The sequence below is a fragment of the Cupriavidus yeoncheonensis genome (assembly GCF_905397275.1).
Taxonomy (GTDB): Bacteria; Pseudomonadota; Gammaproteobacteria; order Burkholderiales; family Burkholderiaceae; genus Cupriavidus; species Cupriavidus yeoncheonensis.
The window spans coordinates 113,439-164,797 of sequence record NZ_CAJPUY010000018.1 but is presented as its reverse complement, the minus strand read 5'-3'; the positions used below and the strand labels follow the sequence as shown (position 1 = coordinate 164,797).

Genomic DNA, 51,359 nt, shown 5'->3' with positions numbered 1-51,359 from the left:
ACGACTCCGCGCCGATGATAGTGCGGATTACCCGTGTGAAAGTAGGTCATCGCCAGGCTCTTACAATGCAAAACCCCTCGACAGCATGTGCTGCGAGGGGTTTTTGCTTTTGTGGCCCGCCCTCGCGCATGGCAACCCGGCCTTTATTTCGCGCGACTTCTTAGTCCAGCTTGATGGGGCAAGTATCGCGCCCGGTGGGTTAGTTCGCCCCTTCAGCGCGAGCCAACAAGAAAGGCCGGCATATCCGCCGGCCTATTCCAAATTCACGGCCCCCCGTTAGCGACCGCGGCAGATACCTCCTGCACCTTGCCGGTCCGTCAGTGGCCGCACGATTGCCGTCAGGGCCTGTGAAGTCGAACGCTATCGCAACCGGTTCAGATACCCATTCATTTCTGCGAGCAGCGCGTGATAGAAGCTGGCGGGAAGGGGCTTGTCATCGGCGCGGGCAAGGATCGCGTCGGTCCCGGCCCGGAGCGCCTGGGCGATATCAGGCTTTAGTACTCCCTGTGCATGCGTGCACAACGCAAGCAGCAGTTCGCGCATGACCAACAGGCAAGCCCCGTGATGCAGTGATGCGTTGCCCAGTGCACTGATTTCTTCCGGTATGTCGACAACGCCGGCTTGCGTGTTGGCGCAGGCAGTGAGCCCTTTGACGTGCGGCGACCCGCCTGTCGGCGTTAAGGATGGCGTGGATTGGGGATCGATTCCGTTCATGTTCGTTCAAGAGCAAGAGAGTAGTCGTATCCAACGACAACGGCGGATCCACGACGATGGCTGATAGCGAAACTTGATGTATCGCAATCAGCGTCCGAATTGCGAATTCAAGGGGGCGGGCCGTCGGGTGGGCATCGTTATCGCCCGGTGGCAAGCCCAGCGCTGCTAGACCATCTCTAACTTGAGTCAATCCGCCTTATTGGGAAGACGATACGTTGCCGGTATCTTGCGAAGATGGACGCGCCTTGATCGTGCTCGAGAATATTGCCGATCAGCATGGCGTTGCGCCAATCGCGGAATTTTGCTGGGAGTGGTGTCGGAACGCAGGCGCAAGGCCACACGTGCCGGCGGCGCCACCTTTAGGCATGCCGGCATGCGCCGTTGCGCGTCTCTATGAGATTTAGGGCATGGCATAGGGCCCTGTTCTCATTTTTCAGTCGGGCCGTTCCTTGGAACAATGGATATGTCGTCGGTGCGGTGCCACGGTGTGCACCCTTCACCTGACCTCGCCGCAGGCCGTGCGCGACTGCGGCACGGCCGCGGAATTGTCCGGGGCATGACGCTGCTGCGTACGGACCCGCTGGGTTGCAATGCCGCCGGACTTTGCGGCCGCGCCCAAGCCTATCTGACTCCAATGCTTGCCTTTGTCTCGATCTTTTCCTTTGTCACGCTGATTGCCGTGATGATCGTTCCCAAGCTGCTGGCCATGGCGAGCCCCCGTGCACGAATGCACGCGGAATTCGTGGCTGCGGTCAGCGCCGTGGCGATCTGCTTGCCTGGAGCGCTGTTCCTCCTCGTCCTGCATTGGTGGATAGGGCGCTAGCCATGACGCTTGTTCTTGTCGTGGCCCTGCTGGTCGTGTTGATTAGTGTTGTGGGCGCAATGCGTCGGCTCTTGCGTGACGACTGGCGCGAACATTGATACACGCTTCGCTATGCTGGCTGGCAGGCGCTGCCATTCATGTCGCTGCAGAGAGTTCCCTGCGAGCCTGCCGATAGGCGTTGCTGCGCACGCCGTGGAGCGCCGCCGCGTGAATGAGTGCATCCTTTTCGGCGACACGCTTGCGGTCGCCAACATAGATCGCATTGACCTCGGCGCGGAAGCGCGTGAGTTGGCATGCACCGCACGACATATCGTTCCACCATTGCGGCAAGCCTCCGTTGCCTGCAGGTTCAATGTTCGCTGCCACATCGCACCGGCGGCTCGCCGCGACTGGTTCCTGGCAGGCTTGCAGGCGCTCCTCGACCAATAGAAGCTTTGCCAGGCGCGTCAGTTCGGCCTCGGTGTACTGGCTTGAGCGATTGGTGCCGCGCTCACGGTGCCAGTCGAGCAAATGCCGTGCGGGCATTGGGCGCGCAATGCCGAAACCCTGCGCCGCGTCCGCTCCGAGAATCGTGATGGCGTCGATCAACGCAAGGTCCTCCACGCCTTCCACAATAACTGTCTTGCCCAGTGCGTGGCTGAGGCGCGTCAGTTGGTGGACGAAATGAAGCACCTCGATATTGTCGTTGCCCGTGAGTCGGACAATGCCGCGGTCGATCTTGACCCAATCGAACGACAGTTCGCGCAGCCGTGTGAGGCTGCTGTGTCCTGAGCCAAGGTCGTCCTCGGCCATGCGTACACCCAGCGCCGTGAACTTGTGGAACTGCTCGGCGGCGTGGTCGACGCAGTCGATGCTGTTGCCCTCGAGAATCTCCAGCGTCAGCGCGGAAGGTTGGCAAGCGTGGCGAACCAGGGCCCGGTACGTGGCTTCGAAGTAACGCGAGTCGCAAAGTGCACTGGGCGGAAGATTGACGGACAGGTCCAGCTCCAGCCCATGCTCCATCCAGAGGTTGCGATCATGGAGGGCGCGGTCGAGTCCCTGGATGTACAACTCGTAAAGCTCTTCCTGGCCGAAATGCGGCAGGAAGGCCGCGGGCGGCAGCACCTCATCACCATCGCGCAGTCGTGCCAGGGCTTCGACCTTCCTGACGCGGCCGGACCGGAGGTCCAGGATTGGCTGATAGTGCATCTCCAGGCAACCAGCGCGCAGGAGATTGAGGGCACGGCTTTGAAGCCATGCGTCTGTGTTTGGTGTGTGCGCGGATTGGGAGCGGCCAGGCATGACAGGAAAGTGCATCCAGACGGCAGGGTGGCAGGGCGCCCGCGGAATCGTGATTGCAGGATGCGGGCGGCTTCAGATTCGCATTGTGCAGACATCCAGTGCACGGTGCGCTCCTGACTTTGATCTGCACCAAGGTCATCGTCGATTTTCCAGCACGTACCGTGCCGGGCGCTTCGGTGTTGCATGCGATCACGCCTCGCCGAACGATTTTGACTCAACACAATTCTTTGGCGAAAAATGGGCGTGAGTCGATTGGTCGATCTCTTAAGATTTTTCCGATGCGGGTCACGGTGCAGCGGCGCCGCGGGAAGCATGAGGTTTCCCATATATCGACATCCTGCAATCTCATTTTATTACTGCGTCCTTCCTTGCCAGAATGGTTCTGTCGCAAGCAGCCATGAGACGGAAAGGCATGCCGATCGTGGGGCCGGTTCCCTATTGCCGCTGCGACACCGGAAGGGCATGCGGGACGATTGCAGCACCTGTTCCCGAACCAGACTTGATGTGACCGCCATAAGGCAAGGCAGCAAAATGATTTCAGAGGATTGTATGAACGCCATATCCGAGTTCAACCTGTCATACCTGCTGCTCGCGCAGCGGTTGATCCAGGATAGCGAGGCAGAAGGCATGTTCCGGCTGGGTATCAGTCAGGAGATAGCCCGTTTGATCGCAGTGCTGACTCCTGCGCAGTTGATCAAGCTCTCGCGCACAAACCTCCTGCTGTGCCGATTCCGTTTCGATGACCACGTGCTGTTGTCGAGCCTTGCCGCGGGCCCGTCGCAGCACGACCTGCAACAGATGCAGATGGCGATCCTGCTGTCGGCACAGCCAGTGGAGGCCATCAATTGAACACAACCACGAACGCCATGAAAACCGCGCCGCCGCGCAAGAGCGTGTTGCGCGACGCCGAAGACTTTCGGCTTGCGATCGAGCTGATTGGCTTTGGTGCGCGGCTGCAAGTGCTCGAAGCCGAGGTATCGCTGTCTCGCGACCGACTGGCGCGGCTGTACAAGGAACTGCGCGGAGTTTCGCCGCCCAAGGGACAGTTGCCGTTTTCGCCGGACTGGTTCCTGACCTGGCGGCCGAATGTCCACGCGTCATTGTTCCTGTCGACCTATCGGTTCCTCGAGGCGCATAGCGGACAGGTACGCATCGACCGGATGATCTCCGCCTACCGCCTCTATCAGGAACAGATCGCGATGATCGGCGAGGAAGTGGTGCTGAGCTTTACGCGTGCCTGGACGCTGGTCCGGTTTGTGGAATGCAGAACCATGGAACTTTGTTCCTGCAAGTGCTGTGGCGGCAAGTACGTGCGCCACACCTATGACCTGCAGTCGAACTTCGTCTGCGGCCTGTGCGCACCACCGCCCCGAGCTGCCAAAGGCAGGAAGGCAAAGCCGGACAACCCCGCGGGGGTCGTCCATGCAGGGATGTCAGTCCGACCGGACAGCGACATCGCATTGCTTGCCCACATGGCGAAGCGTGCGCCGGCCCTTGCCGCATTCCACGCGCAGTAGGACACATGCGGACGCGGTTGCGGCCAGGCGATGTGGTACGAGGCGAAGAGGCGCGCCCCCTGCATTGCGACTGCCGCGCAGTGCGCGTCCGATATGCGAATTGCCAGGAAACTTAATCGACATCAACCACGTCGTTGAGCGCTAATATCGCGCTTCATAAGATTTCATGAGCCTGACAGCGTACGGATTCTGCCTGTCGGCAATCCGGAAACCAGGACATGAAGTCGCACTATGCATCTTGCTGAAAGCAGCACGCCTGCCGCCATCCCTGGCGCGGCCATTGGCGAGGCACTCCCTCACGAACTTCAAGAGGGCTTTCGCCTCGACGGGACCACGGAAATCGGCGCGATCCTCAGCGACCTTGCCTGGCTAGGGTCCGCCGTCCGCGTCCGCAACCAGTTCGGTCATGAACTGAGCACGCGGGTGCTGCAGGCTGACCTGAAGGAACACCGCCTGGTGCTGGACCGAAGCATGAGCGCGGAGGACGAGAGCGAGCTGGCCGACTCCCGTGAGAACCTGTTTCTTGCGTCGATTCGCGGAGCGCCGGTGGCGTTCCAGTCGGGCGCGCCGCGCAAGGTCAAGTTCAAGGGACGTCTGGCATTCGAGGTGCCTTTTCCCGCGTGCCTGTACTACGTTCAGCGCCGCCGCCACTTCCGCGCGCCCGTGCCGCCCGATGCCGGCTTCTTGTGCCTGATCCAGAATGGCAATCTCAACCGGCTGCAACTGGACATCGTCGACGTCTCACTGTCGGGTGTACGGCTGCGTGGGCGCATCGGCGCAGGACTGCGTTTCGGAGACGGCGCCAAGGTGCGCGGCGCCGTCATGGATTTCGGACCCTATGGGAAGCTGTCCGTGGATATCCGCATCATGGCAAGCCGCGCGATCGACGAGGCGGAGGCTGGCAGCGTCTACTATGGCTGCGCGTTCCTGGACCTGCCTGTGAAGGCGGAGAACCTGCTGCAGCGGCTCGTGACGTCATTGGAACTCAGTCATCGGCGGCGTGGCATGTGAGATCGTCGTATTGTCGTGGCGATCGTGGATCGCCCACGTGTGACGTATTGCTTCAACTGGAAATTTCCCAAGTCGAGCTCCCCCATCAGGATAAAAAAATGCCCTCTGAAAAGAGGGCTAAATTTGGGGGAGTAGCCTCGCGACTACAGAAGAAATTCTATCCTGGCCGCCAATACGATCAGCTATGATATTTCCCGGTAATTTGCTTTGACTCAACGTCAGCACCAGGCAACTCAGCCGACTCCAGAAAGCGTGAAAGAAGCCGGAGGTCGATGCGGCAAAGGAAAAGATTGGTCTTCGAAACTCGCAGCAATTGTTCTGTTGTCAGGCGAGCAATAGCCGCAACCATTTCCGCTCCGCACCCGAGGCTGTGCATGGCCATATCCGAATCGCCCTGCGCCAGTCGCCTGGCGAGTTGCAGGTACGCGAAATTGAGGTCGGCAATCGACGTGGCCCAGGACACCAGCGAAGCGCGGCTAGCGCGCGTGGCCAAAGAGCGCTTCCTCGATCTTCCTGGTGGGAACGGTGGCCGCCGCCGAGCGGGAATGGATCTCATGCAGGCCCGTCATGTCGATCAGCTTTACGTGTCGATGCCGGATGGTGATCAGGCCGGCATCCGACAAGCGGGAGAAGAGCCGGCTGATCGTTTCGAGCTTGAGGCCGAGGTAGCTGCCGATTTCCTCGCGCGTCATACGCAGCTGGAATTCGTTGGAGGCGAAGCCGCGCGCGGACAGCCGGCAGGACAGGTCGAGCAGGAATGAGACCAGCCGTTCTTCGGCGTTGAGAACACCAAGAATGGCCAGCATGGCGTGATCATGCTGGACTTCCGTGGCCAGCAGTCGCAGGAGATTGTTGTGCAGGGAGGGGAGGTTGCCGGCCAGCGTGCGCAGCGCCGGCAGGTTGACGCGGCACAGCCGCGCATCTTCCAGTGCGATTGCCTGGGACATCTGGCGCGTCGATACCAGGCTCTCCAGGCCGATCAGTTCTCCGGGCAGGTGGAAGCCGACGATCTGCACGCGGCCGTCCTGCGTAGCCACCTGGGTCTTGAGCGTGCCGACGCGGATCGCATAGATGGCGTTGACGGGATCGCCGGGCTGGTACAGCGATTCGCCCTTGTGCAGGCTGACGCGGCCGAGCACCACCGAATCCATCCGCTCGCTGTCGCGACGGGTCATGCCTCCGGGCAGGCAAAAGTTGGCAAAGGTGCAGGCAGAACAGCGAGGCATCACTACAGTCAGTTGGGTTGGGGGCGGCCGGCCCGCGTGGCGCACAACGCAGCGGCCGGGCAATGTCACGACGCCCGGTCGGGTAGCACGCCATCAGGCGGCAGAGATATCGTCAGAACGATTCCCACGCAGTGTTATCGGTCTGGGCAACGGGTTCCGAGGCCCCGGCACGCTCCTGCGTGCCGGTTGGCGTACGCAGGACTGCCGCACTGCGTGGAGCCTGCGCGCGCCTGACCTGCACGGCCTTCGAAGGCATGGCGGCCTTGCGCGCCGGCACCGCGTCCGTGCGCTGGAGCGATGACGGCGGCGCCTCGCCGGACAGGCGGAAGAACAGCATGTCCTCCTTCATCCTGCTGGCCTGCTCTTCGAGCGACTGGGCCGCGGCGGTCGCCTCTTCCACGAGCGCCGCGTTTTGCTGCGTCACGGCGTCGATCTGGCTGATGGCTTGATGGACCTGTTCGACACCACGGCTTTGCTCTTCGGATGCTGCCGCGATCTCACCGACGATATCGGTGACCATGTTGATCACGCGAGCCACCTCCTGCATGGCGGTGCCAACCTCCGTCGCCTGGCGCGAGCCCTCCTGGACGATCGAGGACGAATGCCCGATCAAGTCCTTGATCTCTTTGGCTGCCGCGGAGGAGCGTTGTGCGAGCGAGCGGACTTCTCCGGCAACGACGGCGAAGCCGCGCCCTTGCTCGCCTGCACGGGCGGCTTCGACTGCCGCATTCAGCGCCAGGATATTAGTCTGGAAGGCAATGCCTTCGATCATGCTCGTGATATCGGTAATTTTGGCCGAGCTCTCGGCAATGCTGCCCATCGTCCGGACCATCGCATCGACGGCCTGATTGTTGGCGTTCGAAAGGTCCGAAGCATTCCGGGCCAGCGAGTTGGCCTGCCGGGCGTTGTCGGCATTCTGCTTCACGGTTTCCGTGATCTCGGTCATGCTTGCGGCCGTCTGTTCCAGCGATGCGGCCTGTTGCTCGGTGCGGGCGGACAGGTCGATGTTGCCGCTCGCAATCTGACCGGACGCCACCGTGACCGATTCGCTGGATTCGCGGATACCGCGGACCGTCGCGGTCAGCTTTTCATCCATGACCTTCAGCGCGCCGATGAGTTGGCCAAACTCGTCCAGCGAGTCGACGCGGATCGGTTCGCCGAGCTTGCCTTCCGAAACCCGGTGAGCGATCTCGACAGCCCTTGACAGCGGGCGGGTCACGGCCCGCACCAGCCAGGTGGACACCAGCAGCGAAGCCAATGCACCGGCGATCACCAGAGACACTGAGATCCACTGGATCCGCGTGGTCAGCGACATGCTGTCGGTGGCGTTCGCAGTGGCCTGCGTGATGTTGTCCTGCATGTTCTCGTCAAGCAGCTTGCTGAGTGCATCGGCCGTTGGCGCGAGCTGCTGTGACTGGAACTGCCGGGCTGTTTCATAGTCTTCCGCGCGGATATAGCCCAATACGCGTTCGGAGTCGTCAGCGAACTTCGACAGCTTGCCGACGATGTCATCCGCAAGCGCGCGCTCACGCGGCGAGCTGATGCCGGCCGGGTAGTAGTGGGACCAGCGCTTGTTGAGGTCGGTCCGCGCCGCGGTAATGTCGTCGGTGAGACGGCGCGTGGCTTCCTTGTTTTGCTCGACCTGCGCCCGCCAGAGATCCAGCCGGATACGGAGGGCGTCGGATCGGACCGCTGCCAGGTCGATGATGGGCGACGTATTCGAGTTGAAAAGATCCTCTATATGGGAACCCAGCGTTGTCACGCCCAAATACCCGAATACCCCGAGGCCGGAAAGCAGTACGAACGTAAGTACAAAGCCGGCAATCAGCCTGGCTTTGATGGAAATGAGTAGTTGCTTCATCGTATTGGGGCATTCACCGGCAATGCGACGGGAGATTTCCAGTAAATATGTCGCGACGTATGGATCTGCTTTTTGGAAATTGGTCCGTCGAAAACCGAGTGCCTTTTAGAGAGAGATGGATTGGGATAGATAAGGAGATCGTCCTTATACCTGTGAATGGAATCGTATCGGTCGGGTCCGCTGTGGGGGGAAGCGACCTTGACAGGAGTCAACCTTCTGGCGGATTTCGTCAGCGGCTTCGGGAACGTGGCATGTCACAGCAGTGCGACTGCGGCGCGCTGCGGGAGCGGGCTATGGCCTTTGGTAACATCCTCGAGCTTTACCCGATCGAGGATCGTCAGGTGGCGTGAGCGCACCCGGATCATCCCGGCGCCCGCCATGCGCGAGAAGATACGGCTGACGGTTTCGAGCTTGAGTCCGAGATGACTACCGATGTCTTCGCGGGTCATGCGCAGGAGGAACTCCGAAGCGGCGAACCCGCGCGCCGACAACCGCGCCGACAAGCCCAGCACGAACGTCGCGACACGTTCTTCGGCCGTCATCTGGCCGAGCACGATGGCCTGGTCGCGCTCGCGCCGGGCCTCCAGGCTGAAGGCCTCGAGCAGCCGGTCGCGCAGGGAAGTGAGTTGCGCAGCCTGCGCCTTGAGCGCCGCGGACGGGATCACGCAGAGACTGGTGTCCTCCAGGGCGGTTGCCTCGCATGTATGCGTCGCATGTGCCACGCTGTCCAGACCAACGATCTCGCCAGGCAGGTGAAAGGCGACGACGTGGTTGCGGCCGCCGGCGGTGCACATGGAGGTCCTGATGGTGCCGGCGCGGACGGCATAGATAGTGTGCGCGTCATCGCCGGGACGATAGAGCGTGTCTCCTTTGAGCAGGCGGACGCGGCGCCTGACCAGCGGCACGAGCCGGGTGATGTCTGTCTGTTTCATGCCTGAAGGCAGGCAGAAGCGACTCATCGAACACTGTAGGCAGCTGGGCATGATGCGAATGGGTGGTTGGCTGCGCCGGCTCGAACCACACGCTGCTCCGGCGCGAGGCGCGGCGTGTTCTCTGGGCGGCCTTCCCGGTGGATAACGAATGCAGCAATCCGGGTGCCGACGAGAGCATTGTTGTCGGTGGGGCGATATACATAAAATGAGAAATCTGCCCATCGCCATGTCCCAAACTTCATGGAGCCACTGTCATGGAATGGACTCAGCGCTTGCGCATCCGTCAGCTGCACGTGTTGGTGGAGCTGTACCGCTCGGCCCATATGAGCCATACGGCTAACCGGCTCGGCATGACGCAGCCGGCCCTGTCCAAATGGCTGGCTGAACTCGAAAGTGATCTTGGCGTACCCTTGTTCGAGCGCCAGCCCAAGGGGCTTGTGCCGACCGCCTTCTGCGAGGCGCTGATCGTGCATGCGCGGACGATCCTTGCCGAGATTGACCGGACGCAGCTGACGATCGAACTGATGGCCCAGGGCGCGAGTGGCCACCTGGCGGTGGGCGCGACGCATGCGATTGCCGCAACGGTTGTGCCGACGGCAATCGCCGCGCTGCGCACGCAGTACCCCGACGTGTTCATTACCCTGAGGGAAGGGGTGCTGCAGGAACTTGTGCTGCAGCTCAGGGAGGGCAGGCTCGACTATGTGGTTGGCCGCATGGATGCACGGGTGTCTTGCGAGTCGCTACGACGAGTTGTACGAGGAGACTGTGCGCGTCATTACAGGGGTCGATCACCCTCTGGCCGGGCGCAGCGAAGTCGCCTGGGCAGAGACGCGGCCGTACGGATGGATCGGGTTGCCCGAGGGCAGTCAGCTCTGGAGCGAACTCAGCTTCGAACTTGCCGTCGCTGCCGAGCCGCCGCCAAAGGTGCGCATCGAGACGGCGGGACTGCTGCCGACCATTGCCATCCTGGCGCGGTGCGACCTGCTGGGCATCACGTCGCACCGCCCGGCGAGGTTCTTCTGCGAGGCCGGGCGTACCGCCATGCTGGCGCTCCCCTACGCCAGTCGCGGCAGCGTCGGTCTGCTGAGCCAGCGGGACGCCGAACAAACGCCGATACGCAAGGCGTTCAGGGAATGTGTGCTGGCCCAGGCGGAATGCCCCGGGTCAAGTGACTGGAGCAAACGGCAGTCCTGAGAACCAGCGATTTCGTTGTGTGGCCGCCATTCCCGGCTTTTGAGCGGCCGCGATTGCTCCAGGACTCGCGGGCGATCGTCGGTCCCGGAAAATTCTGCCAACCCGTCCTATAATGATTGACACTACAACGATTGATCGAGCAGCAACATGACGTCAAAGGCACAGTCGGGGCATGGCGGCGGTCAGGTTCTCCCGTTTCGCGAGTCGCTGCTCGCCATGCTGGGGGTCGCCTTCGTGTCGATGCTGGTGGCGCTGGACCAGACCGTCGTCGGGACGGCGTTGCCGACGGTCGTTGCCGAGTTGCAGGGCTTCGAGTATTACGCGTGGGTGGCGACGTCATACCTGCTGTTGTCCGTCATCACCGTGCCGATCTTCGGCCGCCTTGGCGACTACTACGGCCGCAAGCCCTTCGTGCTGGCTTCCATCGTTGTGTTCTCGGTGGCCTCCGCCTTGTGCGGCATGGCGACGAGCATGCCGTTCCTGGTAGCGGCGCGCGGGTTGCAGGGGATCGGGGGCGGCATGCTGGTGGGTACCGCCTTCGCGTGTATTCCGGATCTGTTTCCGGATTCGCATGTCCGGCTGCGCTGGCAGGTGCTGATGAGCGCGGCGTTCGGCGTGGCCAATGCAGTCGGGCCATCGCTGGGCGGCATCCTGACCGAACTGTATGGCTGGCGCGCCGTGTTCTACGTGAACCTGCCGGTGGGGGCGCTGAGCCTGTGGTTCGTATGGCGCTATCTGCCGCATCTGCGCCAGCAAGCGCACAGCGGGCCGATCCGGGTCGACTGGCTCGGTGCCTTGCTGATCGGCGTGGGGCTGGGCGGCATGCAGATGAGTGTCGAACTGCTGCCGCAACGCGGCGTCGACTGGCTGACGGCCGGGCTGCTGGTCGCAGCGGTCGCGGCGCTGATCGGGTTGTGGCAATGGGAACGCCGCTGCGCCAACCCGATCCTGCCGCTGGACATGTTCCGGCACCCGGGCGTGGCGCCGCTATTCCAGCTTGCGGTACTGGTGGGCTTCGCCATGTTCGCGCTGCTGATCTATGCGCCGCTGCTGCTCCAGGGCGGGTTCGGATACTCGCCGCGCGACGCGGGCCTGCTGGTGACGCCGCTAGTGGTTTGCATCACGGTCGGCAGCATCGTAAACGGCCGCATCATCACGCGCATTCGCCATCCGAACGCCATGCTGTTTGCCGGCTTCGCCATGCTGGCCGCCGGATGCCTTGCACTGTCACAGGCCACGCGCAGCATGTCGCATCCGCTGCTGCTGACGATCATGTTGCTGGCGGGGTTCGGGCTCGGCTTCATCATGCCCAACCTGACGGTGTTCGCGCAGCAGACGGTTGGCCGTGAACACCTGGGCATCGCCACGGCGATGCTGCAGTCGCTGCGGATGGTAGGCGGCATGATCGGTACCGCTATGGTCGGCACGATGGTGACACGCTCCTATTCCGCTGGCGTGGAACATTCGCTGACGACGGCCAATGCGCTGGACTGGCTCAGCCGCATGTCGGACCCGCAGGTACTGATCGACAAGGCCGCACAGGCCGGGTTGCTGACCGAACTGCAGCAGGCAGGGCACAATGGCGCCTTGCTGCTGGAGCAGGCGCGTGTTTCCCTCGTGACGGCGATCCACCTGGGGCTTGTCATTGCCGCGGTAGCCGCGCTGGTGGGCCTGTGGCGCGCACGGCGCGTGCCGCCGGTCAGGCTGATGCGCGCCGGCCAGCAACCGGCCATGGCGGCTGAATGAAATCGCCGCCGCGCGGCATGAGTGGCATGCCGCGGCCTTGGAAACGGGAGAATGGATGGAACTGGAGCGACAAAGCCTTGCGGTACTACAGCAGTTCGGGCGGACCTACCGCGCCTATGCGTCGGCTTTCGAGCAGCGCATCGGGCTGCCGTTGCCGCGCTGGCGTATCCTGTTTGCGCTGCATACGCAGGAGGACGCCATCGCGCAGAAAGCTCTGGCTGAGCGCGTGAACATGGACCCGGGCGCACTGACGCGGCAGCTCAAGGCGATGGAGGAGCTGGGCTGGGTCCTGCGCAATACCTCGGAGCGCGACAACCGCGTCACGCACGTCACGTTGTCCGCCGCGGGCAAGACCATGGTGGAAGGCAAGATGCCCCTGCGCTCGGCCTTTCTCCAGGATGTGCTCGAAAACGTCCCCGAGTCGACCATGGTCGAACTATCGAGAGGCCTGGCTCAGCTGGAGGCAGGCATTGCCGGTGCCGTGGCCCGCGCGGCGGAGTTGGCGAACGCCGAGTGAAGGCGTCGCGCGGCGCTTGACTAAGTCGGCAGCAGGATGCCCTGGCGCGCCGCGCATTCGAACAGCTCGCGATCATTGCTGGCTCCCAGCTTCTGCATCGCACAATTCTTCTGGCGGCTGATGGTCTTGACGCTCCGGCACAGGATGGCGGCGATCTCGCTGACCGAGCGTCCGCTCAGATAGAGCCGGATGACTTCCGTCTCGCGCACCGACAGGCGTTGCGCAACCTGCTGACCGGGTTCGAGCGGGCTGTCCAGGTTGGTCTGCGCCAGGATATCGAGAGCCGATTTGCCGATGTAATGGAAGCCCCGCTGGATGCGGGCGACAACCGTGATCAGTTCGGACAGCGGCGCGTCCTTCAGGACCAGCCCATGGACGCGCGCTTTGAGAATCGAACGCAGGATCATGGGGTTGGTGATCATGGTGAGCACAATCACGCTGACCGAGGGATGGTGCCGCCGCAGCGTGGAGATCAGCCGGATGCCATCCGGATCCCGGGGGCCTGGCATGTGATAGTCGGTGATCACGATGTCCGGGCGCAGGGCCTCGACGCTGCTCAGCAGCTCGGTGGCGCTGGTGACCATGCCGCAGACCACCCAGCCCGGCTGCGTCTGCAATTGGTCGCGGACGGCGGCGCCGACGACCGGGTGGTCGTCGGCCAGCAGGATTCTCAGTGTCATGGCGCGGTCCTTGTCGTGGGAATGGCAGGCTGTGCTGCGCCCCAAAAAATCGCCGCACGCCATGACGGCGCGCGGCGCGAAGGACGCATCAACATCTGCGCACGTGCCAGGGTCTCGAGCCAAACGGGAGGGGCCGCGACAGGCAGTGCGGGCCCAGAATACTGGTCCCGCCGCCACGGCGGACTAAGAAACTTCGCAAATACTTGCAGCCAAACGTGGCGGTGCCGTCGACGGGACGGCACCGGGATGCTGGTGTGGTGGGTACTGGCGGGCAGCAGACGCTGCGCGAAACTGGCCGCGCGCCACCGGGGTTCGCGTTACCGCGAACAGATGGAAGTCGCTGAGGACGTCGGAATGTCCTGCCTGCCGCGGCTCAGGCCGCGGCGGCGTGCCGTGGCGACTCCCGCCGGCCCTTGCGCCGGTTGTCGATGGCCTTGAGCGGATCGCGCAGGACTGCATTGCCCACGTCCATGATGTCGCGCAGGGCGCTCTTGTCGTGTGCGCGTTCGGGGGCCCAGAAATGCAGCGCGGCCCATTCCGGGAAGCTGCTCGGCGGTGCCAGCAGGCGCGTCTTGCGATCACGCGTGACCAGCGGCACGTTGAAATCCAGCACGGGGCAGATGCCGCCGGCCGAATGCAGCAGCGTGATCTGCGTGTGCCAGGAGGGCACGACCGTTTCACGGTGTCCGGGGGTGCTGGCCTGGCGTGCCAGGAAGCTGCGCAGCGGACTGCCGGCTTCGCAGTCTTCCTGCAGCAGGATCCAGTCGCTTTCCGTATCGTCCGAGTTGCCGGCGCGCATCGCGCTGACCAGCCGGCGCGGCGTGGCCAGGATGTTATGCGGCAGCACCTTTTCCGGGTTGTGCCCGCCGTCGACGACGAAGGCGCAATCGAGCTCGCCATTGTCCAGGCTCTCGGCCAGCGTGGCGTCGGCAATCACCGGTCTTGTCACGAAGCTGTCATGGGGAAACCGCTCGCACAGCGTGGTCAGGATCTCGGTGATGACGGGGTCGCCAATGGACGAGGAAAACCCGATCGACAGGCGCCGGCCGTGGCGGCTTTTTTGCGGGGCCAGTTCGTTTGGCCGTACCAGCAGGCTCCATTTGGCCAGGATCTGCCGAGCGGTCTGTTCCAGGCGCAGCGCGTGCGGCGTCGGCTCCAGCGTGCCGTTGCGCTTGACGAAGAGCGGGTCGCCGGTGATCTCGCGCAACCGTGCCAGGCTGTAGGCGACGGTCGGAACGCGGCCTTGCGTGCAGGCTGCGACCGCGCTGAGGTCGCGGTACTCCATCACCAAGACAAAGACGTGCAACAACTTCGTGCTGACATGACGCATTCTGACTTCTCCCGATCCATGGATTCTGTTTTCGTTCTTCTTTTATTTTCTGGCACGGCAATGTGACAGCATTGCGCGGCCGAGACATGCCGCGTCCGCAAACCTAGCGATCGGGTTCGCGGGCGGACAAAGGAATTTCCGTGGCTGCGGGAACGGGAACCGGCAAGCGCTGGTTGCGGCGGATCAGGCTACCAAGAAGCATGACACAACTCCTAAATGTGCGACTCGCGTCGACAAATGGCGTAGTGACTCCTCAATCCTTCAGGCCCGTGCTTGCCGGCAGTTCTGGTGCGTCACCGGGCGTGTGAATGCCGGTGTAGAACTGGCGGGCCGCCCGTCTGTGGGCGCTCCTTGGAGCGCTGTCTGCGGGCGTACGAAATTTAGTTGATGCCGAGGAATCTTAATACATCAACCGGCAAGTTCCTAGGAAGTAACTGACATTCCGATATGCAGCACTCACAGTTCAGGAGCGCTTGTCTGGACATGAAAACATGGCGGAAACGTGCTGCAAAGCGCCTGGCACAAGGGAAGACGGCCTTCCATCAGCGCTTCCGGACGGGTCCATCGTCAGGGACAACTATCGTGCGGACTCATGCGAAAACTCCACCGTCGTGATATGCGGCCAATCTGGATTCCAAATTGGAAAAACCAACGCGGACGGCCGCAAGCCATGCGCTTCCTGGTCGTCGCGATCATCTCTGCATCGTGATGGCGCGTCCGGTTTGAGAACCCGCTTGCAGATATTGCCCTCGCACGAAAGCCGGCTCGCACAATTTGCTTAACTCGCCCAGCAAAGACGTTGAATTGCCTTTTGACTCGGCGGTGGGCTAACGTACGGGCAGGGTCGGGCACGGTTAGCGGCGCGCATGGGACGGTTGCGTAGCGGAGAAAATCGGTGAACAGACGGTATTCGGAAGAGCAGATCCGCACCTATCTGGCCGAGGCCGCCAGCGGCGTGCCGGTGCGCGAGTTGTGCGCGCGGTATGGCTTCAGCGATGCTTCCTTTTATGGCTGGCGCGCGCGCTATGGGCAGCCTGGACAGGGGGATGCGCGCGAAGGGCGTAAACTGCGCGAGTTGCAGGAGGAGAACACCCGGCTCAAGAGCATGCTGGCGGATGCGCTGCTCAAGCTCGAACTGCTGCGCAACCGTACGGGCCGCAACGGCAGCGGAAAGGACCGTTGACCGCCAACCCCGCCAATCCCATTGCGGATCCCGCGCGGATCCAGCAGGCGCCCCGCCTCGCCTTATGCGAGCAGTGCGCCGTCCCGGAGTCTCAGATTGAAGCAGGTGATTTGTCGCAAGGTATGCATGCTGGCCTGTGCAGGGCTGCTTGCCGCACAGGCCTGGGCCGCGTCGGATACGTCGCTCCCGGCGCCGATGGTTGCGCCGCCGCCACCGCGCATGGTCGACAGCGCCACGGCAACCGTGGAATCTACCGACGGCACCTTGTCGGTATCGCAGCGCCAGCGCTGCCGGTCGCTGCTGGATCAGATCAACGCGCTGCCCGCGGGGCAGCAGTGGTCGACCGGCACCTCGTCGGTCACCACGGCTGACGGGCGCACATATCCGACCCTGGAGCGACAGGCGGACCGCAAGCGCCTGGAAGAGGCATACCGCCAGGAATGCGCGCAGCAGCCCCGGTGACCACAGCGCGGGCTGCACAAGCCGGTAGCAGTTGAGTGCCAGCCCGTTGGCCCCGCCCAGTGCCCTAGAACAGGTGCGGTTCGTCGCCGGGCCCGGCATGCGCGGCCATGGCGGCCGGCGCCTGTCGGGGCATCGGTTCCAGGTCCGCATAGACCGCGGCCAGGCCGTCGCGGTCGATCAGCCGCAAGCGGCGCTGCCGGACCGAGATCAGGCCCACCGAGGCAAAACGCGACAACAGGCGCGACACCGTTTCAAGCGTCAGGCCGAGCAGGCTGGCAATGTCCGTTCGTGACATGGCCAGTGTAAGCGAGCCGTCGGTGCCACCGCGGCGCCGGTGTTCGGTGTCCAGGTCCAGCAGCAGCATGGCCAGCCGCTGCGCGGCTCTCATCGAGCCGATCGCAACCAGCAGGATGCGCTCACGTTCGGCCTGATGACGCATGACGGCCAGAACGGAATCCCGGAAGGGCGGATCGGCCATGTGCGTGCGCAGCGCTTCGATCGACACGACACAGCACATGGTGTCCTGCAAGGCGATGGCGCTGACACTGTAGGCCGAGGCCTCGTTCGGCTCCAGGCCCAGGACATCTCCGGACAGCGAGAACCCCGTTACCTGGCGCCATCCCAGCGGGGATTCATAAACCTGCTTGGCACTCCCTTCCCGTAGCGGAAACACCGCCGCAACGGGGCGGCCCTGGCGGTAGAAGGCGTCGCCCGCGGCCACTGTGACGTGCGTCGGCTGCAGGGACTTCTGCGCACCCGGCGACAAATCGGCCGTCGATGCGTCACGGCAGACATGGCGAAAGAGGCAGAGCGAGCATGAGGGCGAGTCAGGCATGTGGCGTGGGCGCCTGTAGGCGACGGACCTAGTATAAGTGCACTGCAACAGCTGCTATCTCCCTGCGATCTGTATTCTTTCGTTGCTCTGCATGAATCTTTTCGAGTGGCGTAAAGCTGCCGGTCGCACGTCACTGCGCGGCCACCGGCGATGCGAAAAAGCCACGCTCGAGGCGGCCCTGGCAGTCCGTGTGTTATGCTGCATCGCAACAATATGTAGAACACCGGGGGAGATTGCATCTCACGCGACCAGGAGTTCTCATGGCCAAGAGCCTTGCCACGGACTGGCAGGCGCAATTCCGGCGACTCAGCCGGGCGCAGGCCCAGACCGAAGCACAAGTGAAATCGTGGCTTGAACGGATTGAATCGTTGAGCCCGCTGGCGCCCCGGCGCCGTATCCGGACACCGCATGGTGCTCCGCTTTCTCCGCGGCATGCCGAGCCGCATTTGCCAGGGAGCTGGGAATCCCACCGCCTGCGCCTGGCGCCACTGCCCGGCGAGCTGGTGCCGCAGCTGTCGTATCACCTCTACGTGCCGGCCAGCGCCAAGCACCGCTTTCGCGGCCCATTGCCGCTGGTGGTGATGCTGCATGGCTGCCGGCAGACCCCCGACGAACTCGCTGCCGGCACCCGCATGAACGCGCTGGCCGAGCATGAAGGCTTCATGGTGGCGTATCCCCAGCAGCCGCTGCGGCGCCAGTTGCAGCGCTGCTGGCAATGGTTCGACCTTGCCGCCGGCGAGGGTGGCCGCGAAGCGCAGGCCGTGGCGGCGCTGATCGAGACACTGTCGCGACGCCACGACGTGCGCGAGGATCAGGTCTACGTTGCCGGGATGTCTGCCGGCGCGGCGATGGCCGCGGTGGTGGCGTTGCGTTATCCGGAGCGCGTTGCGGCAGTGGGCCTGCACTCCGGGGTCGTGGTGGGCGCAGCGGACAACCCGCATGAGGGTCTGAAGGCCATGCAGCACGGGTCGACCGCGGATCCGGCATGGCTGCTCGACGCCGCCGGTGCCACGCCGGGCGGCCCCGAACTGCCAGCGATCGTGGTGCACGGCCTCGACGATGATGCTGTCCATCCGGTCAACGGCCGCCTGCTTGCGCGGCAGTTCCTGGCCTACAACGGCCTGGAAGACCGCCCGGGCGGGATTGCGGAGGCGCAGGCGAGCCTGCCTGCCGGCCATTTCCATGAAGCCAGATTCGGGCGCTGGAGCCGCGATCTGGTCACGCTGGTTGAGGTGGAGGGGCTGGGCCACGCATGGAGCGGCGGAGACGGCGACTACAGCTATCACAGCGCCATCGGCCCCGATGCCAGCGCCATGATGTGGGAGTTCTTCCGCGGGCACCGGCGCTAGCGCAGGCGTCTTTCCATGAAAAAAGGAGGGCGCCAGGCCCTCCTTCATCGCAACCTGGCAAGGGCGTGCATCAGCCGCGCACGGGATCCTTGACGAACAGCGCCGTCACCATGCCCAGCGCGCACACCGCGACCACGTAGTGCGCGGGCGCGAGCGGATCGTTCTTGAGCATGAGCGTGACGACCATCGGCGTCAGGCCGCCGAAGATCGCGTAGGACAGGTTGTACGAGAACGAGAGGCCCGAAAAGCGCACCTGCGCCGGGAAGGCATTGACCAGCACGAACGGCACCGCGCCGATGGTGCCGACCAGAAAGCCCGCCAACGCGTACAGTGGCACCAGCAGATCTGGCCGGGTGTGGATGGTGGTGTAGAGGGCGTAGGCGCTGGCAGCCAGCAGCAGGCCGCCAAAGAACAGCGTGCGGCGCGCGCCGATGCGGTCGGCGAGCGCGCCCGATATCACGCAGCCGGCGGTCAGGCACAGCGTGGCCACGCTGTTGGCCACCAGGGCCGTGCGCGCGTCGAAGCCGTAGAGCTTCTGCAGGAACGTGGGGGTCATCAGGATCACCACCACGATGCCCGCGGACAGCATCCACGTCAGCAGCATCGACACCACGATTGCGCCGCGGTGGTCGCGTACCACCGACTTCAGGGGCATTTCCGCCGCCAGCGCCTTGCGCTTCTGCAGTTCGGCGAAGACCGGCGTTTCATGCAGCCAGCGGCGCAGGTACATCGAGGCAATGCCGAACACGCCGCCGATCAGGAACGGCACGCGCCAGCCCCAGTCGGCCAGTTCGGCCGGCGTGAACACCGCATTGATGCCGGTGGCCACCAGCGAGCCCAGCAGGATCCCCGCGGTCAGCCCGCACGTCAGCGTGCCGCACGCATAGCCCACGTGGCGGGCGGGCACATGTTCCGACACGAACACCCAGGCGCCGGGCACTTCGCCGCCCACGGCCGCGCCCTGCAGGATGCGCAATACCAGCAGCAGCACCGGGGCCAGCAGGCCGATCGTGTGGTAGGTCGGCATCAGGCCCATCAGCAGCGTGGGCACCGACATCAGCAGAATTGACAGCGTGAACATCTTCTTGCGGCCCAGCAGGTCGCCGAAGTGCGCCATGATGATGCCGCCCAGCGGCCGGGCCAGGTAGCCCGCGGCGAAGATGCCGAAGGTCTGCAACTGCCGCAGCCAGTCGGGCACCGACGGCGGGAAGAACAACTGCCCGATCACCGTCGCGAAGAACACGAAGATGATGAAGTCATAGAACTCGAGGGCGCCGCCGAGTGCGGCCAGGGAAAGGGTCTTGTAATCCTGTCCGGTCAGTGGCCGCGCGGATCTTGCCTGCGCGCCCGCGATCGGGTCGGTACTGCTGGTGGTAGACATGAATGGACTCGCATGAAAGGCATCTCATGCGAAGCGCACAACACGGGTTGCGTGGAGAGTGTGGCCGGAGGGTACAGCGCGGGGGAGGCAGGCACTACGTGGCGGGTAAGCCGCAGGCTTGCGACCAAACGCTTCGCAAAGGCGTAAAGATATCAGATCGGCCCTTGTTCTGTTGACAAGACAAGGGATGAGGCAGAGGACGAATTCTTTGCTTTGCCTCCAACCATTGCCATAATGTCAAAAAAAAGTGAAATCCGGGGCACAAAGTGCTGTGCATCACCGGTAGCGGGGTTGAGTTCATCGGGAATGACATGGAAATCAAGGATTCCATCCAGTTCGCTACGGCTACGCCGCGGCGCAGGCTGGCTTTGCGCGTGGCCGGCGGCGTGGTGGCTGCGCTGGCGGTGTTCGGGCTGGCCGGCTACTTCGGCGGTCCGCCGCTGATCAAGTCGCTCATCGAGAAGAACGCCACCGAGGCGCTCGGCCGCAAGGTGACCTTGGGCGGGGCGCATGTGCGTCCGTTCGAGCTTGCGGCGACGCTGAACAACCTCACCATCTACGAACGCGACGGCAAGACGCCCGCCGTGACGCTGGGCGAGCTGGAGGCAAACACCTCGCTGGCTTCGGTCTGGCACCTCGCGCCGGTGGTGGATTCCCTGCATATCGACCGGCTGGCCGTGCATGCGGTGCGTGAGCCCGACGGCCGCATGAGCTTTGCCGATATCCAGGACAAGCTGGCCGCCCAGCCGCCGAAGCCGCCCGATGCCAAGCCGGCCCGCTTCTCGGTCAACAACATTGCCGTGACCGGCAGCTCGCTGGCCTATGAGGACAAGGTGGCCGGCTCGGCCGTGCGCGTCGACAACCTGACGCTGACGCTGCCCTTCCTGTCGAACCTGCCGCACGATGTGGAGATCGTCACGCGGCCCACGCTCAGCGCGCACATCAACGGCACGCCGCTGGCGCTCGATGGCACCGTCCTGCCGTTCGCCGATTCGCGCGAAACGCACCTGAACGTCAACCTCGACGGGCTCGATGTCGCCCGCTTCATGCCGTTCGCACCCAAGCTCAAGGATGCGGAGGTCAGGCATGGCCTGCTCGACACGCGACTGACTCTGGGCTTCCGCCAGCAGAAGGACAAGCAGGACATCTTCGTATCGGGTACCGCGGCGCTGCGCGAGCTGGACGTGCGCACGGCCGCGGGTGCGCCGCTGGTCAGCAACGGCAAGCTGGCGCTCGACATCGACCGCGTGGAACCGCTGGCGCAACGCGCCCATCTGCGCAGCGTCGATATCGAAGGGCTGAACGTCGCCGCGGCGCGGCGCGCGGACGGTTCGCTGAACCTGGCCACGGCCTTCCTGCCGCAAGCCGCGCCTGCCGCCAGGGCCGCGCCGCAGGCGGCGGCGCCGGCATCGGCGCCGGCCGCAGCAAAGCCGCAAGACGCCGGGTGGCGCTACGCCGTCGACCGCGTCATGCTCAAGCAGGCGCGCTTCGGTTTCGAAGATGCGTTGGCGCCGTCCGGGCCGGGCAAGCTGGCGCTGGGCCCCATCGATGCGGAAGTCAATGGCCTGGCCAGTGCCGACGCCGACAAGGCGACCAAGGTGCAGGCGAAGATCACGGTGGCCAACGGCCAGACGCTCACACATACGGGCGAATTGTCGATGCGGCAGGGGACGCTGGCCGGCACGCTGGAGACCACGGGTCTGCAGCCGCAGGGGTTTGCGTCCTGGTGGCCGCACGCACTGCACGCGCAGTTCGGCAACACCGCGGTCAACGCGGAGCTCCATTACAGGATGTCGTGGGCACAGCCCGTGTTCCAGTTCGTGCTTGAGAAGTCGCGGCTGGAACTGGCACCGCTGCACGTCGCTACGCGCGAGGCGGTGGTCATGCCGGCGGTCGCGGCCTCTTCCAGTGAACCGGCGGCACGCCAGGCGCGCGCGGACCGGGCCGAGCGCGCCAACCGCGCCCGTCGTGCGCGCGAGACCGACAGCGAGGGCGCGAACCTGCCCTTGCTCCAGGCCGACAAGGCGGTGCTCGACGACATCGGCCTGGACCTGGCCAAACAGACCTTCGAGGCCGCCGAGCTGGCGATTACCAAGCCGCAGATTGCGGCGACGCGCGACCATCGCGGGCAGTTGCTGGAAATGGCGCGTATCTGGGCGAGCGAATCGGCGCGCCAGACCGAAGCCGGCCGCCAGCAACCGGGCGCGCCGTCGGCCGCGGCGAACGGTGCGGCACCGCCCGCCGGCGGCGGCTGGAAGGTGCGCCTCGGCAAGGTCGGGCTCGACGGCGGCGCGGCCCGCCTGGCCGACTACGCGCCGGCCGAGATCAACCGCGGGCGGCCGGTCATCCACCAGTACCGCAATATCGGCCTGACCACGGGAGCCATCGCGTGGCCGCTGACGGCCGCGGCGGTGCCCATCAAGCTGCATGCCGAATCGGGCAAGCGCGGCGTGATCGGCATGGAAGGCAATGTCCTGCCGGCCGCCCCGGCCAGCCAGTTGCAGCTCGACCTGCGCGAGATCGACCTGGCACCGGTGCAGCCCTACGTGGGCGAACGCCTCAACGCCGCGCTGCGCAGCGGCACGCTGACCGTCAAGGGCCGGCTGGCCGTCAGCGCGCCGCCGGGCAAGCCGCTTGCCGCGCGGTTTGCCGGCAACGCGCAGGTGGCCAATGTGCGTTCCGTCGACCGCGTGACCGGCGACGACTTCCTGCGCTGGCGCTCGCTGGCGGTGTCGGGCATCGACTTCAGCATGGACGACAGCAAGGGCCCGATGCGCGTGGCGCTGAACAATATCGCGCTGTCGGACTTCTATGCGCGCGTGATCCTGAACGCCAACGGCCGCCTGAACCTGCAGGACGTGATGGCGGGCGGCGCGGCCAAGGGCGAGGCGCAGCCGGCCACGAGCCTGACGCAGGCGAACCCGGCTTCGGCGCCCGCGGCATCCGCGCCGGCAGCAACGCCGCCCGCGCCGGCTGCCGCGGGGCCGAAGCCGCAGGTGCTGATCGGCGGTGTGTCGGTGGACAAGGGCAACATCAATTTTTCGGACTTCTTCGTCAGGCCGAACTACAGCGCCAACCTGACCGGCATGAAGGGCTCGGTGTCGAAGGTGTCGTCGGGCGACCCGACGCCGGCCGACATCGTGCTCAATGGCCGGCTCGATGACGATGCCCCGGTCAGCATCAGCGGCAAGATCAATCCGCTCGGCGAGCAGCTCTTCCTGGACATCGCCGCCAAGGCGTCGGGCGTGGAGCTCACGCGCCTGACGCCGTATGCGGCCAAGTACGCCGGCTACCCGATCACCAAGGGCAAGCTGACCGTGGACGTGGCCTACAAGATCGACCACGGCAAGCTCGACGCGAGCAACCACCTGTACCTCGACCAGCTCACCTTCGGCGACAAGGTCGACAGCCCGGACGCGACCAAGCTGCCCGTGCTGCTGGCGGTGTCGCTGCTCAAGGACCGCCACGGGGTGATCGACGTCAACCTGCCGGTCTCCGGTTCGCTGTCGGATCCGGAGTTCAGCATCGGCGGCGTGATCGTGCGGGTGATCGTGAACCTGCTGGCCAAGGCGATTACGTCGCCGTTCGCGCTGATCGGGTCGGCGTTTAGCGGCGGCGGCAGCGGCGAGGAGCTTGGCTATGTGGAATTCGCGCCCGGGACGGCAACGCTCACGCCCGCCGCGAAGGACAAGGTGGCCACGGTTGCCAAGGCGCTCAATGACCGGCCGTCGCTGAAGCTGGAAATCAGCGGCCGCATCGACCCGGCCACCGACGAGGCTGGTGCCCGCCGCGCATGGCTCGACGCCCGCGTGGCCGAGCAGAAGCGGCGCGACCAGCGCAAGAGCGCGCAGGAAGGCGACGAAGCCGGCGACAGCGACGCGGGCGAGCAGGGCGCCGACCTGAAGGTGTCGAAGCAGGAGTATCCGAAGTACCTTGAAGAGGTCTACAAGCGCACCTCCATGAAGAAGCCGCGCAATTTCGTCGGCTTTGCCAAGTCGCTGCCGCCCGAGGAAATGGAGAAGATGCTGATGGCGAATGCCACGGTGTCGGATACCGATCTGAGGCAGCTGGCGGACCAGCGCGCGCTGGTCGTCAAGCAGGCGCTGGAGCGTGACGGCAAGGTGCCGGAAGACCGGCTGTTCCTGACCGCGCCGCACCTGAACGCCGAGGGCATCAAGGACAAGGGCGCGCCGAACCGGGTGGACTTCTCGATCCGCCAGTGAGCGGTTCCGTGGCCGGTGCCGGACAGGCGCCGGCGCCGGCGCATGTTCGCCGGTCGCAAAAACCGCGTATGATTCGGCCCGGAAAATGTATCGGGCCGCCAGCGCGCGGCCGCTCTGGGAGAAAGGTTTGCAGCAGGATCAGCTTGAAGCGGCAGTCGCCTACAAGACCTGGGTTTGCGTGATCTGCGGCTGGGTGTACGACGAAGAACTGGGCTGTCCGGAAGACGGCCTAATCGCCGGCACCCGCTGGGAAGATGTTCCCGATGACTGGCGCTGCCCGGAATGTGACGTGGGCAAGGCCGAATTCGCCATGATCGAACTGTGACGTTGCCGGCACGCGTCGGCAACGCGGCCAGCGGCGGCGCCTAGTGCCTGGCTGCGTGCCTGCACAGACCGGCGCGTTGCCGCGCGCAGCGCCGATAGCGCATGCGATACGGGTGGCTGCATCGCCACACTCCGACCGAAACGGTCAAGCAGAGCAATACCGCCATCACGGCGGCAATCAGGCCGATCGACATCTGCGGCGCTCCTCTCTCTCGACAAGTGCCTGAGCCTCGTGGCTCAGATCAGCAGCGGCAACGCCTCCAGTACCAGCACAGCCACCAGCGCGCCGATGAGTGCGCCCATGGTGCGGCAACTGATACGCAGGTATCTGGCGGTCACCGGGATCGAGCCCATGGCGATCACGCCAACCAGTGCCATCGGGATCAGGAATACAAGATCGTGCGCCTGAAAATGCCACATCATGGCGGTCTCCTGTCTCTCTGTCTTACGGCTCCAGTATAGGCAGTGTGTGGCGAATAAACGGCCGCTTGCATCGGGATTGACCCGCATGCCCGACGGCATTCCTGTTGCGCCGCGCCACGGCGGGCCGCGTACCGTCCATGCCACGTGCCGGCGTGCCGTGTGTGGTGGCGCGCGGACTCTGGCATCTTTTTCGCCCCACCGGGTCTAACTGTGCGACCCCGCGTGTCCTATCCTGTGCAAATACGCGGGCCTGTCCCGCGATACAGAGAGGCGGAGGTGGCTATGGAACTTCACATGCATTCGCACCATTACGTGCGGCGCTCGCCGGACTGGACCGCAGCCGCGGTTTCGGGGCTGGCGGCCGGCGCGTTGCTGCTGGTGCTGGAGCTGTTCTGGTCCACGATGGTGTCGGGCGTGAATCCGTGGGGCACCACGCGCATGATCGCCGCCATCCTGATGGGCCGGGACGTATTGCAGACCTCGCTGTTCAGCGTGGGCACCGTGGCGGCCGCACTGGTCATCCACTTCGTGCTGGGCGCCTTGCTGGGGATGGTGCTGGCCGTGATCATCGCGCCGTTCCAGCTGGATTCGAGCATCCGCATGACCCTGGTCGCGGGCGCAGTGTTCGGCGTGGCCGTCTACCTGTTCGACTTCCATGTCATGACGCGCATCTTCACGTGGTTTGCCGATGCGCGTGGCTGGCACACGCTGGTCGGCCACATGATCTTCGGCATGGTGGCGGCGGTGAGCTACTGGAAGCTCGAAAGCAAGGATGTATCGCATTGAGCGCTGCATGCGCTCGCTCGCAAGCGGCCGGCGCCGCCTGATGCGCGCCGCACTGCAGGATCGCTGATTTAGCCACGCGCTTTGGCCACTACACGGGCGGCGCGCGACGACAACGGCGGATGGGCGACCCATCCGCCGTTTTTTCCATGCCTGCGGCGCATGCGCGAGCGCGTGCGGCCGCTTGTGCGATGCGGCAGGCGAGGGCGCCCGTGTCGCCTTGCAGTGACCTGACGGCATGCACTAGTCTTATCTCAACCCTGCGTGACTTCCGCATCCCTCGCCACGCGCGAGGAGGAGGTTGGATATGGCGATGGCCATCGCACTCGTAGTCATCGTCGTCGCTTCGGTGCTCTTTCATTTCCTGAGCCCGTGGTGGGCGACCCCGCTGGCGTCCAACTGGAAGCAGATGGACGACACGCTCACCATTACCCTGGTCATCACGGGCGTCTTCTTCATCGTCATCAACCTGTTCATCGGCTATATCGCCTGGCGCTTCCGTCATGGTGCGCCGCGGCAGAACGGGCAGAATGGCCACCGTGCCGGCTACCATCCCGAGAACCGGAAGCTGGAAATCTGGCTCACCGTCGGCACCGCCTTCGGGGTCATGGCGCTGCTGGCGCCGGGGCTGTTCGTGTACGCCGACTACGTGCGCCCGCCGCGCGACGCCATGGTGATGGAAGTCATCGGCCAGCAGTGGCAATGGGCCTTCCGCTTTCCCGGCAAGAGCGGCCAGCTTGGCACCTCCGACCCGCGCTTCATCAGCGGCACCAATCCGCTTGGGCTCAATCCGGACGATCCGCGCGGCCAGGACAACGTCGTCATCAGCGGACCGGAAGTCCACCTGCCGCTGAACCGGCCGGTCAAGGTGCTGCTGCGCTCGCGCGATGTGCTGCATGACTTCTACGTACCACCGTTCCGCGCGCGCATGAACATGGTCCCGGGCATGGTGACGTCGTTCTGGTTCACGCCGACGCAGGCCGGGCGCTTCGAGATCCTGTGCGCGCAGCTCTGCGGCGTGGGCCACTACAACATGCGCGGCATGGTGGTGGTGGAAGACCAGGCCGCCTTCGACGCGTGGCTGGCAAAGCAGCCAACCTTTGCGATGACGCTTGCCAAGGCGGCGGCACCACCGCCGCCCGCGCCCGCCGGGGCAGCCGGTGGGGCAAACGCCGCGCTGATCGAAACGGGCCGCGCGCTGGCACAGAGCAAGGGGTGCGCAGGGTGCCACAGTATTGACGGCAACCCGGGCGTAGGACCGACGTGGAAGGGCCTGTTCGGCAGGACCGAGACCTTTGCCGACGGCAGCAGCGCGCCGGTCGACGACGCCTTCCTGAAAGAGGAGATTACCGATCCGCAGGCCCGCCTGGTGAAGGGGTTCGGCCCGGTCATGCCCAAGATACCGCTGACCGACGATGAAATCGGTGCCCTGACGGCGTATATCCGCGCACAGGGCAGCGGCGAGGGCGCGGGCGCTGCGCCGCCGGAGTCGGCGTCGGCAGGGGCGCCGGCAGGAGCCACCGCTGCGGCCGAGACCAGTTCCCAGGCGGCGTCGGCGGCTTCCGGCACCTACACGACATCCAATGCCGCCGTAGTGCCGCCGTCCGCGTCACCCAGGGCGGCGACGAAGTGAGGAGAGACGCATGGCTTACGCCGATGATGCCGACCACCACGGACCGTACAGCTTCTGGACCCGCTACGTCTGGAGCCAGGACCACAAAGTGATCGCCGTGCAGTACACCATCACGGCGATCGTGGTGGGGCTGGTGGGCGTGGCGCTGTCCAACCTGATGCGCATGCAGCTCGGGTTCCCGGGCAAATTCGACTTCATCGACGCCAACCGCTACTACCAGTTCGTCACCATGCACGGCATGATCATGGTGATCTACCTGCTGACCGCGCTGTTCCTCGGCGGTTTCGGCAATTACCTGATCCCGTTGATGGTGGGCGCGCGCGACATGGTGTTCCCGTTCCTCAACATGCTCAGCTACTGGGTCTACCTGCTGTCGGTGATCGTGCTGCTGGCCAGCTTTTTCGTGCCGGGCGGCCCGACCGGCGCCGGCTGGACGCTGTATCCGCCGCAGGCCATCCTGCCCGGCACGCCAGGCTACGAGTGGGGCATCATCCTGATGCTGGTGTCGCTGGCCATCTTTATCGTAGCGGCCACCATGGGCGGGCTGAACTACGTCACCACGGTGCTGCAGGCGCGGACCGAGGGCATGACGCTGCTGCGCATGCCGCTGTCGGTGTGGGGCATCTTCATGGCGACCATCCTGGCGCTGCTGGCGTTTCCGGCGCTGTTCGTCTCGGCCGTGATGATGCTGCTCGACCGCACGCTCGGCACCAGCTTCTTCATGCCGGCGATGGTGTCGATGGGCCAGCAGCTCAACTACAAGGGCGGCAGCCCGCTGCTGTTCCAGCACCTGTTCTGGTTCTTCGGCCACCCGGAGGTGTATATCGTCGCCCTGCCGGCCTTCGGCATCGTCTCTGACCTGGTCAGCGTGCATGCGCGCAAGAGCATCTTCGGGTATCGCACCATGGTATGGGCCATCCTGGCCATTGGCGTGCTGTCGGTCGTGGTGTGGGCCCACCACATGTTCGTGAGCGGCATGAACCCGTACTTCGGCTTCTTCTTCGCCACCACCACGCTGATCATCGCCATTCCCACGGCCATCAAGGTCTACAACTGGGTGCTCACGCTGTGGCGCGCCGATATCCATTTCACGGTGCCGATGCTGTTCGCCATCGCGTTCATCAGCACCTTCGTCATCGGCGGGCTCACGGGGCTGTTCCTTGGCAATGTGAGCGTGGATATCCCGCTGTCGAACACGTATTTCGTGGTCGCGCATTTCCACATGGTGATGGGCGTATCGCCGATCCTGGTGGTGTTCGGCGGCATCTACCACTGGTATCCCAAGGTGACGGGCCGCATGCTGGACGACACCCTGGGTCGCGTGCATTTCTGGGTCACCTTCATCGGCACCTACGCCATCTTTTTCCCGATGCACTACCTGGGTGTGCTGGGCATGCCGCGGCGCTACTATGCGTACGAGAACTACGCGTTCATTCCGGAATCCGCGCACGTGATGAACACGTACATCTCGATCGCGGCCTTTATCGTGGCGGCGGCCCAGTTGCTGTTCGTCTTCAACCTGGCCTGGAGCGTGTGGCGCGGGCGCAAGGCTGATGGCAACCCGTGGCGTGCGGCGTCGCTCGAATGGCAGACGCCGCAGACGCCGCCCGCCCACGGCAACTGGGGGCCGCACCTGCCGGTGGCCTACCGCTGGGCCTATGCCTACAGCGTGCCTGGAGCGAAAGAAGACTTCATCGCCCAGAACGCGCCGCCCGAGGCCGGTGGCGCCGAGCCCGAGGCGCACCCCAGCCGCGGAGCCGTGGCATGAACGCCCAGGCCGTCTACAAAGTCAGCCGCGACGAGTTCGGCGGCAATCCGTCGGGCGGTGGCCAGACCCGCGACGAGCACGCCGGCGGCGCGCCCGCGAGCATCGGGCTGTGGATCTTCATGGGCGTGGTCACGGTGCTGTTCGCGCTGTTCCTGACGGCGTATGCCATGCGCATGGACAGCCCCGACTGGCAGCGCATCGCGTTGCCCTGGCAGGTATGGCTGTCCACCGCGCTGCTGACGGCGGGCAGCGTGGCCATGCAGACGGCGGTGCGCCTGGCGCGTGCGGGCCGCATGGCCGGGGCGCGGCGGGCGCTGCGTCTGGGCGGACTGGGTGCGGCGGCTTTTGTCGCGTCGCAGCTATGGGCCTGGCAGGCGCTGCATGCCGTCCATGTCGGTCCGGCGAGCAACCCGGCGGGCAGCTTCTTCTACCTGCTTACCGCCATGCACGGGCTGCACATGCTCGGCGGCCTCGCGGGCTGGGCCTTCGCGTCGCGATTCCGGGGCAGCGGCGAAGGCGCCGTGCTGCGCATGGTGCTGTGCGCCCGGTACTGGCATTTCCTGCTCGCGGTGTGGGTGGTCCTGCTGGCCGCGCTGGGCTGGCTCACGCCCGAGATCGTACGCTACGTCTGCGGCACCGCGTAGCGCAGAGGAGAGACCCCATGTCTTCGAACGTCTCATCGCAGCCCGCCGCGCCGGGTGCCATTGCCACAGGTGTGCGCGGCCTGGTGGCGGACTGGTCGTCCGACCAGCGCGCCTTCAAGGTGTCGTGGGGCAAGGCGATGATGTGGATCTTCCTGCTGTCCGATACCTTCGTGTTCAGCTGCTTCCTGACGGGCTACATGACGGTGCGCATGGCGACCACGGTGCCGTGGCCCAATCCCAGCGAAGTCTTCGGCCTGCATGTCGGCGGGCACGACGTGCCGCTGCTCCTGATCGCGATCATGACGTTCGTGCTCATCACCAGCAGCGGCACCATGGCGATGGCGGTCAACTTTGCCTACCGGCGCCAGCGGCGCCAATGCGCGTTGCTGATGCTGGTGACCGCGTTGTTCGGCGCGGCCTTTGTCAGCATGCAGGCCTTCGAATGGACCAAGCTGATTGTCGATGAGGGCGTGCGTCCCTGGGGCAACCCGATGGGGGCGCCGCAGTTCGGCTCGACCTTTTTCATGATTACCGGCTTCCACGGCCTGCATGTGACCTGCGGCGTGATCTACCTGCTGATCGTGGCGACCAAGGTTCTGCGGGGACGGTACGAAGTCTCCGGCAACTACCAGATCGTGGAGATCGCGGGCCTCTACTGGCACTTCGTGGACCTGGTCTGGGTCTTCATCTTTGCATTGTTCTACCTCTGGTGAGGCTTGCCATGGCTTCGACTCCGACCCCGACTCCCGCCTCGCCCGGCGCCGCGCACGGCCCGGACGACGCCGCGCACACCGGCCAGCAACATCCGATCGGCCTCTACCTGAAGATCTGGCTGCTGCTGTTCGTGCTCTCCACGTTGTCGTACATGGTGGACTACGTCGGCTTCACCGGCTACCTGCGCTGGACACTGATCCTGCTGCTGATGGTGATGAAGGCGGGCCTGATCGTCGCCGTCTTCATGCATATGGCCTGGGAGCGCATGGCGCTGATCTGCGCGATCCTGGTGCCGCCGCTGTGCCTGCTGATACTTGTCTGGCTGATGGCGGAAGAGGCACACTACACATTCCTGACGCGCGGCATCTTCTTCCATTGAACCACCCCTCGCACGCATGCATCCTGCCACCGAAGCCATCCTGCGTTTCAACCAGGGCCGCGACCCCGAGCGCTTCACGCGCAAGCTCGCCGCCATCGCCGCCGACCCGTTCGCCTTCTTTCGCGGCACCAATCACCTGTACGCAGCATCGCTCGGTCATGCGGACGCGCTGCTGGGTGCGCCGTCCACCTACGTCTGCGGCGACCTGCACCTGGAGAACTTCGGCAGCTTCAAGGGCGATAACGGCCTGGTCTACTTCGACCTGAACGACTTCGACGACGCGCTGGTCGCACCGCTGACCGTGGACGTGGTCCGCGTGCTGTCCAGCGTGCTGGTGGCGGCGGGCCAGATCGGCCTGTCCGACGAGGACGCGGATCGCGCCTGCGAGGCGATGCTGGCCGGGTATGCGGCGGTCCTGGAGGGCGGCAAGCCGCGCTGGCTTGAGCGCGCCACCGCCACCGGCATGGTGGCCACGCTGCTGCGGCGGGTCAAGCGGCGCCGGCGCGGCGAACTGGTCGCGGAGCGCACCGAGATGCGCAAGGGGCGGCAGCGGCTGGCCTGCGACGGCCGGCACGCCTTGCCCGCCGACCCCGACGCCCGCAAGCGGGCGGTGCAGATCCTGGACGCCTATTCGGGCCAGCCGCACGGCCACCGTTTCCGCGCCGAAGACGTTGCGCGGCGCGTGGCCGGTATCGGCAGCCTTGGACTGGAACGCTATGTGGTGCTGGCGCGCGACGAACGTGCCGGCGGCATGCCGCGCCTGATCGACATCAAGCGGGCGGCGCCTTCCGCCTGGCAGGACCTGCCCAACCGCGCGCAGCCGCGCTGGGGCAGCGATGCCAGACGCGTGGCCGCCACACAGACGATCATGCAGGCGGCATCGCCCGCGCTGCTATCGGCTGTGGACAAAGGCAAGGCGTCATACCTGGTAAAAAGCCTGCAGCCCACCGCGGACCGGGTCAACCTGGCGCACTGCGAGAGCGTCGCGTCGCTGCGCGAAGTGCTCGCGACCATGGCCCATGCCGCGGCCTGGGCGCACCTGCGCGGTTGCGGGCACCATGCCGCCGATCGTATCGAGCAATTGCAGGAGTTTGCGGCCGGCACGCGCTGGCGCAAGGGTGTGCTGCGGCTGGCGCGGCATGGCCATGCGGTGTCGCTGGCCCAGTGGAAGGCCTATGCGGAGGACTACCGCAAGGCCAGGGGCAGCGCCGTCGGCGAACCCGCCGACGGCGCCCGCTAGTTCAGGGCAGGGCGGACAGGGCCTCAGACCTGCGTGATGAACTTCGTCACCAGGTAGCCATCGAAGGTTTCCATGCCGCCTTCGCTGCCGATGCCGGAGTCCTTGATGCCACCGAACGGCGTTTCGGACAGGGCCATGCCGAAATGGTTGATGTTGACCATGCCGGCCTCCAGGCCGTTGGACACCTCGGTCGCGGTCTTCAGCGAGTTGGTGAAGACATAGGAGGCCAGGCCGAACGGCAGGCTGTTGGCGCGGCGCAGCACCTCGGCCGTGTCCTTGAAGCGCGTGACCGGCGCCACCGGGCCGAACGGCTCGTCGACCATCAGCTTGGCGTCGTCGGGCAGGTCGGTCACCACGGTCGGGGCGAAGTAGTAGCCCTTGTCGCCGATGCGCGAACCGCCGGCCACGACCTTGCCGCCACGCTGGCTGGCATCGTCGAGGAACTGCTCCATCGAGAACACGCGGCGCTCATGCGCCAGCGGGCCCATCTGCGTGCCTTCTTCTAGCCCGTTGCCGACCTTGATCGAGCCGATCACCTCGGTAAAGCGGGCCAGGAACTTGTCATAGGCCTTTTCCTGCACGTAGAAGCGGGTCGGGGACACGCACACCTGGCCTGCGTTGCGCAGCTTGAAGCGCGCCAGCATTTCGGCGGCGGGCTCGATATCGGCGTCGTCGAACACCAGCACCGGCGAATGTCCGCCCAGTTCCATGGTCACGCGCTTCATGTGCGCACCGGCCAGCGCGGCCAGCTGCTTGCCCACCGGCACCGAGCCCGTGAACGAGATCTTGCGCACGATCGGCGATTCGATCAGGTAGGTCGAGACCTCGCCCGGCACGCCCCACACGATGTTCAGCACGCCCGGGGGCAGGCCGGCGTCGTGGAACAGCTGCGCCAGCGCGACCACGGCGCTGGGCGAATCTTCCGGTCCCTTCAGGATCAGCGTGCAGCCCGCACCCACCGCCGCCACGATCTTGCGGATGGCCTGGTTGAACGGGAAGTTCCACGGCGTAAAGGCCGCGCACACGCCGATCGGCTCGCGCACCACGATCTGGCGCACATTGGGCTGGCGCGGCGGGATCACGCGGCCGTAGATGCGGCGGCATTCCTCGGCGTGCCAGTCGGCATGCTCGGCGCAGACCAGGACTTCGCCGACCGCCTCGGCCAGCGGCTTGCCCTGGTCCAGCGTGATATTGCGGCCGATGTCCCTGGCGCGCTCGCGCGCCAGTTCGCCCACGCGGCGCAGGATCTTCGAGCGCTCCAGCGGCGAAGTCTTCTTCCAGCTTTCGAAGGCACGCTGGGCCGCGGCGAGGGCGCGGTCCAGGTCGGCGCGGCTGGCGTGCGGCAGCTTGCCCAGGACTTCCTGGGTGGCGGGGTTGAGCACATCCTGCTCGCGCCGGTCGCCGCCCTTGATGAATTCCCCGTCGATATAGAGGGCAAGATCCTGGTACATGCGTGTTCTCCTGATGGTCGTGTCGGACGTTCCGGCGGCGCGGTGGTGCGCGCTGCCAAGTCCGCTAGCTTAACGCCTCGGCGCGGATCGTGCTGGCGACAGGGGCGGCGCCAATAGGGGCGGGGATAAGCTCCCAGTATGAAGCTCGCGTATGCGCAAAGCGGCGCGATGGGGCCGCATCTTCACTACACTTTACGAAAAAGGTCGCACGGGTTCGCGTCCCCGGCGCACTGCCGGAACGCCGGGCCGGGGCCGGGGCACGGAATCGCCGCGCTCCTTCCCCAGTGCCCCCGGCCGCATACCAGGAGCCACGCCATGGATGGAAATTCGGGCAATCGTGCCAGCGGCGAACGGAAACCCATCGCGCTGGCCCTGCAGGGCGGCGGCATGCACGGGGCCTTTACGTGGGGCGTCATCGACCGCCTGCTCGAGGATGGCAGGCTGGACATCGAAGGCGTCAGCGCCACCAGCGCCGGCGCCATGAACGCCGCGGTGCTGGCCTACGGGATGCTCAAGGGCGGGCCCGACGGGGCGCGCCAGGCGCTGCATGATTTCTGGCTCGCCATTGCGCGCTCGGCCGAACGCTACAGCCCGTTCCGCTGGGTGCCGTGGATGAAGGGCGGGCACAGCTTTGGCCTGGACAACTCGCCGCTGTATGCCGTGGCCGACATGGTGCTGCGCCTCATGTCGCCGTACCAGTTCAATCCGCACAACATGAACCCGCTGCGCGACGTACTGGCCAGCCAGGTGGATTTCGAAGCATTGCGCCGGGAGTGCCCCTGCCACCTGTTCCTGTGCGCCACCAACGTGGAAACCGGGAAAATACGCATCTTTTCGGGGGAGGACATGTCGATCGAGGCCGTGCTGGCCTCTGCCTGCCTGCCCACGCTGTTCCAGGCCGTGGCCGTTGACGGCCAGCACTACTGGGACGGCGGCTACGTGGGCAATCCGGCCATCTTCCCGCTGATCTACCAGTGCAAGACGCACGATGTCGTGATTGTCCACATCAACCCGATCGTGCGCCCGGGCGTGCCACGGACGGCCGCCGATATCCTCAACCGCGTCAACGAAGTCAGCTTCAATTCATCGCTGATGCGCGAGATGCGTGCCATTGCCTTCGTAACCTCGCTGATCCAGCAGGGCAAGATCGACCGGGCCGAGATGAAGGAGATGCGCATCCATTCGGTCCGCAACGACGAGACCATGGCCGCGCTCGGCGTATCGAGCAAGTACAACGCGGACTGGAAGTTCCTGTGCTTCCTGCGCGACAAGGGCCGCGACCATGCCGGCACCTGGCTGGAGCGCAACTATGACCATGTCGGGCAGCGATCCAGCGTGGACATCAGCGGCGAATTCCTCTGAGCGCGCCGCGCTTTGATAGCCGTCAGCCAGGCGCCGGCTGAGCCAGCCGCAGCGCGAGGTTGCGCCTGGCGCGCGCCTCATAGCGGTCGTGGAACAGGTCGGTCAGGTAGAGGCGCGGGCGGGCCAGCAGGCGGCTCAGGTACTTGCGTTCGGCCGCATCGTAGGCAAGGTCATCCAGGTCCGGGCGCTCGGCGCGCAGCAGCGTCCCGTTGCGGCGGAACCGGGCCGCGGGGCTGCCAAGCGTCGCCAGGTCGATGTCGACCGCATAGCAGGCGGCCAGCCCGTCGGGAACGCCGGTGTGCGTGGTGTCCAGGATCATGGCGGCGATCTCGTCCGCGCCCGCAATCCGTCCGTCGGCCCGCCGCAGGAACCAGTCCGCGCTGCGCGCTTCGTTGTCGCGCGCGCCCGGCACGTAGATGACATCGTGGCACCAGAGCGCGAGTTCCACGGCGTCGGCATCGGGAATCCCCGCGTGGGCCCAGTCCAGGTCGCGCAGGCAGCGGCGCACGTGGTACAGCGTGTGGTAGTAGCGGCCCGGCCCCGAGTAGTGCCCGGACAGCTCTGCATAAGTGTCCTGCGCGTGCTGGCCGCCGCAGCGCGACCACAGGGACTCGAAGCGGGCCTGGATCCGGTTCATGGGCTTCCTTCGCGGCGGCGCCGGTTCAGCCGAGCTCGTCGAGCAAGGCCCGGGCCTGTTGCAGGTCGGCCGTGTCGAAGCCTTCGCGGAAGGCGCCATAGATGCCGGCCAGTACCTGGCGCGCGGCTTCGGGCTTGCCTTTACGACAGCACAGCCGCGCGAGGCTCAGCGCCGCGCGCAACTCCAGCGACCTGGCGCCCTGTTCGCGTGCAATGGCGACGGCCTTGCGGAAGCAGGCTTCGGCCTCATCCCGGGCCAGCCGGCCATCATCGGACTCGGCAAGGATCAGTTCTCCCTTCAAGCGGAGCAGCGTGGACACGTCCAGCCGTTCGCCGGTGTGCTCGGCAAGCGGCATGGCTTCGTCGAGCAGCGCCAGGCCGGCGCGGTACTCGCCGGCCATGCCGTGCGCGTCGGCCAGCAGCCCCAGCAGGCTTGGCCTCGCCAGGGACGCGCCGGTCGCGGCGTAGGCGTCGAGGCCTTGCCGCATCTGCGCGATGCCCGCCTGATGGTCGCCGCACTCGGCCACCGTCCAGCCCTGCAGCACCACGCCCCATGCCAGGTAGATCGGAAAGCCCTGTTCGCCGGAAATGGCGATGGCTGCCTCGGCAAACTCGCGCACCTGCTGCACTTCGCGCCGGCACAGGTGCACTTCCGCCGCGAAGATCAGGCACAGGGCGAGATTGAATGCGTCGGGACGCTGCCTGGCCAGCGCCAGCGCTTCGAGCGAGCGCGCACGCGCCAGGTCCGGCAAGCCCTGGTACCACAGGATCCAGCCCAGCGTGGCCATGGCATGCACGGCCGGGTCGCGCCCGTAGCCAAGCAGGAATTCGTAGGAGGACTGGTCCGGCCGCTGCAAGGCCAGCACCTGCTCCATGTGGTCGCGGGCAACGCTGATCTGGCCCAGGCGGAACGTGGTGGACCCCTGCACGCGATGCCCCTCGGCGAGCTGGTCCGGCTTGTGCGAGCGCATGGCCATGCCGAGCAGCCGCTTGCCGAGCGGCAGCGACACGTTGTACTGCGCGCGCAGCTGGTAGAACGCCCACAGCCCGAGTTGCGCGGAAAAGACCTGCTGCGTGGGCTCGCCCTGTTCGCACAGCGCGAGCGCGCGCCGGTAGTTGGCTTCCACCTCGGTGGCGGCCTGGCCGCGCGTGGCGATCAGCGCGGGGCCCAGCGTCAGCAACAGGGAAAGCTCCTGCCGCACGCGCTCGGGCGTGTCGGGCAGCCGCTTGAGCAGCGCAATGGCCTTGCCCAGGTGGCCGATTGCCTCCGGCAGGGCGGAGCGCTCCAGGGCCTGCTGGCCGGCGCAATGCAGGTATTCGATCGCCTTGGGCACATTGCCGCTCAGGCTGTAGTGGTGGGCGAGCTCGCCGCAGTAGTCCTTGAGCCGGCCCGGGAACAGGGACTCGATCGCACGCGCGGTACGTTCGTGCAGCCCGCTGCGCCGCTCGGTCAGCAGGCTGTGGCCCGCGACTTCCTGGGTCAGTCCGTGCTTGAATGCGTACTCCACGTCGGGGAAGGCCGGCTGCTCGTAGATGAAATCGGCGGCCTGCAGCGCAGCGAGCAGCGGGCGCAGCGCGTCGTCGTCCTGCTCGGTGACGTGGCGGATGAGGCTCAGCGAGAATTCCTTGCCGATCACCGCCAGCGTCTGCAGCAGTTCCTTCTGCGCCACGGGCAGGCGGTCGATACGCGCGGCCAGCACGCCTTGCACGGTGGTCGGAATGTGCAGCAGGGCCGGTGCCCGTTCGATGCGGAAATCGCCTGGTGGCCCCACCAGCACGCCTTCCTCGGTCAGCGTCTGGACCACCTCCTCCATGAAGAACGGGTTGCCTTCGGTCTTGTCGAGGATCAGCCGCTTCAACGGGACCAGGCTGCGATCGTCGCCCAGCAGCGCGGTAAGCAGGCCCTGGGCCTCCGCCGGGCCCAGCGGCTCGAGCTGGAGCTGCGTGTAGGCGCCACGGGCATGCCAGTCATGCACATACTCGGGCCGGTAATTGACCTGCAGCAGGATGCCGGCCGCGGGCACATGGTCGACGAGGATGTCGAGAAAGCCCTCGGTCTCGCTGTCCAGCCACTGCAGGTCCTCGAAGATCAGCGCGAGCGGCTGGTTCTGGCTTTCGCGGACCAGCAGCCGGGCGATGGCCTCGAAGGTCCGCTGGCGCCGGATCGCGGCGTCCATGGTCGGCAGCGCCGAGCCCGGCTCGCTGCTGCCGAGCAGGTAGAGCAGGTAGGGCAGGTGCGGCTCCAGCGAGCGATCCAGCGTCAGCAGCCTGCCGGTGACCTTTTCGCGGCAGCCCCGGTCGCTGTCCTGCGCGGTGACCTGGAAGTAGTTCTTCAGCAGCTCGATCAGCGGCAGGTAGGCAAAGGCCTTGCCGTGCGAAACCGAGAAGGTCTCCAGCACCAGGCAGCCCTGCCGCGACCTGGCCTTGAACTCGTGGAACAGGCGGGACTTGCCCACGCCGGCTTCGCCGACCACGCCGACGATCTGCCCGTTGCCGGCCCTGGCCAGCTCCAGCGCCGCGTGCAGCTGCTCCAGTTCGGCGTGGCGGCCGACGAAGCGGGCCAGCCCGCGGTGCGCCGCGACCTGCAGGCGCGTGCGCAGCGCCCCGAGGCCGAGCACTTCGTAGACGGCCAATGGCTCGCGCACGCCCTTGACATGCGTGGTGCCGAGGGGCTTGAACTCGAAATAGCCTTCGGTGAGCTTGTGGGTCGACTCGCTGATCAGGATCGACGCCGGCGTCGCCACGCCTTCCATGCGCGAGGCGATGTGGATGGTGTGCCCCACAGGGTCGTAGTCAGTGTGCAGATCGTCCTTGCGGATCGACCGCACCACGACCTCGCCGGTGTGGATGCCGACGCGGATCTGCAGCGGGATGCCCAGCTCCAGGCGGACCCGGTCGCTGTGGCGGCGCATGGCGTCCTGCATGCGCAGTGCGGCGTACAGCGCGCGCAGCGCGTGGTCCTCATGTGCGATGGGCGCGCCGAACAGGGCCAGGATGCCGTCGCCCAGGAACTTGGCGACGTAGCCTTCGTAGTGGTGCACGGCCTCCATCATCAGCGCGGCGACCGGATCGATCAGGCGCCGCGCTTCCTCGGGGTCCAGGTCCTGCGTCAGCGCGGTCGAGCCGGCCATGTCGGCGAACAGCGCGGTGATGGTCTTGCGTTCGCCCGCGGCTTCGCCGCGCGCCTCCATGGCCGCGCGTTCGGCAAGGATGCGCTCGGCCAGGTGGGGCGGCGTGTACTGGACGGGAGGGGTGGCGGATACCGGCGCGGGGGGCTGCGCAGCGGGAAAACCTGTCAGCGAGGCCCCGCACCCGCGGCAGAACTTTGCCATCGGGCCGGCCGGCTCGCCGCAGTGCGGGCAAGCCCGTGCCAGCGCGGTGCCGCACTCCTCGCAGAAGTTGGCCTTTGCGAGGTTCTCGAACCCGCAATTTGTGCAGCGCATATCGCCTCCTGCCGGCCGTGGCCTGGCTGATTCCGGCTTCGATCATTAGACGCGCGATCCGGGCCGTTGGCAAGGCAGCGACGCGCGGCGGCGCGATCGCGTATGCTGGCAGGCTGACCGCCTCGAGCAGGGATGACGCAAGGACAACAACAAGGACGACATGAAGCCTGACGCCAGACTGACCACCGGCCCCATCGGCCGCACGCTGCTGCTGTTTTCGCTGCCGGTGCTGGGCAGCAACATCCTGCAGTCGCTCAATGCCTCGATCAACTCGGTCTGGGTCGGGCGCTACCTCGGCGAGGCGGCACTGACCGCGACGTCGAATGCCAACATCATCCTGTTCTTCCTGCTCGGCGTCGTGTTCGGCATCAGCATGGCCAACACCATCATGATCGGGCAGGCCGTCGGCGGGCGCGACCTGGACGAGGCGCGCAAGATCGTCGGCACCAGCACCACGTTCTTCGTGCTGCTGTCCGTGGCGGCGTCGGTGTTCGGCTACATCTTCACACCGGACATCCTGGCGGCCATGCAGACCCCGCACGATGCCGCGCCGCTGGCGGTGACGTACCTGCGCATCATCTTCATCGCGCTGCCGTTCATGTACTTCTACAACTTCGTGATGATGACGCTGCGCGGCGCCGGCGATTCACGCACGCCGTTCTACTTCATGCTGTTGTCGGCGGTGCTCGACGTGGTGCTGAACCCGTTGCTGATCTTTGGCATAGGCCCGCTGCCGGCGCTCGGCATCGCGGGCTCGGCGCTGGCCACGCTGATCGCGCAGCTCACGAGCCTTGCCGCGATGATCGCGCTGCTCTACCGCCGCCGCCATTTCCTGCTGCTGCATCGCGAGCAGCTCGCGCTGCTGCGGCCGGACCCGGCCATCATCCGCTCGCTGGTGGCCAAGGGCTTGCCGATGGGCCTGCAGATGGTGGTGATCTCGTCGTCGGCCATCGTGATGATGTCGTTTGTGAACGCCTACGGTTCGCAGACCACCGCCGCCTACGGCGTGGCTTCGCAGCTCTGGACCTACGTGCAGATGCCGGCGCTGGCGGTCGGTGCAAGCGTGTCGTCCATGGTGGCGCAGAACGTCGGTGCCGGGCTCTGGCATCGCGTCACGCGCATCACGCGCATGGGCATGCTGTTCAACCTGGCGATGACCGGCGCGCTGGTCGGGCTCGTCTACCTGTTCGACCGTAATTCGCTCGGACTTTTCCTCGGCACCGACAGCGTGGCCATCGGCATCGCGCAGCAGATCAACCTCGTGGTGCTGTGGTCATTCATCCTGTTCGGCTTCACCATCGTGATATTCGGCACGGTGCGTGCCACCGGCGCGGTGATGGCGCCGCTGGTCATCCTGTTCGTGTCGATGTGGGTGATCCGGCTGCCGTTCGCGTGGGCCCTGGGCAAGAGCTGGGGCGCGGAGGCAATCTGGTGGAGCTTCCCGCTGGGATCGGTGGTGTCGGTCGCGCTGGCCGCGGGCTACTACCGCTTCGGCAACTGGCGTACGAGCCATATCCTGCCGGTGCCGCCACATGCGCCCGAAGCGGTGGGGCAGGCCCCCGACACGAGCATGGGCACGCCGTGCGAAGACGCGGGCCCGGTGTCCGACGCGGACGAACTGCCGCCCCGTACCGTGGAAACCGTGCGTTGAAAGCCAATCGAAAGATCGACATGGCATCGTTGCATCCGTTGCCGGTTTTCGCGGCAACGGGCGCGTTCGCCCGCGTGCCTGCGGGCGATGTCCGCGCAGGCCAGATTCCCTTCCTCATATCGCGTCGATGCCGCATGGCAGCGGCGCGCGTCCGGCTTTCCTAGTTCTCCATTTCCACGCAGTCCGGCATCGCACCAATACATCATGTCGTGATCCATTGGTGCGGATACGCATGTGCATGCCCGTCTCGTGCGCAGCGCATTGGTGAATACCCCTAATTGAAGACAAATGAAAGGCGGCTGAAAGATCGCGTCTTTAAGGTTCCGTTCAACCCCGGGGCATGCGACTGCATGCAGCAATTCGCGCGACAGAGCCAGCGCGCGGCACCGGCAGCATTTCGTGAACTTTGAGGAGAATCGTTTTGCGCATACGTAGCCAAAAGGACTTTGCCTCCGGCCTGATGTTTATTCTGGTCGGTCTGGGCTTTTCCTGGGTCGCACGCGGCTATTCCATGGGAACCGCCGCGAAAATGGGCCCCGGATATTTTCCGTTCCTGCTCGGGCTGGTGCTTGCCGTGCTGGGCGGCCTAGTGCTGATCTCGTCGTTGTCCGGCAAGGGCGAGGAAGACCATCTCGCACGTTGGGACCTGAAGACCCTGCTGTGGATCCTCGGTTCGGTGGTGCTGTTCGGCCTGCTGCTCAAGCCGCTGGGCATGGTGCTTTCCGTGTTCGTGCTGGTGCTGGTGTCGTCGATGGCCAGTCACGAGTTCAGCTGGAAGGGCGCATTGCTCAACAGCGTGGTGCTGGTGCTGATCAGCCTGGGCGCCTTCGTGTACGGCATCAACCTGCAGATGCCGGTGTGGCCTGCATTTATCACCGGTTAAGGGAGCGCCGAGATGGAATTGATTGAACACCTTTCACTGGGATTCTCGACGGCAATGTCGTTGCAGAATCTCGCCTACGCGTTCCTGGGCTGCGTGCTCGGTACGCTGATCGGCGTGCTGCCGGGCCTGGGGCCGCTGGCTACCATCGCCATGCTGCTGCCGGTGACCTACACGCTGCCGCCGGTGGCCGCGCTGATCATGCTGGCCGGCATTTACTACGGTGCGCAATACGGCGGCTCGACCACGGCCATTCTGGTGAACCTGCCTGGTGAATCGTCGTCCGTGGTGACTACCATCGACGGCTACCAGATGGCAAGGCGAGGGCGAGCGGGCGTGGCATTGGCGACTTCGGGCCTGGGCTCGTTCTTCGCCGGTTGCGTGGCCACGCTGATCCTGGCCGCGTTTGCCACGCCGCTGTCGGAACTGGCGTTCAAGTTCGGCCCCGCCGAGTACTTCTCGCTGATGGTGCTGGGCCTGATCGGTGCCGTGGTGCTGGCTTCGGGTTCGCTGCCGAAGGCCGTGGCCATGATCGTGCTGGGCCTGCTGATGGGCCTGATCGGTACCGATGTGAACTCGGGCGCCGCGCGCTTCTCGTTCGACGTGCCAGAACTGACCGACGGCATCGACTTCGTTGCGCTGGCAATGGGCATGTTCGGCTTCGCGGAAATCATCGCGAACCTCGAGCAGAAGGAATCCCGCGAGACCTTTACCGACGCGGTCACCAACCTCTGGCCGACCAAGGAAGACTTCAAGCGCATGGCGCCTGCCGTGCTGCGCGGCACGATGCTGGGCTCGGCGCTGGGCATCCTGCCGGGCGGCGGTGCGGCACTGGCCTCGTTCGCTGCCTACTCGCTGGAGAAGAAGACCTCGAAGTACTCGCATGAGTTCGGCAAGGGCGCCATCGAAGGCGTGGCGGGTCCGGAATCGGCCAACAACGCCGCGGCGCAGACCTCCTTCATCCCGCTGCTGACGCTGGGCATTCCGCCCAATGCGGTGATGGCGCTGATGGTGGGTGCGATGACCATCCACAACATCCAGCCCGGCCCGCAGGTCATGACCAGCAACCCGGCGCTGTTCTGGGGCCTGATCGCCTCGATGTGGATCGGCAACCTGATGCTCATCATCCTGAACCTGCCGATGATCGGCATCTGGGTGAAGCTGCTGACCGTGCCGTACCGCTTCCTGTACCCGGCCATCCTGGTGTTCTGCGGCATTGGCGTGTACTCGGTCAACAACCAGACCTTCGACGTCTTCATGGCGGCTGGCTTCGGCGTGATCGGCTACCTGTTCCTGAAGCTCAAGTGCGAACCGGCTCCGCTGCTGCTGGGCTTCGTGCTGGGACCGATGATGGAAGAGAACTTCCGCCGCTCGCTGCTGCTGTCGCGTGGTGACTTCAGCGTGTTCGTGACCCGTCCGCTGTCGATGGGCCTGCTGATCGCCGCTGCGGCGCTGGTTGCGGTGGTGGCCCTGCCGTCGATCAAGGCCAAGCGCGAAGAAGCGTTCCAGGAAGAGTAGTCCCCCGGCGCTCCGGAACCACGCCGTCTCAGGGCGGCGTGCACAAAGCAAGCAATCGGGGTGCCTTCGCGCACCCCGTTTTTCTTGCGGCGGAGCATGGCTCCGCGACGATCGCTGAAGTAGAGAGTGCCCGACTGCGGCAGCAGTCATGGGCCGCGCAAGATGAACAGGAACTCCGCTCCGGCCCTTCACCGGATCCCAGCATTCCGGTGTCGTGGGGTGGGAGCTTCGCCGGCGCTCATGAAACCGCTTTCCCTTGACCGGGTCTTTTCCCGGATTTTCATCCTCAAGCTCGTGCATGCGAGCCCGTCGACCGTGATGAACCTGGTCGACCGGCTGCGCGAATACGGTATCGAACTGAACATCCGCTCGCTGCGCCCGATCCTGCGCAGCCTGATGATCGCGCGTGCGATCACGGCCGAACTGGTCGAGGGCAGCGGTCGGGTGTACTGCATCACCGACAGCGGCCGCGACGAACTCGATCGCTATCTGTCCCATCTCGATACCCTCAAGCGAGATGGCGATGCCGACGGCTGAGACTGCCGCATCCGCACAAGAGAAGAAATGGGCCCGCTTGTGCGGGCCCATTGCATTTCAGGATGGCGTTATCGGATTACTGGCTCGGCTGGTTCACCAGTTCCAGGCCAGCCTGCGACTCGTCATCGCCGCGCGCGACCAGCACCTTGATGCGGTTCGGCAGCGTAGCCTTGATGCCGTCCACGGGGATCGTGGTGATCAGCCAGTCGGCATTGTTGGCCAGCGTCAGCGTGCCGGAATCAAAGATCACGGTCTTGCTGCCAGCGGTTGTGATGCGCAGCCGGTAGGTGCCACCGTTCAGGTTGATCGAATCGCTGCCCGAGGCCGGTACCGCGGACTTGAACGCAACGGCCGAGAACGTCGGCGTGACGGAGTTCAGGTCAACGGCCGGTATGGTCACATAGATATCCACGTTCTGCGCGTTGAACGATGCGTTCAGTGCCCTGACACGCGCCTTGTCGGAGAACAGGCCCACTTCGAACGGGTCGTCGATCTGGATCACGTCCGCCGCGGTGTCGCTGCCCGGCATCGCCACCACTGTGTACTTGTGGCCCGTGTGGGTGTTCACGGTCGCGTGGCCGAGTTCCGTGCTCGTGCCGGCCACGTCAAAGGCGAAGAGCTGGTTACCCTCGTCGACGGTGCGGTAGGTCGACACGAACTTGTAGGGCTCGTTCAGCAGATTGGTTTTCGCACCGTTCTGCAATACGTCGACGTTCGGCCCACCCGGTATGGCATGGATCACGCGTACCGTCGGCTTGCTGAGGCCGACGCGTGCGGCAATGCCGTCGTCACCGCCTCCGCCGCAAGCGGAAAGGACTGCCGCAGCTGCAATGGCAAGGCCAAGGATAAGACTGGTTTTTCTTGAGCGGAACATAATGTCACCTCACTCCGTTGCGTTGGTTTGGGCGAGTGCCAGGACGGCCGCGGCTAGGCAGCGGCTGCATAGGGCAGGGGGGTGCCCATCAGGCCGGTGACGCCGTTTCGTGAGTCAAGTGGCCTTATTGCAACGATAGAAAGGAACGCTCGGGGGAGGCAGGCGCGGGCATCCGAATTCGGTGTCGGAGGATTCCGACAGGGGGAGGGGATGCGGGTGATGGGTGGCGGTGTCATGCCTGGCGGGCATGACACCCTGCTCGACAATCGGGGCCCTAGCCCTTGGGCCAGGCCATCACCACCTGATTCCTCCCATTCCTCTTGGCCTCATACAAGCCCGCATCGGCCACCTCCACCAGCCGGCTGCTTGGCTGGCCCTCTTCAGGCACAAGTACCGCTGCGCCGATGCTGACGGTGAGGCAGCCGCCCGTGGTCCCGCCGCTGTGGGCGATGCCGAGCGCTTCAATCGCACGCCGGGCCTTCTCCGCAAGCAGCCGCGCGCCTCCGGGCGAAGTCGAGGGGAGAATCATCGAGAACTCTTCACCGCCAAAGCGAGCGGGCAAGTCGGCGGGGCGCGAGCAGTTGTCGCGCAGTACGGTAGCTACGCGCCGCAAGACCTCATCGCCGGCGACGTGCCCATACGTGTCGTTGTAGGCCTTGAACGCATCGACGTCGATCATCAGCAAGGCGAGCTGGCTCTTGTCACGCTGGGCGCGCTTCCACTCGGCGCTCAGGTATTCGTCGAAGTAGCGGCGGTTGGACAGTCCCGTCAGCCCGTCCGAGTTGGTGAGCCGCTGCAATTCGAGATTGGTCTCGAGCAGCTGCTGCTGGCTTTGCCGCAGCGCGCGGTAGGCTTCGTCGCGCTGCAGCAGGTTCAGGTACGAGCGCGAGTGATAGCGGATGCGCGCAATCAGTTCGATGCTGTCCGGCAGCTTCACCAGGTAGTCGTTGGCGCCCGCGGCGAAGGCCGCGCTCTTCATCGCCGCCTCTTCCTTGGTGGACAGCACGATGATCGGGATATCGCGCGTGGCGGCGTTGTCGCGGTAGCGGCGCACCAGTGTCAGGCCATCCACGCCAGGCATGACCAGGTCCTGCAGGATCACGGTGGGGCGGGTGCGCTCGGCCACGGCCACGGCGTCGTCGGGCGTCGCGCAGTAGTGGAAATCGATGTCGGGCTCGGCGGCCAGGGCGCGGCGGACGGCTTCGCCGATCATGGCCTGGTCGTCCACCAGCAGCACCATGACGGGATAGCTGTTCAGTGCGGCAGTGTCGGTGATGGCGTTGTTCTCGGGTGGTTGCATGCTGGCTTCCTGGATGGCTCGACCCCAAGACTTTCCTGGATGAGGCATCGGCGATCTCGTGTCGTCTGGTACGTTCTGTTTGCCGCGGCGATCAGCCCGGTGGTGCCGGCCGCAGGCCGCTGCAGGCCTGCACGAGGCGCGGCGCAATGGCTGCGAGCGGCAGGATTTCGCTGGCGGCGTCAATGGCCGCGGCCGCCTTGGGCATGCCATAGACCGCGCTGGTGGCCTGGTCCTGGGCAATGGTCAGGCAGCCGTGGTCGCGCATGGCTTTGAGCCCGCTGGCGCCGTCGCGGCCCATGCCCGTCAGCAGCACGCCGATGGCCTGTCCGCGCCAATGCTCCACCACGCTTTCAAAGAACACGTCGATGGACGGCCGGTAGAGATAATCGCTGGGCTGCTCGGTATAGGCCATGCGGTTTGACCCTAGCAGGCGCAGATGGTTGTTGGTGCCGGCGATCAGTACCGTGCCGGCCTGCGGCACTTCGCCGGCGGCGGCCACGCGCACCGGCAGCGCGCACTGGCCATCGAGCCATTCCGCCATGCCGGGCGCGAAGGCTTCGTCCACATGCTGCACGGCCACGACGGCCGCGCAGAAATCCGCGGGCAGGGCGCCCAGCAGACGGGCCAGCGCCGACGGCCCGCCAGCGGAGGCGCCGATCGCCACCAGGCGCGACGCGGCCGGCCTGCCCTGCACCTCGGCCACGACGGGCCGGAGCACCGCCCGTCCCGTCACCAGCCGCCCGACATTGCGCATCTTGCGCAGCAGCGGGCCCGCTGTCAGCTTGGCGTCGGATTCGGTCAGCGTGGGCGTGTCCACGGCGTCGATGGCGCCATGCCCCATGGCGTCGAACACCTGGCTGGCATTGCGGCCGAGGTCCGTGGTGACCACCACGATCGGGCAGGGCGTGGCCGCCATGATGCGGCGCGTGGCCTCCACGCCGTCCATGACCGGCATCAGCAGGTCCATCAGGATCAGGTCGGGTGTGTGCGAGGCCGCGAGCTGTATCGCCTGTTCGCCGTCCCCGGCGACCCATGCAATCTCGAACGCGGGGTCCAGCGCGATGGCACGGCGCAGCGCGGCCACGGCCAGTGCCGAATCATTGACGATGCCGACTTTCATGGACTTGCCTCGCCGATCAGGTCGTGCACCGCATCGAGCAGCGCAGCGTCATGGAAACTGCCTTTTGCCAGATAGTAATCCGCGCCGGCTTCCAGGCCACGCTGGCGATCCTGCTCGCGGTCCTTGTACGACACCACCATGACCGGCAACTGCTGCAGGCGCGGCTCCTTGCGGATCAGCGTGACCAGCTCGATCCCGTCCATGCGCGGCATGTCGATATCGGTGATGACCAGGTCGAAGGGCTCCGCGCGCAGCACGTTCCAGCCGTCCATGCCATCCACGGCGACCGCGACATCGTAGCCGCGCCCGGCCAGCAGCTTGCGCTCCAGCTCGCGCACGGTGAGGGAATCGTCCACCACCAGCACGCGCTTGCGCCGCGCCTGCGCGGCGGCCGTACTGGCCTGGCGTACATGCTCGATGCGCCCGTCGCTGACGAGCTTCTCGACCGAGCGCAGGAGATCGTCCACATCGAAGATCAGGACCGGCGTGCCGTCGTCGGTCAACGCACCCGCGGCAATGTCCTTGATCTTGCCCAGCGCCGGCGCGAGCGGCTGCACCACCAGCAGGCGTTCGCCCAGCATGCGGTCGACGGCTATGCCGTAGACGCGGTCCTGTTCGCCGACGATCACGACGGGAATCTCGTCTCCGTCCAGCGGGCGTTCCGGGCGCTGCAGCACCTGCGCGGCACTGACCAGCCCCACCGCGCGGCCGGCGTGGTGGAAATGCTGGTGGCTCTCGGTCTGCGCCACGTCCTGCCGGGCCACCGTGGCGGCGCGCAGGACATGGCCGAGCGGGAACGCGTAGGCTTCGCCGGCCACTTCCACCAGCAGCGCGCGCACCACCGACAGCGTCAGCGGCAGCTCCAGGTGGAACTGCAGGCCGCCGCCGGGCGGCTGCGCCAGGCGCAGGCTGCCGCGTACGCGGCGCACCATCTCCTGCACCGCGTCCAGGCCGACGCCGCGGCCAGAGACTTCGGAAACGGTCTCGCGCATGCTGAAGCCCGGCAGCAGCAGGAACTCCAGCAGCTCGGCCTGCGACAGCCGCGCGGCGGTGTCCTCGCTGGCCAGGTGCCGCCGCACGATCGCCTGGCGCAGCGCTTCGATATCCACGCCGGCGCCGTCATCGCCGATCTCGATCACGAGCCGGCCGGCATTGTGCCGCGCCTGCAGCAGGATGCGCCCTTCGGCGGGCTTGCCGCAGGCCGCGCGCACATCGGGGGGCTCGATACCGTGATCCACGGCATTGCGCAGCAGGTGCGCCAGCGGCGCGTCCAGTGACTCGAGGATGTCGCGGTCCACCTGGGTGCCGGCGCCAACCAGTTCCAGGTGCGCGGCCTTGCCGAGCGAGCGCGCGAGGTCGCGCACCATGCGCGCGTAACCCGCCAGCCCGTCGGACAGCGGGCGCATGCGGCACGCCAGCGCGGTGTCGTAGAGGCGCCGGGCCAGCCGCGCGGTGCGGTGCTCGTACTGGTCCAGCTCTTCCTGCCGCTGCGACAGGTGTTGCGCGCCGTCTTCCAGCAGTTGCCGCGCATCGGACAAGGCGGCCATGGCGCTGGCGTCGGCACCGCTGCCCGCCAGCGCGTCGCGCAGCGTGTCCAGTGCCTGCAGCGCGCGCGCCTGTTGCCGGCGCGCCTGCAGCATGGCCTTGCCGAACGGGCGCAGCCAGTGCGATTCCACCATGGCCTCCCCCGACATGGCCAGCAGCTGGTCAAGCGACTCGGCGCCGACGCGCAGCATGCGCTCGTGCGATTCCCCGGCGGTGCCCTGTGCTGGCACGGATGGCTGGGGCGGCGCGGATGTGCCAGGATCGGCCGGCTCGGCCCCGGCCGAAGGTTCCGGCTGGCCGGGCGCAACCGTCGCCGCCGCGCCTTCTCCGCCCGGCAGCGCCTGCAGGCGCTGCACCACGGCGTCGATCTGGGCGCGGCCCTGGCGGTCCGCCCAGGCCGGGTCGCCATCAGGCGGATGGCCGATCCGCTGCAGCAGGTCGGTGCCTTGCAGCAGCGCGTCGATATGCGCGGCGCTCAGTGCCATGCCGCCCTGGGCGGCCACCAGGCAGTCTTCCATCGCATGCGCCAGGTGCACGCCGCCGTCGAGCCCGACAATGCGCGCCGCACCCTTGATGGAATGCGCCGCGCGCATGCAGGCGTCGAGCTGGCTGGTGGCGGCCGGGTCGCGTTCGAGCGCGAGCAGGCCCGCATTGAGCACCTCGGCCTGCGATTCGGCCTCGAGCGCGAACAGTTCGAGCAGCGAGGCGTCGCGCAACTGGTCGGGGTTCATGCCAGGCTCCGGGTCAGTGCCTGTCGCACCAGCGCGGCATCGAGCAGGCCGACGCTGCGCCCCTGGTCTTCGAACAGCGCCTGGCTATAGCGCGTGGATGCCCGGGCCAGCGTGGCCGGCAGCGGCCGCAGCGCACTGCCGGGCAGACGCCGCACGCCGCTGACTTCGGCCACCGGCAGGGCGATGGCGCCGCGGCCCTGGCCGAGCACCAGGAAGCGCTGTCCCTGCCGCGCGTTTGCCTGGGCATCGGGCGCCTCGGCCATGCCGAACAACCTGGCGAGCGACAGGCAGGCCAGCAGGCTGCCGCGCACGCTGGCCAGGCCCAGCACCGCGGCGTCGCGGCGATGCGGGAGCGAATGCACGGGGCAGGGCGCGGTGACCTCGCCGACGGCCTCGGTGGGCAGGGCCAGCCATTCCTCGCCGACGCGGAACACCAGGCAGGGAAGGCCGGTGCCGGACGGCTCCGCATCCGGCTCGTGGTCGACCGGGGCGGCGGGCAGCCCGGTCATGGCCTGCGCATCGAGCAAGGCCGTGGCGGCACGGGAATAGGTCGGACAGTTGCGGCAATGGATGTGCGTAGCCAGCAGCGGGCAGCTGCCGTCGCCCCGCACGCCGATGCGGCGCCAGCAGTCGTCGACAGGCGTGTTGGCGGAAAGAGTCAGGTCGTCAGCCATGGCTAGCCGGTACGGGTGTGGCGCTGAGCGCGCTGGCGCAGCCGCGTGGCGCCGGCGTGGTCGCCCTCGGCTTCGAGCCGCGCGGCCAGGTGGTAGAGGGCCTCCTGGTGGCCCGGGGCGAGATAGATCGCGCGGCGATAGGCGTCGCGCGCGCTTTGCGTGCGGCCGGCGGCGTCATGGAGCACGCCCAGCAGGCAGCAGGCATCGGCGCTCGGGCCCTGGCCGGCGATCAGCGCTTCGCAGGCCGCGGTGGCGGCTTCCAGCTCGCCGCGATCGGCAAGCGCAGAGATGCCGGCGAGTGCGTCAGTCGGCTCGGCGGCGGCCGGCCGCGGGCGAGGGGGGGCATGCTTCGGCTCACGCTTGGCCGGCACGGGCCGGGCATGAAAGTTGACCGGCGGGGGCGGCATGCTGGCAGGCGCTGTCGCCTGCACGGCGCGGCTCTGGATAGGCCCAGCATTCCGCGCTTCATCGGTCCGCGACTTGCGAAACGCAAAGGCCAGCGGCACGCCGGCTGACTGCAGCCCTTGCGCGCTCAGCAGGCTGGCTTCGGCGGGGCCGACGAAGATCATGCCATCGCTCGCGGTCAGCCGCGCCAGGGTATGCACGGCGCGCCGCTGCACGTCGGCATCGAAATAGATCAGCAGGTTGCGGCAGAAGACGAAGTCGTATGGCGCCTCGCCGGCCAGCAGGTCGGGGTCGACGATATTGCCAAGCCGCGGCTGCACCAGTTCGCGCACGCGCGCGTCAAGCGCGAAGCCGCCCGGGCAAGGCCTGAAGTAGCGGTCGCGGAAATCCAGCGCCTCGCCGCGGAACGCATTGCTGCCATAGACTCCGGCACGCGCGCGCGCCAGGGCGCATGCGCTGATATCCAGCGCGTCGATGCGAAAACGCGCGGGCGGAATGCCAACGTCGAGCAGCGCCATGGCGATGGAATAGGGCTCTTCGCCGCTGGCGCAGGGCAGGCTCAGTACGCGCACCTGGCGCGTGGGGTTGCCGAACACGCGCTCGGCGGCAAAACGTCCCAGCGCCAGCAGTGCCTCGCGGTGCCGGAAGAACCATGTCTCGGGGACGACCACGGCTTCGATCAGCGCCTGGAATTCGTCGGGGTGGCTGTGCAGCAGGTTCCAGTAGGCCGCCACATCGTGCGCCTGCAAGGCGGCCTGGCGCTCGCGCAGCGCGCGATCGAGCGCGCCGGGGCCGATCGATCGCGCATCCAGCCCGATGCGCGCCTTCAGCAATGCCTCGATATGGGTTGCCGTGCTCATGGCACGCACGCGTCATGTGCGGCGTCGAACAGCATGGCGTGGACGTCGTCGGGCAGCAGCGCATGGACCCGCACCCATTGCACCAGGCCGCGCAGTTCATCGTGGCGCACCGGCCCCAGGTAGCGGGCCGTGCCGGCGTCGATGCCAGTCTCGACGAACGATTCCGGCGCGCAGCGCAGGGTCTCGGTGGCCTGTTCCA

Annotated in this window: 45 protein-coding genes and 1 pseudogene (1 of these 46 only partly in view); 25 read left to right on the top strand and 21 right to left on the bottom strand. The window is 65.9% G+C overall.

The annotated features are described in order from the left end of the window. Nucleotides 1–360: 360 nt before the first annotated feature. Nucleotides 361–714, bottom strand: coding sequence for a hypothetical protein (locus KHO22_RS23300; protein WP_211949540.1), 354 nt, complete (start codon nt 712–714; stop codon nt 361–363). Nucleotides 715–1,270: 556 nt separating this feature from the next. On the opposite strand from KHO22_RS23300, the gene KHO22_RS23295 reads away from it, so the two are divergent. Then, nucleotides 1,271–1,537, top strand: a complete 267-nt coding sequence (locus KHO22_RS23295) for a hypothetical protein (protein ID WP_211949539.1) — start codon at nt 1,271–1,273, stop codon at nt 1,535–1,537. A gap of 135 nt (nt 1,538–1,672) precedes the next feature. On the opposite strand, the gene KHO22_RS23290 is transcribed toward KHO22_RS23295, so the two are convergent. Beyond that, the gene (locus KHO22_RS23290; protein ID WP_211949550.1) at nt 1,673–2,818 is read right to left on the bottom strand and encodes an EAL domain-containing protein; all 1,146 of its coding nucleotides are present in this window, start codon (nt 2,816–2,818) and stop codon (nt 1,673–1,675) included. 531 nt (nt 2,819–3,349) lie between these two features. Here KHO22_RS23290 and flhD point away from each other — a divergent pair. The 3 genes from flhD (at nt 3,350) to KHO22_RS23275 (ending at nt 5,346) form a co-directional block, all read left to right on the top strand. After that, on the top strand, nt 3,350–3,667 hold the full coding sequence (flhD, locus tag KHO22_RS23285; RefSeq protein ID WP_420839644.1) for a flagellar transcriptional regulator FlhD: 318 nt from the start codon (nt 3,350–3,352) through the stop codon (nt 3,665–3,667). A 17-nt stretch (nt 3,668–3,684) separates the two neighbouring features. Beyond that, complete coding sequence (gene flhC, locus KHO22_RS23280; RefSeq protein ID WP_211949548.1) at nt 3,685–4,335, top strand: flagellar transcriptional regulator FlhC; 651 nt, start codon at nt 3,685–3,687, stop codon at nt 4,333–4,335. A gap of 231 nt (nt 4,336–4,566) precedes the next feature. After that, nucleotides 4,567–5,346: a flagellar brake protein gene (locus tag KHO22_RS23275; RefSeq protein WP_211949538.1), complete on the top strand. Its 780-nt coding sequence runs from the start codon at nt 4,567–4,569 to the stop codon at nt 5,344–5,346. Between the two features lie 178 nt (nt 5,347–5,524). Here the strand turns inward: KHO22_RS23275 and KHO22_RS23270 are convergent, their stop codons facing one another. The 4 genes from KHO22_RS23270 to KHO22_RS23255 form a co-directional block, all read right to left on the bottom strand. Next, the gene (locus KHO22_RS23270; protein ID WP_211949537.1) at nt 5,525–5,839 is read right to left on the bottom strand and encodes a flagellar transcriptional regulator FlhD; all 315 of its coding nucleotides are present in this window, start codon (nt 5,837–5,839) and stop codon (nt 5,525–5,527) included. After that, entirely contained in the window at nt 5,823–6,572 is a 750-nt protein-coding gene (locus KHO22_RS23265; RefSeq protein ID WP_211949536.1) for a helix-turn-helix domain-containing protein, read from the bottom strand. The genes KHO22_RS23270 and KHO22_RS23265 overlap by 17 nt, the downstream gene beginning before the upstream one ends. Nucleotides 6,573–6,684: 112 nt before the next feature. Beyond that, nucleotides 6,685–8,433 (bottom strand): methyl-accepting chemotaxis protein, encoded by a 1,749-nt coding sequence (locus tag KHO22_RS32790; protein WP_211949535.1) that lies wholly within the window; start codon nt 8,431–8,433, stop codon nt 6,685–6,687. A gap of 254 nt (nt 8,434–8,687) precedes the next feature. Continuing rightward, nucleotides 8,688–9,365 carry a helix-turn-helix domain-containing protein gene (locus KHO22_RS23255; protein ID WP_230426976.1) on the bottom strand — a complete coding sequence of 226 codons (678 nt, stop codon included), beginning with the start codon at nt 9,363–9,365 and terminating at the stop codon, nt 8,688–8,690. A 254-nt stretch (nt 9,366–9,619) separates the two neighbouring features. Between KHO22_RS23255 and KHO22_RS32885 the strand changes: the two are divergent. The 4 genes and pseudogenes from KHO22_RS32885 to KHO22_RS23235 form a co-directional block, all read left to right on the top strand. Further along, nucleotides 9,620–10,027 (top strand): annotated as a pseudogene (locus KHO22_RS32885) (LysR family transcriptional regulator); the annotation flags it as partial. 37 nt (nt 10,028–10,064) lie between these two features. Next, nucleotides 10,065–10,559, top strand: coding sequence for a LysR substrate-binding domain-containing protein (locus KHO22_RS32570; RefSeq protein WP_338031360.1), 495 nt, complete (start codon nt 10,065–10,067; stop codon nt 10,557–10,559). Between the two features lie 147 nt (nt 10,560–10,706). After that, nucleotides 10,707–12,305 (top strand): MFS transporter, encoded by a 1,599-nt coding sequence (locus KHO22_RS23240; protein ID WP_211949532.1) that lies wholly within the window; start codon nt 10,707–10,709, stop codon nt 12,303–12,305. A gap of 55 nt (nt 12,306–12,360) precedes the next feature. After that, on the top strand, nt 12,361–12,822 hold the full coding sequence (locus KHO22_RS23235; protein ID WP_211949531.1) for a MarR family winged helix-turn-helix transcriptional regulator: 462 nt from the start codon (nt 12,361–12,363) through the stop codon (nt 12,820–12,822). 20 nt (nt 12,823–12,842) lie between these two features. On the opposite strand, the gene KHO22_RS23230 is transcribed toward KHO22_RS23235, so the two are convergent. Together KHO22_RS23230 and KHO22_RS23225 are read right to left on the bottom strand one after the other, a co-directional pair. After that, nucleotides 12,843–13,502 carry a response regulator gene (locus tag KHO22_RS23230; RefSeq protein ID WP_211949530.1) on the bottom strand — a complete coding sequence of 220 codons (660 nt, stop codon included), beginning with the start codon at nt 13,500–13,502 and terminating at the stop codon, nt 12,843–12,845. 373 nt (nt 13,503–13,875) lie between these two features. Continuing rightward, entirely contained in the window at nt 13,876–14,832 is a 957-nt protein-coding gene (locus KHO22_RS23225) for a LysR family transcriptional regulator (protein ID WP_211949529.1), read from the bottom strand. Between the two features lie 895 nt (nt 14,833–15,727). Between KHO22_RS23225 and KHO22_RS23220 the strand changes: the two genes are divergently transcribed. Both KHO22_RS23220 and KHO22_RS23215 read left to right on the top strand, forming a co-directional pair. Then, the gene (locus KHO22_RS23220; protein ID WP_211949528.1) at nt 15,728–16,015 is read left to right on the top strand and encodes a transposase; all 288 of its coding nucleotides are present in this window, start codon (nt 15,728–15,730) and stop codon (nt 16,013–16,015) included. A gap of 126 nt (nt 16,016–16,141) precedes the next feature. After that, complete coding sequence (locus KHO22_RS23215) at nt 16,142–16,477, top strand: hypothetical protein (RefSeq protein WP_211949547.1); 336 nt, start codon at nt 16,142–16,144, stop codon at nt 16,475–16,477. A 64-nt stretch (nt 16,478–16,541) separates the two neighbouring features. On the opposite strand, the gene KHO22_RS23210 is transcribed toward KHO22_RS23215, so the two are convergent. Continuing rightward, the gene (locus KHO22_RS23210) at nt 16,542–17,312 is read right to left on the bottom strand and encodes a Crp/Fnr family transcriptional regulator (protein ID WP_211949527.1); all 771 of its coding nucleotides are present in this window, start codon (nt 17,310–17,312) and stop codon (nt 16,542–16,544) included. 260 nt (nt 17,313–17,572) lie between these two features. Here KHO22_RS23210 and KHO22_RS23205 point away from each other — a divergent pair, with 260 nt between their 5' ends. Next, entirely contained in the window at nt 17,573–18,661 is a 1,089-nt protein-coding gene (locus KHO22_RS23205; RefSeq protein WP_211949526.1) for an extracellular catalytic domain type 1 short-chain-length polyhydroxyalkanoate depolymerase, read from the top strand. Between the two features lie 70 nt (nt 18,662–18,731). Here KHO22_RS23205 and KHO22_RS23200 read toward each other — a convergent pair whose 3' ends face one another. Then, the gene (locus tag KHO22_RS23200) at nt 18,732–20,042 is read right to left on the bottom strand and encodes an MFS transporter (protein WP_211949525.1); all 1,311 of its coding nucleotides are present in this window, start codon (nt 20,040–20,042) and stop codon (nt 18,732–18,734) included. Between the two features lie 311 nt (nt 20,043–20,353). Between KHO22_RS23200 and KHO22_RS23195 the strand changes: the two genes are divergently transcribed. Both KHO22_RS23195 and KHO22_RS23190 read left to right on the top strand, forming a co-directional pair. Continuing rightward, the gene (locus KHO22_RS23195; protein WP_211949524.1) at nt 20,354–24,265 is read left to right on the top strand and encodes a DUF748 domain-containing protein; all 3,912 of its coding nucleotides are present in this window, start codon (nt 20,354–20,356) and stop codon (nt 24,263–24,265) included. 127 nt (nt 24,266–24,392) lie between these two features. After that, nucleotides 24,393–24,590 (top strand): rubredoxin, encoded by a 198-nt coding sequence (locus KHO22_RS23190; RefSeq protein ID WP_230426975.1) that lies wholly within the window; start codon nt 24,393–24,395, stop codon nt 24,588–24,590. 236 nt (nt 24,591–24,826) lie between these two features. Here KHO22_RS23190 and KHO22_RS23185 read toward each other — a convergent pair whose 3' ends face one another. Further along, entirely contained in the window at nt 24,827–25,009 is a 183-nt protein-coding gene (locus KHO22_RS23185; protein ID WP_011299755.1) for a hypothetical protein, read from the bottom strand. Nucleotides 25,010–25,294: 285 nt separating this feature from the next. Between KHO22_RS23185 and KHO22_RS23180 the strand changes: the two genes are divergently transcribed. The 7 genes from KHO22_RS23180 (at nt 25,295) to KHO22_RS23150 (ending at nt 32,173) form a co-directional block, all read left to right on the top strand. Next, entirely contained in the window at nt 25,295–25,798 is a 504-nt protein-coding gene (locus tag KHO22_RS23180; protein WP_211949522.1) for a hypothetical protein, read from the top strand. 304 nt (nt 25,799–26,102) lie between these two features. Further along, nucleotides 26,103–27,428: a cytochrome c oxidase subunit II gene (locus tag KHO22_RS23175; RefSeq protein WP_211949521.1), complete on the top strand. Its 1,326-nt coding sequence runs from the start codon at nt 26,103–26,105 to the stop codon at nt 27,426–27,428. A gap of 10 nt (nt 27,429–27,438) precedes the next feature. After that, nucleotides 27,439–29,196: a cytochrome c oxidase subunit I gene (gene ctaD / locus KHO22_RS23170; RefSeq protein ID WP_211949520.1), complete on the top strand. Its 1,758-nt coding sequence runs from the start codon at nt 27,439–27,441 to the stop codon at nt 29,194–29,196. Next, nucleotides 29,193–29,840 (top strand): cytochrome c oxidase subunit 3 family protein, encoded by a 648-nt coding sequence (locus KHO22_RS23165; protein WP_211949519.1) that lies wholly within the window; start codon nt 29,193–29,195, stop codon nt 29,838–29,840. Before ctaD ends, KHO22_RS23165 begins: the two co-directional genes overlap by 4 nt. A gap of 17 nt (nt 29,841–29,857) precedes the next feature. After that, on the top strand, nt 29,858–30,553 hold the full coding sequence (locus tag KHO22_RS23160) for a heme-copper oxidase subunit III family protein (protein WP_211949518.1): 696 nt from the start codon (nt 29,858–29,860) through the stop codon (nt 30,551–30,553). 8 nt (nt 30,554–30,561) lie between these two features. Beyond that, nucleotides 30,562–30,933, top strand: coding sequence for a cytochrome C oxidase subunit IV family protein (locus tag KHO22_RS23155; RefSeq protein ID WP_211949517.1), 372 nt, complete (start codon nt 30,562–30,564; stop codon nt 30,931–30,933). A 16-nt stretch (nt 30,934–30,949) separates the two neighbouring features. Further along, complete coding sequence (locus KHO22_RS23150) at nt 30,950–32,173, top strand: DUF2252 family protein (RefSeq protein WP_211949516.1); 1,224 nt, start codon at nt 30,950–30,952, stop codon at nt 32,171–32,173. Between the two features lie 23 nt (nt 32,174–32,196). On the opposite strand, the gene KHO22_RS23145 is transcribed toward KHO22_RS23150, so the two are convergent. Beyond that, nucleotides 32,197–33,624, bottom strand: a complete 1,428-nt coding sequence (locus KHO22_RS23145) for an NAD-dependent succinate-semialdehyde dehydrogenase (RefSeq protein WP_211949515.1) — start codon at nt 33,622–33,624, stop codon at nt 32,197–32,199. A 315-nt stretch (nt 33,625–33,939) separates the two neighbouring features. Here KHO22_RS23145 and KHO22_RS23140 point away from each other — a divergent pair, with 315 nt between their 5' ends. Further along, nucleotides 33,940–34,986 carry a patatin-like phospholipase family protein gene (locus KHO22_RS23140; protein WP_211949514.1) on the top strand — a complete coding sequence of 349 codons (1,047 nt, stop codon included), beginning with the start codon at nt 33,940–33,942 and terminating at the stop codon, nt 34,984–34,986. A 22-nt stretch (nt 34,987–35,008) separates the two neighbouring features. Here the strand turns inward: KHO22_RS23140 and KHO22_RS23135 are convergent, their stop codons facing one another. Together KHO22_RS23135 and KHO22_RS23130 are read right to left on the bottom strand one after the other, a co-directional pair. After that, on the bottom strand, nt 35,009–35,623 hold the full coding sequence (locus KHO22_RS23135; RefSeq protein ID WP_211949513.1) for an HD domain-containing protein: 615 nt from the start codon (nt 35,621–35,623) through the stop codon (nt 35,009–35,011). 25 nt (nt 35,624–35,648) lie between these two features. After that, a complete protein-coding gene (locus tag KHO22_RS23130) occupies nt 35,649–39,065 on the bottom strand; it encodes an adenylate/guanylate cyclase domain-containing protein (protein WP_211949512.1) in 3,417 nt (1,138 codons plus the stop codon). Nucleotides 39,066–39,225: 160 nt separating this feature from the next. Here KHO22_RS23130 and KHO22_RS23125 point away from each other — a divergent pair, with 160 nt between their 5' ends. From KHO22_RS23125 to KHO22_RS23110, 4 genes are all read left to right on the top strand, one after another. Continuing rightward, complete coding sequence (locus KHO22_RS23125) at nt 39,226–40,716, top strand: MATE family efflux transporter (RefSeq protein ID WP_211949511.1); 1,491 nt, start codon at nt 39,226–39,228, stop codon at nt 40,714–40,716. A gap of 421 nt (nt 40,717–41,137) precedes the next feature. After that, nucleotides 41,138–41,599: a tripartite tricarboxylate transporter TctB family protein gene (locus KHO22_RS23120; protein WP_211949510.1), complete on the top strand. Its 462-nt coding sequence runs from the start codon at nt 41,138–41,140 to the stop codon at nt 41,597–41,599. 12 nt (nt 41,600–41,611) lie between these two features. Beyond that, the gene (locus KHO22_RS23115; protein WP_211949509.1) at nt 41,612–43,114 is read left to right on the top strand and encodes a tripartite tricarboxylate transporter permease; all 1,503 of its coding nucleotides are present in this window, start codon (nt 41,612–41,614) and stop codon (nt 43,112–43,114) included. 240 nt (nt 43,115–43,354) lie between these two features. After that, the gene (locus KHO22_RS23110) at nt 43,355–43,651 is read left to right on the top strand and encodes a helix-turn-helix transcriptional regulator (protein WP_211949508.1); all 297 of its coding nucleotides are present in this window, start codon (nt 43,355–43,357) and stop codon (nt 43,649–43,651) included. A gap of 76 nt (nt 43,652–43,727) precedes the next feature. On the opposite strand, the gene KHO22_RS23105 is transcribed toward KHO22_RS23110, so the two are convergent. From KHO22_RS23105 to KHO22_RS23075, 7 genes are all read right to left on the bottom strand, one after another. Beyond that, nucleotides 43,728–44,525 (bottom strand): DUF4397 domain-containing protein, encoded by a 798-nt coding sequence (locus KHO22_RS23105; protein WP_211949507.1) that lies wholly within the window; start codon nt 44,523–44,525, stop codon nt 43,728–43,730. 274 nt (nt 44,526–44,799) lie between these two features. Next, on the bottom strand, nt 44,800–45,825 hold the full coding sequence (locus KHO22_RS23100; protein WP_211949506.1) for a response regulator: 1,026 nt from the start codon (nt 45,823–45,825) through the stop codon (nt 44,800–44,802). Nucleotides 45,826–45,916: 91 nt separating this feature from the next. Further along, nucleotides 45,917–46,945, bottom strand: coding sequence for a chemotaxis response regulator protein-glutamate methylesterase (gene cheB, locus KHO22_RS23095; protein WP_211949505.1), 1,029 nt, complete (start codon nt 46,943–46,945; stop codon nt 45,917–45,919). Continuing rightward, nucleotides 46,942–49,221: a hybrid sensor histidine kinase/response regulator gene (locus tag KHO22_RS23090; RefSeq protein ID WP_211949504.1), complete on the bottom strand. Its 2,280-nt coding sequence runs from the start codon at nt 49,219–49,221 to the stop codon at nt 46,942–46,944. Before KHO22_RS23090 ends, cheB begins: the two co-directional genes overlap by 4 nt. Beyond that, complete coding sequence (locus KHO22_RS23085; protein WP_211949503.1) at nt 49,218–49,895, bottom strand: chemotaxis protein CheW; 678 nt, start codon at nt 49,893–49,895, stop codon at nt 49,218–49,220. Before KHO22_RS23085 ends, KHO22_RS23090 begins: the two co-directional genes overlap by 4 nt. 2 nt (nt 49,896–49,897) lie before the next feature. Then, entirely contained in the window at nt 49,898–51,160 is a 1,263-nt protein-coding gene (locus KHO22_RS23080; RefSeq protein WP_211949502.1) for a CheR family methyltransferase, read from the bottom strand. After that, nucleotides 51,157–51,359, bottom strand: partial view of a chemotaxis protein CheW gene (locus KHO22_RS23075; RefSeq protein WP_211949501.1) — the 3' end only. Its footprint extends 277 nt past the window's final position; 203 of the gene's 480 nt are visible here — the last part of the coding sequence; its start codon lies beyond the right edge, outside the window; the stop codon is at nt 51,157–51,159. The genes KHO22_RS23080 and KHO22_RS23075 overlap by 4 nt, the downstream gene beginning before the upstream one ends.

What these genes read in the sequence shown, in the direction of transcription:
- KHO22_RS23300 (WP_211949540.1), bottom strand. Translation starts at nt 714, where the DNA reads ATGAACGGAATCGATCCCCAATCCACGCCATCCTTAACGCCGACAGGC.
- KHO22_RS23295 (WP_211949539.1), top strand. Translation starts at nt 1,271, where the DNA reads ATGACGCTGCTGCGTACGGACCCGCTGGGTTGCAATGCCGCCGGACTT.
- KHO22_RS23290 (WP_211949550.1), bottom strand. Translation starts at nt 2,818, where the DNA reads ATGCCTGGCCGCTCCCAATCCGCGCACACACCAAACACAGACGCATGG.
- flhD (WP_420839644.1), top strand. Translation starts at nt 3,350, where the DNA reads ATGATTTCAGAGGATTGTATGAACGCCATATCCGAGTTCAACCTGTCA.
- flhC (WP_211949548.1), top strand. Translation starts at nt 3,685, where the DNA reads ATGAAAACCGCGCCGCCGCGCAAGAGCGTGTTGCGCGACGCCGAAGAC.
- KHO22_RS23275 (WP_211949538.1), top strand. Translation starts at nt 4,567, where the DNA reads ATGCATCTTGCTGAAAGCAGCACGCCTGCCGCCATCCCTGGCGCGGCC.
- KHO22_RS23265 (WP_211949536.1), bottom strand. Translation starts at nt 6,572, where the DNA reads ATGCCTCGCTGTTCTGCCTGCACCTTTGCCAACTTTTGCCTGCCCGGA.
- KHO22_RS32790 (WP_211949535.1), bottom strand. Translation starts at nt 8,433, where the DNA reads ATGAAGCAACTACTCATTTCCATCAAAGCCAGGCTGATTGCCGGCTTT.
- KHO22_RS23255 (WP_230426976.1), bottom strand. Translation starts at nt 9,365, where the DNA reads ATGAAACAGACAGACATCACCCGGCTCGTGCCGCTGGTCAGGCGCCGC.
- KHO22_RS32570 (WP_338031360.1), top strand. Translation starts at nt 10,065, where the DNA reads ATGTGGTTGGCCGCATGGATGCACGGGTGTCTTGCGAGTCGCTACGAC.
- KHO22_RS23240 (WP_211949532.1), top strand. Translation starts at nt 10,707, where the DNA reads ATGACGTCAAAGGCACAGTCGGGGCATGGCGGCGGTCAGGTTCTCCCG.
- KHO22_RS23235 (WP_211949531.1), top strand. Translation starts at nt 12,361, where the DNA reads ATGGAACTGGAGCGACAAAGCCTTGCGGTACTACAGCAGTTCGGGCGG.
- KHO22_RS23230 (WP_211949530.1), bottom strand. Translation starts at nt 13,502, where the DNA reads ATGACACTGAGAATCCTGCTGGCCGACGACCACCCGGTCGTCGGCGCC.
- KHO22_RS23225 (WP_211949529.1), bottom strand. Translation starts at nt 14,832, where the DNA reads ATGCGTCATGTCAGCACGAAGTTGTTGCACGTCTTTGTCTTGGTGATG.
- KHO22_RS23215 (WP_211949547.1), top strand. Translation starts at nt 16,142, where the DNA reads ATGCTGGCCTGTGCAGGGCTGCTTGCCGCACAGGCCTGGGCCGCGTCG.
- KHO22_RS23210 (WP_211949527.1), bottom strand. Translation starts at nt 17,312, where the DNA reads ATGCCTGACTCGCCCTCATGCTCGCTCTGCCTCTTTCGCCATGTCTGC.
- KHO22_RS23205 (WP_211949526.1), top strand. Translation starts at nt 17,573, where the DNA reads ATGGCCAAGAGCCTTGCCACGGACTGGCAGGCGCAATTCCGGCGACTC.
- KHO22_RS23200 (WP_211949525.1), bottom strand. Translation starts at nt 20,042, where the DNA reads ATGTCTACCACCAGCAGTACCGACCCGATCGCGGGCGCGCAGGCAAGA.
- KHO22_RS23195 (WP_211949524.1), top strand. Translation starts at nt 20,354, where the DNA reads ATGGAAATCAAGGATTCCATCCAGTTCGCTACGGCTACGCCGCGGCGC.
- KHO22_RS23185 (WP_011299755.1), bottom strand. Translation starts at nt 25,009, where the DNA reads ATGTGGCATTTTCAGGCGCACGATCTTGTATTCCTGATCCCGATGGCA.
- KHO22_RS23180 (WP_211949522.1), top strand. Translation starts at nt 25,295, where the DNA reads ATGGAACTTCACATGCATTCGCACCATTACGTGCGGCGCTCGCCGGAC.
- KHO22_RS23175 (WP_211949521.1), top strand. Translation starts at nt 26,103, where the DNA reads ATGGCGATGGCCATCGCACTCGTAGTCATCGTCGTCGCTTCGGTGCTC.
- ctaD (WP_211949520.1), top strand. Translation starts at nt 27,439, where the DNA reads ATGGCTTACGCCGATGATGCCGACCACCACGGACCGTACAGCTTCTGG.
- KHO22_RS23165 (WP_211949519.1), top strand. Translation starts at nt 29,193, where the DNA reads ATGAACGCCCAGGCCGTCTACAAAGTCAGCCGCGACGAGTTCGGCGGC.
- KHO22_RS23160 (WP_211949518.1), top strand. Translation starts at nt 29,858, where the DNA reads ATGTCTTCGAACGTCTCATCGCAGCCCGCCGCGCCGGGTGCCATTGCC.
- KHO22_RS23155 (WP_211949517.1), top strand. Translation starts at nt 30,562, where the DNA reads ATGGCTTCGACTCCGACCCCGACTCCCGCCTCGCCCGGCGCCGCGCAC.
- KHO22_RS23150 (WP_211949516.1), top strand. Translation starts at nt 30,950, where the DNA reads ATGCATCCTGCCACCGAAGCCATCCTGCGTTTCAACCAGGGCCGCGAC.
- KHO22_RS23145 (WP_211949515.1), bottom strand. Translation starts at nt 33,624, where the DNA reads ATGTACCAGGATCTTGCCCTCTATATCGACGGGGAATTCATCAAGGGC.
- KHO22_RS23140 (WP_211949514.1), top strand. Translation starts at nt 33,940, where the DNA reads ATGGATGGAAATTCGGGCAATCGTGCCAGCGGCGAACGGAAACCCATC.
- KHO22_RS23135 (WP_211949513.1), bottom strand. Translation starts at nt 35,623, where the DNA reads ATGAACCGGATCCAGGCCCGCTTCGAGTCCCTGTGGTCGCGCTGCGGC.
- KHO22_RS23130 (WP_211949512.1), bottom strand. Translation starts at nt 39,065, where the DNA reads ATGCGCTGCACAAATTGCGGGTTCGAGAACCTCGCAAAGGCCAACTTC.
- KHO22_RS23125 (WP_211949511.1), top strand. Translation starts at nt 39,226, where the DNA reads ATGAAGCCTGACGCCAGACTGACCACCGGCCCCATCGGCCGCACGCTG.
- KHO22_RS23115 (WP_211949509.1), top strand. Translation starts at nt 41,612, where the DNA reads ATGGAATTGATTGAACACCTTTCACTGGGATTCTCGACGGCAATGTCG.
- KHO22_RS23110 (WP_211949508.1), top strand. Translation starts at nt 43,355, where the DNA reads ATGAAACCGCTTTCCCTTGACCGGGTCTTTTCCCGGATTTTCATCCTC.
- KHO22_RS23105 (WP_211949507.1), bottom strand. Translation starts at nt 44,525, where the DNA reads ATGTTCCGCTCAAGAAAAACCAGTCTTATCCTTGGCCTTGCCATTGCA.
- KHO22_RS23100 (WP_211949506.1), bottom strand. Translation starts at nt 45,825, where the DNA reads ATGCAACCACCCGAGAACAACGCCATCACCGACACTGCCGCACTGAAC.
- cheB (WP_211949505.1), bottom strand. Translation starts at nt 46,945, where the DNA reads ATGAAAGTCGGCATCGTCAATGATTCGGCACTGGCCGTGGCCGCGCTG.
- KHO22_RS23090 (WP_211949504.1), bottom strand. Translation starts at nt 49,221, where the DNA reads ATGAACCCCGACCAGTTGCGCGACGCCTCGCTGCTCGAACTGTTCGCG.
- KHO22_RS23085 (WP_211949503.1), bottom strand. Translation starts at nt 49,895, where the DNA reads ATGGCTGACGACCTGACTCTTTCCGCCAACACGCCTGTCGACGACTGC.
- KHO22_RS23080 (WP_211949502.1), bottom strand. Translation starts at nt 51,160, where the DNA reads ATGAGCACGGCAACCCATATCGAGGCATTGCTGAAGGCGCGCATCGGG.